This window comes from Streptomyces sp. CNZ287, assembly GCF_007827615.1.
In genome coordinates, this window is the sequence record NZ_VISV01000029.1 from 1 (window position 1) to 57,671 (window position 57,671).

Consider the following 57,671-nt stretch of genomic DNA (forward strand, 5'->3'; position numbering starts at 1 on the left):
AACTACACCGTCGAATGGAACTACCTCTTCGCCGCCTCCGTCGTCGCCATCATCCCCGTCGTCGTCCTCTTCGCCTTCATCGAACGACACGTCGTCTCCGGACTCACAGCCGGATCAGTGAAATAAGACAGACGGCGGGCGAGACCGAATTCTCCTTTCCTGCCGCTCGACACCTTGGCACTCGTCCGGGTGAGTTCCTCACCAACCTCCGTGTCAGATGGGGTGAATTGCAACCATGCGTCGTTCGCTGCCAGTACTCATAGCGGTCCTCGTTGCCCTCTTCGGCTCCCTCCTCGCCCCGGCGGCGGCTGCTCCCGCTCCCGGCCCGCTCGCCGACGGCGGCCCGCCGCCGGTGGTGCCCCGGCCGTCACTGTGGGAGGACCTCGGCGGCACCGTCGACCTGACCTCCCGCTCGCGCATCCTGCTCGATCCGGGCTCCCGCGCCCGTACGACGACCGAAGCCGGCCGCCAGGAGTTGCCAGGCCCTGCCCGGCAGACGGGGCAGAGCCTGGCCGAGCAGGTGCAGGCCGACATCCGGTCGGTCACCGGACTGCGGCTCACCATCAGCAGCGGGCACGTGAAGCCCCGGCCCGGCGACATCCACCTCCGACTCACCGACGACGCCGAACTCGGTGCCGAGGGCTACCGCCTGGACAGCTCGAGCGCGATCAGCATCGAGGCGGCCTCCACCCATGGTCTGTTCTACGGCACCCGCACCCTGCTGCAGACGCTGCGCGCCGACTCGTCCCACCGCGCCGTGCCGCGTGCCCGCAGCACCGACGTGCCCACGCAGCAGGTGCGCATGGTCCAGCTCGATGCCGGTCGCAAGTACTGGGAGATGGACTACCTGGAGAACCTCATCCGGCGCATGGGTGACATGAAGCTCAACACCCTCTTTCTGCAACTGTCGGATTCCGAGGGATTCCGCCTCTACAGCCCGAAGTTCCCCGGACTCGCCGAGCGCAAGTACAGCTACAGCCGCGCCGACATCGAGCGGCTGAAGGCACTGGCCGCCCGCCAGCACGTCCAGATCATGCCGGGCATCGACGTGCCGGGCCACGCGACCGTGATCAGCGAGGCGTTCGGCATCGGCTTCGGCTCGGGCGCGAACCCGTGCACAGGCGCGCACACACACTCCCACCTCACCCCGGACTGGATCATCGACATCACCGACCGGGACGCGGTCGAGGTGACCAAGAGGCTCGTAGCCGAGTTCACCGACTGGTTCGACGCCCCGCTGTTCAGCATCGGCGCCGACGAACTGCCCGGGCAGCTCGCCGAGTGCCCGCGGGTGAAGCGCCACCTCGCCGAGGACCCGGACGTCAGCACCCTCGGGGACCTGCTCAACGGCTACATCAACACCCTCGACGACGTGGTGACCGCCCACGGCAAGCGGACCGCCATCTACAACGGCACCGAGCACCTGGCAGCGCCGCAGCAGCAGGTCCACTCCCCCGTGGTCTTCCTCACCTGGGAAGGGACCGGCACCGACCCGGTCATTCCGGGCCACGACGAGATCGCCATCGGCCCCTTCTACGTGACGCCGAACAATTACCACAACCTCTACCCCGACGAGCGGTGGATGTACGAGCGGTGGGTGCCGAACACCGCGGACGACATGCTCGGCTCCGGCCTGATGAACTGGGCCGACTACAACTTCTGGGCCGAGGACCGGTACTTCGAGCAGGTCATGGCCGCACCCCGGGCGCTCCTCGCGGACCGGGCCTGGAACGGCTCCGCCGTCCCCGACACGCTCGCCGGATTCCGGGCCCGGACGGCCGCGCTCGGCGACCCGCCCGGCATCACCACCGAGCCGCAGCCGCCCCGGACGGACGACGGCCACCCCAGCCACCACTGGACTTTCGACGCCGCCTCGTACCCGGCCGGCTGGACCTATGCCAGCAGCCCGCCCCACACGATCATGGCCGAAGACGTCGCCGGCGACCTGCCCGGCACCACGTACATCATCAACAACCCGACGCTCGTCGAGGACGGAGTACGCGGCCAGGCGTTCCGCTTCGACCACAACCGGGACGGGGTGGGCTTCGGCGGCACCGACATCGCAGCGCCCTGGACCGCCTCCGCATGGGTCAAACTCACCGCGACCACGAGCGACCAGGTGCTGCTCAGCTCCCGCACCGGCGCCTTGAAGCTGCAGCAATACGGCAGCGGCAAGGTGGGCTTCACCCGCTTCGGCGACGCCGACCACAGCTTCGGCTACACCGTGCCGCTGAACCGCTGGGTCCACCTGACCTGGGTGGCGGAGCCGGACCGCACCACGCTCTACGCCGACGGCGAACCCGTCGGTGCCGTGAACGCCTCGATCCCCCTCCCCCTGCGCTCCATCGGCACGCCCAGCGCCAGCCTCCGCGGTGACCTCGACGAACTCGTCACCTGGGACGAGGCGCTGACGCCCGCACAGGTGCAGCAGCGCTACGCCGCATACGGGCGCTGACCAGCCGACGGGCACCTCGAACGAACCGTTCTCCTGGCTGCGGCCACGGCACCTCAGAACACTGAAGGGAGCCTCGCCAGGGCGTAGGAGCCGCGGCCGGCCTGGCGGAGCACCCTGACGCTCCGCCAGGCCGGGCGTTTCCCGTGACCGCGCGCGCCAGCAGGCCCGGCGTGGGCGGCCGGCGCGGAGTACCGCCATCGGGCTGCGCACGTGCGCGGGCACGCGCGTGCGCGCAGGAGGTCGTTGACTGCAGGCGCCGGGTCGGTCCCGCAGATGCCCTAACGCCGTGCGCTTTGCTTGAAGTTGCTTGAAAGAAGCAGCTTTCGCGCACATCTTGACATGTCGTTCCGCCTCCGGGAGATTCTTGGGCACAGCGACGTCCAAGCCGGGGAGCAACGCATGCAAGAAGCATCGGGAGTCTCAAGACGCGCAGTACTGGGAGGAGCGGCGGCCACTGGAGCCATGGCCGCGCTGGGAACTGCGGGCACCGCGAGGGCCGCAGAAACGGCCGGAACAGCCGGGACGCCCGGCCGGCCCGCGGGGCAGACCTCGATGGTGAAGCAGCCCTTCGACGTGTACCCGACCGTGCGGGTCGGGGTGATCGGAATCGGCAACCGCGGCAGCGGGATGGCCAACGGGTGGGCTGCGGTTCCCGGTTGCGTGGTGCGCGCGGTCTGCGATGTGCGGGCCCCACGCGCGAAGGCCAAGGCCGACCAGCTCGCGGCGGACGGCAAGCCGCGGCCCCTGGAGTTCGGCGGTTCGCCGGATGCGTACAAGGAGATGCTCAAGCGCGACGATATCGACCTCGTCTACATAGCCACCCCCTGGGAGTTCCACTACGAGCAGGGCAAAGCCGCGTTGCTCGCCGGCAAGCACGTGCTGGTCGAGTTGCCCATCGCCACCGAGCTGGACCAACTGTGGGACCTGGTCAACACCTCGGAGCGGACCCGTCGTCATCTGCTGCTCGCGGAGAACGTCTCCTACGGCCGCAACGAACTGGCGATGCTGCGCATGGCCCACGACGGCGCCTTCGGCGACATCACCAACGGCCACGGTGGCTACCTTCACGACCTGCGTGAACTGCTCTTCTCCCCCACGTACTACACCGACTCGTGGCGGCGGCTGTGGCACACGCGCTCGATCGCCTCCTTCTACCCGATGCACGGCCTGGCCCCCATCGCGGCCGCGATGGACATCAACCGCGGGGACCGGATGGTCACCCTGCGCGCCACCGCCACCGAGCCCAAGGGACTGGCCGACTACCGAGCCCGGTTCGTGCCCGAGGGGCACCCGGCGTGGAAGGAGACGTACGTCAACGGTGATCTCGTCACCTGCTTGATCGACACCGCCGACGGCCGCATCATCCGGGCCGAGCACGACGTCAGCTCGCCTCGGCCCTACAGCAGGATCAACACGATCGCCGGCAGCCGCGGCATCTTCGAGGACTACGCCGGTCCGGCTCCGACCGGTGGCCGGATCTACATCGAGCCCGACCACGGCGGGCATTCCTGGCGGGACTTCAAGACCTACCGTGACGAGTACGACCACTGGCTGTGGAAGAAGATCGGCGACGACGCCGCCAACAACGGCGGGCACGGCGGCATGGACTATGTGCTGCAGTGGCGCACGGTCCAGTGCATGCGTGCCGGCCTGGTACCGGACATGGACGTGTACGACGCAGCGGTGTGGTGCTCACCGGTGCCGCTCAGCGTGATGTCGCTGGAGGACAAGGGGCGTCCGGTCCAGGTGCCTGACTTCACCCGCGGATCCTGGGTGAACATCCGTCTCGGTCTCGACACGCGCGAGTCGGACATGCCGCCGGTGGCTTGAGCAGGGCTCACCCACGTCGTCCCGGACCACCTCCACCCAACCTCAGGCCGCCCATCGGCCCAGTCTCCCCGGAGGAGAGGAAACGCTCATGCCGATCGAGCCATCCCGCGCCGCCCTGTCCCGAAGATCCTTCGCCGTGGCCGGCGCGGGGGCCGTGCTGCTGCCCGCGACCGTCCTCGCGGCCACGGCCCGCGCCGCCGCCGCGCAGACCGAGATCACCGTCTCTCCCATCGACCTCGACGGACCGGCCGTCACCACCGTCACCGTCACCGTCCGCAACACCGCTCCCCAGCGACTGCGTGACCTGCGCGTGAGCTTCTCCGGGCCGGCCGGCTGGGTGGTGGAGCCGGAGGTACGGACCGTCAAGAGCGGCATCGCCCCCAACGCCCACGCCACCGTGACCTTCGAACTGCTGGTCCCGGCACCGAGCTCCGGCTTCCAACTGCTCAACTTCACCGCGACCGCGCTGTACGAAGGCGGCGACGGCCTCGCCCGCGCGACCGTCACTCGTACGGAGCGGCGGGGCGAGCCGTTGCCCACGCTCGCGGCGGCCTACAACAACGTCGGCATCACCGATGAATCGAACACCGCGCCGGGCGACTTCGACGGCGGCGGCAACAGCTTCTCCGCCCAGAAGCTCGCCGACGTGGGCCTGAGCCCGGGCGCGTCCGTCACCGCTCTGGGCGCCGAGCTGACCTGGCCGGACGTGCCGCCGGGGGCCAAGGACAACGTGTCCAGCGGCGGCCAGGCGATCTCCCTCAGCGGCTCCGGGAGCAAGCTGGTCTTCCTCGGCTCGGGGGTCGGCAACAACGCGGTGGGCACCGCCCGGGTCTTCTACACCGACGGCACGAGCAGCAGCGGCAGCTTCGGCTTCCCCAACTGGTCGTTCCAGAACGTCACCGACCACGGCGCGACCCAGATTGCCGCGTCGAACGGACGAAACCGTCCGGACGGGTACGGCAACGCGGGCGTCACCTACAGCATCTTCGCCCATTCCGTGCCGCTCCAGGCGGGCAAGACAGTGGATTTGGTGGTGTTGCCGGGGCAGGGCGGCATCCACATCTTCGCCATGGCCATCGCGCCCTGAAGGACCACGAGCAGCATCCGCACCATCGCTGAAGCCGGACTTGTCCTGTCCGCCAATCGGTGGACAGGACGGTCCGGGCCTCTTCCTCCGCCACTCTCCGGTTCAGCGCCACCGCAGGGCGTCTTCCAGCGCTTGAAATACAAGAAGTACGCACTCTCTGTGCGTGATCGCGCACTTACCTGTCCATCGATAGGGAGTTCCCATGCAGTTGCGGAAGTGGAAGAGACGTTCGTTCCCATCCCCCCGCGGTAAGCCCTATGTGCTGGTCGCGGCGATCCTGACAGCCCTGGTCGGGCTCACGTGGGCCCCGTCGGCCGGTGCCGAGCAGGACTCGCCCACCCGGCTCGGCGGCAATGCGCTCATCCCCCGTCCTGTCGTCCTTCAACAGGATGCAGATAACGAGCCGTTCGTCCTTCGTCCCTCTCTCCAGATCGTCGCCCGCGGCAAGGCCGCCCGCGTCGGGGAGCAGCTCGCGGCGCAGTTGCGCCGCGCGACCGGGTTCCGGGTGCCGGTGCTCGACCAGGGCGCCGGCATCCGAATCACGGTGGACTCGACGGCCGCATACACCGTCGAGGGTGCCGCCCCCACCCCGGAGTCGTACGTCCTGGACGTGGACCGCCGAGGCGTCACCATCACCGCCCGCACCGCGCACGGCGCGTTCAACGGCGTGCAGAGTCTGCGTCAGCTCCTGCCGGCGTGGGCCGGTTCGCCGCGGCCGGTCGTCACCGACTGGCGCGTACCCGCCACGCATATCGAGGACGCACCGCGCTTCTCCTACCGCGGTGTCATGCTCGACGTGGCCCGCTCGTTCCAGGAGGTCGAGGAGGTCAAGGACTACATCGACACCCTATCTGGGCTGAAGATGAACGTGCTGCACCTGCACCTCGCCGACGACCAGGGCTGGCGGATCGAGATCACCAACGAGGGCAAGGAACCGGGTGATCCGATCGACTACAGCGCGTTGCACCGCGAGTCGGGCGCGACCGCAATGAACAGCCAGGGCTACCGCAGCGAACTCGGCCGCACCGGCTACTACACGCAGGAGCAGTACCGTGACATCGTCGACTACGCCAGGGAGCGGTTCGTCACGGTCGTCCCCGAAGTGGACGTCCCCGGCCACACCAACGCGGCCCTGCACGCGATCCCGGAGTTGAACACCGACCGCTCGCTCCCGGCGCCCGACCCCGGCACCGGGGTGGTGGACTGGAACGGGACCGGCAGCGTGGGGTACTCCGCGCTGGACGAGCAGCACGATCTCTCGTACACCTTCGTCAAGCATGTCTTCCGGCAGCTCGCCGAGATGACCGGGGGCCCGTACGTGCACCTCGGCGGCGACGAGTCCCATGCCATGGGCCACGAGCGCTACGTCGACTTCATCTCCCGCGCCGTCCCCGACATCAAGGCCGCGACCGGCGTCGGGACCGTGGGCTGGTCGGAGTATGCCGAGGCCGGGCTCTCCCAGGGGCAGGGATTCTGGGACGGATCGGTCGTGCAGTACTGGGTCGGCAGCGGCGACTGGGTGCGCGACTTCATCTCCAAGGGCGGCAAGACCGTGGTCTCCGCCGCGGGCGGTGCATACCTGGACCAGAAATACACGAGCGAAACCCCGATCGGCCTGTCGTGGGCCTGCAGCGGCACCTGTGACTTCCAGCGCTACTACAACTGGGACCCGACGACGACGGTCAGCGGCGGCATCCCCGAGTCGGGTGTGCTGGGCGTCGAGGGGCCGCTGTGGTCGGAGACGGTGCGCGGCGGTGACCAGGCGGCCTTCCTCACTCTGCCGCGAGCCGCCGCGATCCTGGAAACCGGCTGGACACCGGCGGACCAGAAGGACGTCGCCGACTTCGGTGAACGTCTCGCCCGGCTCGGCCCGCACCTCACCGTGGCCGGCGCCAATTACTACGAGAGCCCGGGTACCCGGTGGGCCGCCACCGCCGCCGGCACCGACACGACCGCGCCGAAGGGCGTCACGACCCGCGTCGAGCTGGGCCGGATCGCCGCTCCCGGGACCAAGGTCTCCGAGGACGGCACGAAGATCGTTCCGGACACCGTGTCGACCGACGGCGATCCCGCTTCCGCCAGCGCCCTCACCGAGCCGCTGACCGCGACGGCGACATGTGGAAACCGGGTGCTGCCGGTGACGTTCAGCCAGAGCCGGCCACGCGATTCCCTCCACGCCGCCGGCGTCTACACCGCGGGTGTGCGGGCGGCGTTCGCCGAGGACACGGCGTGCACGCTGAAGACATCCGCGGGGGACGAGGTGTCCGTCCGCGTCCGGCAGGCTGACGCCCCGGACAAGGAGGAGCGCACTGCCTCAGCTCCTGCGATCTCGGTCCCGTCCAAGGTGAAGGCCGGTACCTGGGTCCCGCTGGAGCTGACCGGTTTCGCACCCGGCTACGTCGACATCCGTATCGACGGCAAGACCCTCTACACCGTGCGGGCCGACTCCGCCGGGCGGTTCGACCGTCATGGCGTCATACCGGCTGCGACCGTCCACGGTGAGCAGACGATCAGCGCCGTCCAGGGCGAACGGTCGGCACACGAAACCGTCTCGGTGTCCTCCTCGGTGCGACCGCTGCCGGATCTCATCGACCAGTCCACGCTGAGCGTGCACGACGTCGACAGTGAGGAGACCGTCGGTGAGAACGGCGCGGCGGTCAACGCCGTCGACGGAGACCCCGACACCATCTGGCACACCGAGTGGTACAACGCGACCTCGGCCTTCCCTCACCACATCACTCTGGACCTGGGCAAGCAGTACGACGTCACCGGCCTGCAGTACACGCAGCGGCAGAACGGCTTCAACGGCCGGATCAAGGACTACCGCATCGAGGTGAGCGCCGACGGCACCACCTGGTCCCAGGCGGCGACCGGCTCCTTCACCGCAGCACTCACGCCGCAGAACGTGGAGTTCGGCGCCGTGGGCGGCCGGTATGTACGCCTGACAGGGACCAGCTCCCAGGCAGGCAACGCCTTCGCCGGCGCGGCGGAAATCAACATCGGAGGCCGCCCCATGTGATTCCGGCCGCTCCGGAGGTGACACGTGCTCCGGTGCCGGGTGCTTCGAGCCCTGGCACCGGAGCACGGCAAGGCGGGGCGACGCTCGGCCGGGGTGCGGTCGTGTGCCGAACCGGGTGCTCAGGCCGAAGCAGGTTCGCCCGCGCTGCGTGCTCAGTCGCCTAGGCCATCCGCGTGAACCAGTCCGCCGCCGCGGCGCCGACCTCCTCCAGCGCTCCCGGCTCCGGGAACAGGTGCGTCGCGCCCGGGATCACGCGCAGTTCGTACGGTGCGGTGAGCTGCTGCGCGGCCTCCTCGTTGAGCTTGATCACGGCGTCGTCCCGGCCGCCCACGAGCAGCAGCACCGGTGCACGTACCTCGGCGAGCGCGCCGCCCGCGAGATCGGGGCGGCCGCCGCGGGAGACCACGGCCCGTACGAGCTCGGGACGCTCAGCCGCCGTGATCAAGGCCGCGGCGGCGCCGGTGCTGGCGCCGAAGAGCCCGATGGGCAGATCGGTGGCGCGGGCCGCGAGCCAGTCGGCAGCGCCGCTGAGCCGGCGGGCCAGCAGGGGGATGTCGAAGCGGTGCTCGCGGGTGACCGCATCGGTCTGGTCCTCGGCCGGCGTGAGCAGATCCAGGAGCAGGGTGCCGAAACCGCGGTCGTTCAACCGGGCTGCGACGGCCTGGTTGCGCGGGCTGTGCCGCGAACTGCCGCTGCCGTGGGCGAACAGCACCAGGCCCGCGGCCTCATCGGGCATCGCGAGGTCGCCGCTGAGCTGCGTGCCGGCGATCCGGAGGGTCACGCTCTCGACGGGCATGGTCGCCTCCCGGCTTCTCTGGGACGGTGTTGCTGAGAGTCGGTCCAAGACAAGGATGGGGCACAACCAAGAGCACGCCCGAGGACGCCGTACGGCGCGTCGCTGGACGTGGGAAGGAGTTCAGCCGCGCGGCTCTGCCGGTAAACCCTCGGCCGTTGCGCACGCTCCCGAGCGATGCGAGCCGTTCGCGGTGCCCTGGCGTCCGGCTGGCGAGGAGTGGTTACGGGGTCAGTCGGCGCGGGCCACGACACCGCGGCCGTTCCCCGGTCCGGGGCGTAGGCCCTACGGCGGAGACCTCTCCGGCTGCGGACGGATGACCGCACCGTGCAGTGCCCGGCAGCGTGATCCCCTACCCGGTACTCCTCGCGCGAAGGGTGCGTGCCATGTCAGTGCTGTTGCTGGATGACGACGACGTACGCTCTCGTCTCGACGCTCCGACCGCCGTCCGCGCCGTACGGAACGCTCTCACGGCCGCGCACGAAGGTGCTCTCCACGCGCCGCCGCGGGTCCACGCCGACCTCGGGGGCGGCCGCCTGGTGTTCACGGCAGGACACCTGCGCGCGGAGAGACTGTTCGGCTTCCGCGCCTACGACACCCTCGTCGGGGCGGAACAACTGGTGGCCCTCTGGGACGGTGACGGCGGCCGGCTCCGGGCCGTGGTGCACGGCGACGAGCTGGGTGCCCGGCGCACCGGTGCGATCGGGGCCGTAGCGGTGGACACGGCGGCGCGTCCCGGGCCGATACGGCTCGGGGTGGTGGGAGCCGGCAGGCACGCCTGGACCCAACTGTGGGCCATCTGCGCTGTACGGCAGGTGGTCGAGGCCACGGTCGCGTCCCGCACACCGGAACGCGCGCAAGCGTTCGCCCGGCGGGCCGCGGAGGAGTTGGGGGTCCGGGTGCGGGCGGTACCTCGTGTGGAGGAGGCGGTGCGTGACCACGACGTCGTCGTCCTCGCCACGAACAGCACCGCGCCCGTGCTGGATGCGGAGTGGGTCGCGCCCGGGACGCATGTGACGACGCTCGGTCCCAAGACCGTCTCGCGCCATGAAGTGCCTGCGGCCTTGGCGGAGCGGGCGGACGTGATCCTCACCGACTCCGTCGCCCAGGCGGCCGCCTACGGTGAACCCCACGTTCTGCCCGTCGACCGGATGATCGGCCTGGGCGCTGTCCTGGTCGGTGCTGCGGCAGGCCGGTCCAGCCCTGACGAGATCACCGTCTTCTGCTCCGTCGGTCTCGCCGGTACGGAGGTCGCCGTCGCTGCCGCGTTGGGGGAGGTGCTGCAGCCCGCGCGGCGCAGCCCCGGCTGACTGGTGCGCCCGGGGCGATGTTCGTCACGGCCGGCGGTGCTCGTTGCGCCACATCTCCAGCCGGGCCTCGCGTGCGCTGAGGATGTGGTCGCGGGCCAGGCCGGCGGCTTCGGGGCCGCGGCCGGCACGTAGTGCGGTGAGGATCTTGCCGTGCTCGTCGAGGGCGACCTGCCACCGCCCGGGCTGGGCGAGGGTGGAGGTGGCGACCTGCAGCAGGCGGGTGTTGAGGCTAAGCAGGAGCCCGACCAGCACCGGGTTGTGGGACGCGTCCCACAGCGCTTCGTGGAACTTCAGGTGCAGGTCGGGGCGGTGGCCCTGGCCGCCGTCGTGCCGGCGGTGACCGGTCAGCAGCCGTTCGAGCTCCTTCAGGTCCGTCTCGGTTGCGGCCTGGGCGGCCTGTTCGACGGCGGCGGCCTCCAGGAGGGCCCAGGCGTCGTAGACCTGGAGGATCTGCTCGCGCGGCCGTTCCTGGATCAGCATGCCGCGCGTGGTGCGCTCCAGGAGGCCCTCGTGGATCAGGCGGGCGGCGGCCGCGCGTACGGTCGTCCTGCTGGCCCCGTAGCGCTCGACCATTTCGCGTTCGCTCAGGCGCACGCCGGGCGCGAGGGTGCCGGTGCCGATCTGTTCGAGGAGCGCCTCGTACACCTGATCTGCCTTGGACGGCGGTGTGGGCTTGTTGTGCTGCATGTGCGGCGTGTCCTGTTCAGGCGGGAGCGACGGGGAAGGCCTTACGTGGAGTGTGTCCCAGGGCGAGTGCGATCTGCAGCCGCAATCGGGCCTTGAGGGCGGGCAGATGTCCCACCGGTATCACTCCCACTGATCTCAGGTGGCCTTCGCCGCCCTTGTCGCCGTAGGTGTCCTGGAGGAGGGGACCTGCGGGGCAACGGGAGGCGAGCACGACGGGTGTGCCGGCGGCGACGAGGGTGGCGAGGGTGTCGGCGACGCCGGGTGGGGTGTGGCCGCCGCCGGTTCCGGCGATGAGCAGTCCTGCCGCGCCGTCCGCGGCACGCTCGACGGTCTCGCCGTCGATCCCGGCGTAGACGGTGACCAGCGGCACGCGCGTGTCGGCGAGACGGCCGGGCTCGGGCATGCCGAGGTGGTCGGAGTCGCGGTGGGCGGTGCGGTGCAGGAGCAGGCGGCCTTCGTGGATCTGACCGGCCGGGCCGCCGTCGGGCGAGGTGAACGCGGCGGGCCTGCTGGTGTGGGCCTTGGTGACCCAGCGGGCCAGGTGCACCTCGTCGCCGAAGACGACGACGGGACCAGAGTCGGCCAGCTTCGGATCGCGGGCCGCCGCGATGGCGGCGGCGAGGTTTCCCGGTCCGTCGTCGCCGGGCTGTGCCGGGAGCCGCATGGCTCCCGTGACGACGACAGGCACCGGGACGTCGACCATGACCGCCAGGGCGTAGGCGGTCTCCTCCAGGGTGTCGGTGCCGTGGAGGACGACGATGCCGTCGCATGCGGCGGCGGCCTGTCCGACCTGCTGGGCGAGGGTGAGCATGTGCGGCGGCGTCATCGCCCGGCCCGGGATGCGGTGCACCTCGATGGGCCGCAGCCGCGTCCCGGAACTGCCGTGGCCGGCGACCAGGTCCGTCGCGGAGAGGCCGCCGCCATGGCGGCGCCGGGCATCGGCGACGGCGGAGATGGTGCCGCCGGTGGCCAGGACCGCGATGGTCGTGGGCTCTCTCATGACCGGGCTTCGGCGTCTACGCGGCGTGCGTGCTCGCGCGGTGTGGGCGCGGCCGCGGGCGGGGTGGGGCTGGAGCGTACGAGGGTGCCGCGTGGCGCGTCGGGCAGCAGCTCGCCGTCCTTCATGAGCTGCCGGCCGCGGAGCACGGAGGCCGTCGCCATGCCGCGGCCGCGGCGGCCGTGGAAGACGCTGAGCGGGTGGCGGGTGTGCAGCCGCCGCTGATCGATGGTGAAGGTCGCTTCGGGGTCGACGAGGGTGAAGTCGGCGTCGTAGCCGGGACGGATGCGGCCCTTGCGGGGCAGTGCGTACAGCTCGGCGGTGGCGGTGGACAGTACGTGGGCCAGGCGCTGGGGGGTGATCTGGCCGCGGGTCATGGCATCGAGCATCAGCGGCACCAGGGTCTCGACGCCGTGCATGCCGGCCGGCTGCGTGTCCAGGGGGAGTTGTTTCTCGGCCGGTGCGTGGGGGGCGTGGTCGGAGGAGAGGGAGGTGAGGGTGCCTTCGCGCAGCGCCTGCCACAAGGCGTCCCGGTCGTGCCGGGAGCGGATGGGCGGGTAGACCTTCGTGCCGGTGTGGTGTGCGGCGTCGTCCTGGGTGAGGAAGAGGTAGTGGGGGCAGGTCTCCGCCGTGACGGGGATGCCGTCGGCACGGGCGCGGCGTATCAGCTCAACGCCGCGGGCGGTGGCGACGTGCAGGACGTGGAAGCGGCCGCCGATGCGCCGGGCCGCTTCGACGGCCTGGGCGATGGCGGTGGATTCCGCTTCGACGGGGCGGGCGTCGAGCAGGTCCTGGTAGGTGGTGAGGGCGGCGGTGTGGCGGCCGGCGTAGGCGAGGACGCCGGGGTCCTCGCAGTGGGCGGCCACCAGGCCCCCCGCCGCCGCGGCGCGGGCGAGGACCTCCCACACCTCGGTGATTCCGGGCGGGGGGATGACCTGTTCCGGCGGGAGGTCGGACGTGTTGTAGACGAGGCGTTTGGTGGTCCGGTCCAGGCCGTAGCCCCAGAAGATCTTCACCCCGACGGCGCCGGCGGCGAACAGGCCGGGCAGGTCGTCCAGGTTGTCCCGGCCGAGGGAGAGCGCCCACAGGCCGAAGTCGCAGGCGGCGACCTCGGCGTGCCGCCCGGCGCGCTCGGCGAAGACGGCGCTGTCGGTGACCGGAGGGAGGGCGTTGGGCATCTCCAGCATCGTGGTGATACCGCTGCACGCCGCCGCGCGGGTGGAATCGGCAAAGGTCTCCTTGTCGGTCTGTCCGGGGTCGCGGGAGTGCACGTGGGGGTCGATGAGCCCGGGGAAGACCAGCAGGCCGGTGGCGTCGAGGACCTCGTCGACGGGGCCGTGGTCCGTGCCGTGGGCGGTGAGGGCGGCGATGCTGCCGTTCTCGCAGAGGACGTCGGCGGGGTGGGTGGCGCTGTCGGTGATCAGCGTGCCGCCGGAGATGAGAAGTCGCACGGGAGCTCCATCGAGTTGATGAGGGCCTGGGGCCCGGGTGGTGGCCGGCGGGGTGTCGCCTGTTGCTAGGAAGGGCCGGGGCGCGTGGCCGGCGGCGTGGGGTGGTCGAGGGTTCCGACGACGGTGCGGCCGTCGAAGACCACCGCGGCGATGTCCCCCGCGGTGGCGCGGTTGACCAGCGCCGCGGCCGGGTCGTGGGCCGCGGCGGCCGCGAGGTTGGGCGAGGCCGTGTCGAAGGCGACGAAGGTCGCGGCCTTGCCGACGCTGAGCGAGCCGAGATCCGTTGCTCCCAGCACCTGGGCGGCGTTCACGGTCATGGCGGCCAGGAGCCGGCCGGGGTCGGGGTGGCGCACTGTTCCGGTACGCCACCGTTCGGCTTTGACGAGGAAGTTCGCCTCCTCGTGGGGTGAGGGGGTCGTCGTCATGACGTTGTCGGTGCCGAGCGCGACCTTCACCCCGGCGGCAACCGCGCCGAGGTAGGGAGGGACCCCGAAGCCGAGGGCGGCGTGGGACCGCGGGCACATCACGACCGCCATGCCTGCCCGGGCGGCGGCGTGCAGTTCTTCGGGGGTGGCGGCGGTGGCGTGCACCAGGTAGTCGGGGCGCAGGATCTCGATCGCGCGGGCGATGTCGCTGCGGCCGGTGCGGGCCAGGGAGGTCTGCCGGTCCTCCTCCCGCTCGCTGACGTGCGCGGCGAGCCGCTTGCCGGAGGCGCGGACGAGGTCGGCGGTCTGGGCCAGGGCGGTGTCGGTGAGCTGGTTGGGCGAGACGACGCTGAACCCGTCCGCGCTGTCGAGGATGTCGCGGATCTCAGCCTGGGCTTCCTCACTGAGCCCGCCGGTGTTCGCCCGCAACTGCTCTGTGGTGAAGGGCAGGTCGGCGTGACGGCCCAGGGCCAGGGCGCGGATGGGCAGGCCGGAGGTGGCCTCGCGCAGCAGGTCGACGCCGTGCCGGCCCTGCTCGCGGAAGTCTTCGAAGGCGACCACTCCGCAGCGGATCATGGTCTGCATCGCCTGGCGCATGCCGGTGACGAGCTGCTCGTCGCCGGCCTGGGCCATGAGCTGCCAGCGCTGCCCGTCAGGTGCGTAGAGCAGGTCCACGCCCTCGGTGCGGAAGCCGGCTTCGGCGAAGGCGGCGTCGCCGATGTGGGTGTGGCCGTTGACGAAGCCGGGGGTGATCAGCAGGTCGGGCCGGTGCAGGCGCGGCACCGCGGGGCCGGGATCGTGCAGGCGTCCGGCAGCGGTGATCCGCCCGTCGGTGATGACGAGGGTGGCCTGGCGTGTCGGTGTCAGCTCCTCTCCGAGGAGGGCGGTGACACCGGTCAGCGCCCACGTGCCGATGTCCGTCGGCCCGTTGACCGGGCCCGCGGGCCCGTTGTCCGCCGTCATACGCGCTCCTCGTCTGGTCGGGTCGAGCCGGATCGTGCGTCGGATCCCTCCGTGGCCGGTGGTGGGGAGGGGGTGTCGGCGGCGGCGAGGACCGCGTCGACGATGTGCGCGTAGGCGCCGCAGCGGCACAGGTTGCCCGCCAGGTGGCGGCGTACCTGGTCCCGGCTGGGACGGGGGGTGCGCTCCAGCAGTGCGGTGGCGGCCATGAGCATCCCCGGGGTGCAGTAGCCGCACTGGACCGCACCGTGGTCGACGAAGGTCCGCTGCAGCCGGCTCAGTTCTCCGTGGCGGGCGAGGTCCTCGACGGTGCGGACCTCGCCCCCGATGCGGGTGGCCGTGGTGCGGCAGGCGCGGAGCGGCTGCCCGTCCAGCAGTACGGTGCACGTTCCGCACACGCCCTCGGCGTCGCAGCCGGCCTTCGCCCCGGTGAGTGCGAGCCGCTCCCGCAGGAGGCGCAGCAGCGACATCCCCGGAGGGATCTCCGCCGGCTCCCGCCCGTTGACCGTCAGCGGCCCGGGCCCGCTCGCGGGCGGCTGCCCGGCCGGCCCCGGGCGCTCGGGGACCAGGTGGGCGGGAAGGGGCAGGGCGGTGTGGCGGGTGCCGGTGGCGGCGTGCAGCGCGTTGCCGAGTGCGGCGGGTACGGGGACCAGACCGATCTCGCCGATCCCGCGGGCGCCGCCCGCCGGGCCGTCGGCCGTGGGGGTCTCCACCACCACGGCCTCGATGCCGGGGGCGTCGGTCATGGTGGGGATCCGGTACGCGCCCAGCCCCTCCACGTCGGGGCGTCCGGTGGAGAAGTCCACGCGCTCGGTGGTGGCCATCCCCCAGCCCTGGAGCGCCGCGCCGATGACCTGCTGCTCGCAGGCCAGGGGGTTGACCGCGCTGCCCGCGTCGACCGCGACGGTCAGTCCGGCTGAAGTGATCCGCCCGGTGACGGCCTCGATCCCGATGGTGACCGCGGCCGCAGCATAGGACCAGAACGGTGTCGGCCGGGTCGAGCGACCGGTGTGCGGATCGATCGGCGTGGTGGTGCCGTGCCCCGTCCGGCCGTGCCCGAGCAGTTCACCAGGCCCTTCGAAGTGCCGGGTGAGCAGCGCGGCGTAGGACAGGTGCCGGCCACGGGCGCCGATGGTCCCCTGGGCCATGACCACCTCCCCCTCGGTGGCGTGGAATTCGGCGGCGGCGATGGCCCGGAGCTGGTCTGCCACGGACTGGGCGGCCGCCTGCACGGCGCCGCCCACCGCAAAGGTCGTGCGCGAGGCGGTCGAGCCGCGGTCGAAGGACGGGGAGGAGGTGCCGGGGTCGGCCAGATGGATCCGCCCGGGCGGCAGCGACAGCGCCGCCGCGGCGATCTGCGCCATGATGGTACGGGCGCCCTGGCCGTTGTCGATGGCCGCGCACGCCACCTCCGCGCTGCCGTCGTGCAGCAGCCGCACCGTGGCGAAGGACACCGCGGGGGCCAGCGCCGACTTCCACGCCAGCGCATACCCGGTAGCGCGCCGCACACCCGCCGCACCCCCGCCCGGCCGCCGGCCGTCGCCGGGCTCGGTGCCGGGCCGGGTGCGAGCGGCGACCGCGTCCAGGCATGCCCCGGCGCCCACGTCCCGCATCACCTCCCCCGTCGCCGACACGTCCCCGTCGCGCAGCAGGTTGTGCCGGCGCAGCTCCAGCGGGCCGATGCCCAGCTCGGCGGCGAGCGTGTCGATCTGCTGCTCGCCGGCCCAGCAGGTCTGCGGGGTGCCCAGGCCCCGCATCGCCCCGGCGGGCAGCCGATTGGTGTACGCCAGGCGGGCGTCGACGCGTACGTGCGGGATCCGGTAGGGCCCGGGTGAGCCGTAGCCGCAGTTGCGCAGGATCAGCGGTGCCGCGTCGGCGTAGGCTCCCTGCTCGCCGACGATGGTGACCTCCCGCACGGTCAGCGTGCCGTCGCGGCGGGCGCCTGTGCGCATACGGATCCGCATCGGCATCCGCCCGGTCGCCGAGGTGAACTCCTGGACGCGGGTGAAGACGAGCCGCACCGGGCGGCCGGGCACGCGACGGGCCAGCAGCACCGCGGCCGGGTTGAGGGCGCGCAGGTACATCTTCGCGCCGAACGCGCCGCCCACGTACGGCACCCGCACGGTCACCTTGTTCAGCGGCAGATCGCACAGCTCGGCGAGCATGGCGCGCAGGGTGTGGGGGCCGGGCGTGGCCTGCCAGACCGTCAGCGCCCCTGCCGAGTCGAACCGGGCCACGACCGCGTGCGGTTCCAGGTGTGCGTGCTGCACGAACGACGTGGTGTACGTGTCCTCGACGACGACGTCGGCGGCGGCCAGCCCGGCCTCGGCGTCGCCGGTGCGAAGCCGGAAGCGGAAGGGGCTGTTGCCGTGCGGGTCGAAGCGGATGCCCAGGGCCCCGGTCAGCTCGTAGTGCTGCCAGTCGGGGTGGATGAGCCGGGCGTCGTCAGCGAGCGCCTGGTCGGGGGTGAGTAGAGCGGGCAGCGGCTCGTACTCGACCTCGATCTGCTCGACGGCTTCGGCGGCCGCCTCCTCGGTTTCGGCGGCGACCGCGGCCACCACCTCCCCGTAGTGCCGCACCTGGTCGAGGGCGAGCGCGGGCTGGTCACGGACGAACGGGCCGTGCCGGCGCGGCCAGTCGGCGCCGGTGACCACCGCCCTGACCCCGGGCACCCGCCGGGCCCTGCGCGTATCCAGCCTGCGGATACGAGCGGCCGGGAGCGGGGACGTCAGCACACGTGCGGTCAGCGCCCCCGGCGGCGCCACGTCCACGCCGTACTCGGCGGCGCCGGTGACCTTGGGCACGGCATCCAGGCGGGGCAGCGAGACCCCCACCGCGCCCGGACCCCGCGCCTGCCGCTGGTCCTTACCCATGTGACCTCCCTCGGTCGGTCCGCCCACGGATCAGCCCGGCAGCACCACGGACGGCCGCCTTCACGCACCGGCCGGCGAGCCGCTCGTCGCCGTCCCCGGCCCGTGCCCGTGCCCGGCGCAGCGTGCGCGGCCGGGTGTCCGGGTCGACGGCTTCGGCGGGCGCATGCACGTGGTCGTGTTCACCGGGTGCCGGGGCCCGGGCGCAGCTCGGTCAGGAGTTTCAGCCCACCGGGCTCGTCAGGGTCGGGGCGCAGCAGGTAGGAGGTGTGGGTGGGCGGTTCGCCCCGGGCGGTGAAGTCCAGCGCGGGCAGCAGTCCTCCGGTGTCGACTCCGGCGAGGTCGCGGTAGGTCTTCTCGACGTTCTCGCGGGTCAGGTCGCCTTCGGCGCAGGCGGCCTTGAGGACCTTGTGCATCACCTCCGCGGCGCCGGCGCCGTGGACGACGGGCGGGTTGGGCATCTGGTCCGGCCACCTGTCCTTGAAAGCCTCCAGGATGCGGGCGGGACCCTCCTGGCTGCTGGACAGCGGCGCCAGTGCGGAGGTCTGGTAGAAGTGCTCGGTCAGCGGGCCTTTCGCGCTGCCGTCCAGAAGGGAGGGCACGTAGGTGAAGGTCGAGCCGATGAAGTCGGCGTCGTAGCCGAGTGCCTTGGCGACCGAGACCGCCGAGGCGGTCTGGGTGGGCGCGGTGGTGAGCATGACGTAGTCGACGCCGCTGCTGCGCAACGCGGAGACCTGCGCCGTCAAGTCCTTGTCGCTCGCCTTGACGACCTGGCCCGCCACCTCCCCCAGGCCGAGTTCGGCGGCCGCGTCCTCGGTGCCGGCCAGCGCGTCCTCGCCGTACTCGCCCTGGAGGTAGATGTGGCCGATCTTCTTGCCACCCTCGAGCGCGCCGGTCTCCTTCAGCCAGTGGACGGCGTTGGCCGTCTCCTGACGGTAGGTGGTGCCGGTCAGCGCGATGAGGGGACTCTCCAGGAGATTGGCGGCGAAGCTGGAGGGGATGGTGAGGACTTCGTCCTTGCCGATGCGGGGGGTGAGCGCGCTCACCATGGGTGAGCCCAGGAGCATCTGGAAGGCCAGGACGTCCGGCTCCATCCCGGTGTACTGGCTCACGGCGGTTTCCGTGTTGTAGCCGTGGTCCTCGACGGCCAGCTCCACCTTCCTCCCGCACACCCCGCCCTTGTCGTTGATCTCGTCCCACTGCAGTTGCAGGCCGCGCAGCGTGTCGGTGCCGCCGGCGACGAACGCGCCGGAGAGGTCGGTCAGCACACCGAGGCTGATGGTGTCGCCGTCCACTCCGGGTGCCGCGGCGGACTGCGACGCCTTCGGCGAGCAGCCCAGCACGACCAGCGACACGGCGGTGGTGACGGCCACGGCTGCGGGGAATGAACGGTTCATCGGATTCCTGCCTTCGTGGCGGTGGGGCGGCGGCGCGGGCGCAGCGCGGCGCGGCAGGCTCCGGCCAGGCCGCCTCGGGCGAAGAGGAGCACGGCCACCACGGCGGCGCCGTAGAGGATCTGCGCGGCCACTCCGGCGCTCAGGCCGCCGGAGCCTTCGGCGGCCAGCAGCGGCAGGTGATCGCTGTAGTGGCGCAGCAGAATCGGCAGGGAGGTCACGAACGCGGCGCCGAGGACCGCGCCGAGAGGCGAGCCGAGCCCGCCGATGACGATCATGGCCATGTAGGAGAAGGCCATTTCCACCTCGTAGGAACTGGGCACCAGGCGCTGCAGGGTGAGTGCGAGCAGGACCCCGGCGGCGCCGGCGTAGGCGGCGGCGATGGCGAAGGCCGCGGCCTTGTAGCGGGGCACGTGGACACCCATGGCGGCGGCCGCGGTCTCCCCGCCGCGGATGGCCGCCAGTGCGCGGCCGGGCCGGGTGTTGCGCAGCGAGGCGTACAGCGCGTACGCGGCGACCGCCACCGCCAGCGCGACGTACCACAGCCGCTCCACGCGGCCGAACGGCACACCCAGGAGATCGCCGCCGCCGTCGTCGAAGGCCAGCCCGAAGAAATTCAGGGGCGGTGCGTCGCGGCCGTCGTAACCGCCGGTCAGGTCGGTGAGGTTGAGCAGCAGGTGCTGGCCCAGGACGACCAGGCCGAGGGAGGCGACGGCCAGGTAGATGCCCCGCACGCGCGCGGAGATCGGTGCGTAGAGGGCGCCGGCGACGCCGGCCAGGACGATGGCGCCGAGCGCGGCGAGGGCGGTGGGCCAGCCGGCGCCGGCCAGTTCGCCGCTGCCGTCGGAGGCGAGCGCGGTGTACCCGTAGCCGCCGGTCGCGATGAAGAACGGGTGGGCCAGGGAGATCTGCCCGGTGTGGCCCACCAGCAGATCCAGGCCGAGCGCGCCGACCACGGAAGCGGCGACCAAGAGGCCGAGGTTCAGCCAGAAGTGGTCGAGGTAGAACGGGAGGGCCGCGGCGACCACCAGGGCACCGGCCGCCGCCGCCCCCCGCACGGCAGCAGACCGGCGCCGCGGCCCCCGCGGCCCCGTCCCCGGACCCCCGGTCCCCTGACCTCCGGTCTTCGACTCTCCGGTCTCCGGCGGGCCGGTGCCGGTGTCCGGACGGGGCGTCGCGGTCTTCGTGCTCCTGTCGTCGCCCGCGGGGCGGTCGTCAGACACGGGTCACCTCCCGGGTGCCGAACAGCCCCGCCGGGCGGGCCAGGAGAAGAGCCATCATCAATACGTACGGCACGACGGAGGAGAAGCCCTGGCCGAGGAAGTCGATCCGGCTCTGGTAGCCCTGGGCGAGCACTTCGCAGGTCCCGACCAGGAAGCCCCCGAGGACGGCACCTTCCAGGGAATCAAGACCGCCGATGATCGCGGCGGGCAGGGCGCGCAGCGCGACCGTGGCGGTGGAGGAGTCAAGACCCGGCGAGGGGAAGGCGGTCAGGAACAGCACCGCGATGCCGGCCAGCAGCCCGGCCAGTGCCCAGGCGGCCAGCGTGATCCGCCGCAGCGGGATGGCCATCAGCCGGGCCGTCTCACGGTCCTCGGTCGCGGCCCTGGCCGCGATGCCCCACGAGGACACCCGCAGCCAGGTGAACAAGGCCGCCACCACGACCAGCGTGACGGTGATCGCGACCGCGCGGCTCTCCGCCACGCTGAGGCCGCCGATGTCCAGCACACCCGAGCCCCAGGGGTCGTCCAGGTCCAGCACCCGTGAGCCCAGCCGCCGGTTGATCTCGGCCTGCAGCATGATGCCCGCGCCCAGGGTGATGACGGACGCGGTGACCACGGCCTGCGCCGCCACCGCGCGGGAGGTGAGGAGCTCCAGGACGACGCCGATGGCGGCCGCCGCGCAGACACCGGCCAGTACCGCCACCACGAACGGAGCGTGCAGGTCGGTGACCTGCCAGGTCACCAGCCCGGCAGCCATGACCATCCCGGGATGCGCGAAGTTCAGCACCCCGGTGGCCTTGAAGACGACGACCAGCCCCAGCGCCAGCAGCGCGTAGATCGCACCGAGGGCCAGGCCGCCTGCCAGGTGCGTGAGGAACGTGTCCACGCTCACTCCTCCTCGTCCACGCCGGAGGGTCCAGTCGCTCCCGGCCGGTGGTGCCGCCTGCGTGCACGGGGCAGGCCGGGCCGCCCGGATTCGGCGCCGGTGCCGAGGTAGGCGGCGATGACCGCCGGGTCGGCGCTCACCTCTTCCGGTGTGCCGTGGGCGATCCGGACACCGAAATCCAGCACGGTGACCGTCTGGGCAAGATCCATCACGACCTGCATGTCGTGGTCGACCAGGACCAGCGTGGCGCCCAGCTCCGTGTGGCAGTACCGGATCGTGGCCGCGACTTCGAGCTTCTCCTCCCTGTTCATCCCGGCCAGCGGCTCGTCCAGTAGCAGCACCGGCCGCTCCGTGCACACCGCCCGCGCCACCTCCACACGCTTGCGGTCGCCGTAGGACAGCTCCCCGACGTTCTGGTCCAGCAGCGCCGCGATGCCCAACTGCCCGGCCAGCTCCCGCACCCGGCGGCGGTGCGCACGCTCCTCGGCCCGCGCCGCGCGCGTACGCATCACCGCGGCGGCGAAGGCGAACGGACCGCCGCGCATCAGGTGGTGCCGGCCCAGCAGGAGGTTGTCCTCGACCGACTGGTCGCCGTACAGGGCCAGGTTCTGGAAGGCGCGCGCCACCCCCAGCCCGGCTGCCGCGTACGGTCGGCGGGACGGCAGGACCCGGCCCCCGATACGGACCGTCCCCTCGTCGGGAGCGAGGAGGCCGCTGAGCACGTTCAGCAGCGTGGTCTTCCCCGCCCCGTTCGGGCCGATGATCGCGTGCAGGGTGCCCCGGCCCACATCGAGATCCACCTTGCGCAGCGCGGTCACTCCCCCGAAGCGCAAGGTGAGCGCCTGGGCCTGCACCAGCAACTCGCCCTTCTCCGCGGAGCGCTCCGCGACAGCGGGAGTGGGAGCGGGACGCGGAGCCGGGGGCCGGGGGGCGGCGGGGGCCCGGCCTGCCGTACGCACCTTTCCCTCGCCGTCCGGGCGGTTCCCGGCGGCGGCGCCGAGGTAGCGGGCGGCCAGATCGTCGCGCGCCAGCTTCTCCGCCGGACCGGAAGCGACCACGCGGCCGGTCTCCAGCACCAGCCCGGAGGTGGCGATCTCGACCAGCGCGAGGTTCTGCTCCACCAGCAGGACCGCGATGCCCTGCCCGGCGATCTTCTCCAGGTCCCGGCCGATGCGCTCAATCACCAGCGGCGCCAGGCCAAGGGTCGGCTCGTCCAGCATCAGCAGCCGCGGACAGGACATCAGCCCCCGTCCGATGGCGAGCATCTGCTGCTCACCACCGGAGAGCGTGGAGCCCTGCTGGCCCATCCGGGGCTCCAGCTCGGGGAAGAGGTCGAGCACGAGCTTCCGCTGCCGTATCCGCAGCGCCTCAGGGGAGTTGAAGGCGCCGATCCGCAGGTTCTCGGCGACCGTGAGCGGGAAGATGCGCCGGCCCTCGGGTACGTGCACGACGCCGGAGCGCATCACGTCCTCCGTCGTGCGCGGCAGCGGCGCGCCGTCGAGTTCGACCCGGCCGCGGGCGTGCCCGCCGCGGGGCAGGGTGCGGGAGATCGTCCGCAGCAGCGTGGTCTTCCCCGCACCGTTGGAGCCCAGGACCGCCACCACCTCACCGGGGCTGACCTGCAGCGACAGTCCGGCAAGGGCGTGGTCCGCGCCACCGTAGCCCACGTGGAGACCGTCAATGGCCAGCATCGGCGACCTCCGCCGACCGGAGGACTCGGCACATCGGCGCCCGTGCCCGCGAGCCTTCGCCCTGGGGCGGCCGAGGGGTCCCGGCCGGGAGCTGAGGACGGCCCACTCGTAAAGGAACGCCGTCAGTAGTGCTGACGAGAGGTTCTGTCGTCATGCGGGTCCTCCCGGAAGAGGCGGGAAGGAGAACAACGAGGCAGGGGCAGCGGAGGCGATCCTCTCCGCGCATCCGGCCGGCGCGGACGGGCCGCGCGCGGCGTACACAGGCCCTCGGGGTGACCGGACCCCGTGGGGCAGACACCGTAGCGATCTGGTATACCAATCTGGTACTCCACTTTGGTATACCAGCTTGCATCCGCCGTCAAGAGCTCCAGTCGGACCGCGGGCAAGTCGAGGCGACCGGGCGGCAGCACCGGCCGGCGTTTCCGCGGTCTTTCCTCAGTTGGCCCCGTTGGCGCGCACGGCGACCCGGTTGCATCCCCGCCGCGGGGGGCCAATGCCTCATGACAGTTCGGTCGGCGGGCCGCTGCTGTGGCCGGAAGACGAGCCGTGGCCCCACTGCGACGGCCTCATGAGGCGGACGTTTGCCGGTCGCGCTGCTCTACGGGCGGGACGTGCCCGTTTTGCAGGCACCTGACGGAACAGACCTGCTGCAGGTTCTGTGGTGCCCCTTCGAACACCCGGCATTGCCCAGGACCGCGCTGTTCTGGCGGTCGGCGGCCACCGTCACCGACGTCCTCCGTACGCCGCCCGAACCGCCCGCGATGCAGTTCGACACCTACCTGCCCGGGCCGTGCCTGCTCGGCCCGGAGCGGGTCACCGAGTACGCTGATGCAGTAGCCGGCCACCGCCTGCGGCGGCCGGCCCTTTCGCACCGCTCCCCGGCCACCTGGTGACGGTGGGTGGCACTCAGGACTCGGGCCCGGTTCCTTGGGCGGCTGCGCCGAGCAGCGGCGGGTCGTCAGCACGGCGTCGGTCCAGGTAACAACCGGCTCCCCGAGGTGCGAAGGTCAACGCGTCCCGGATGCACCGGTCTTGAGGCGGATGCCGTCGCTCACGTTCTCGAAGACCGGCTCGTGGCGATCCCAGTCCGCGCTGGGCGTGGAGAGGTAGATCGCGTACTCCTTCTCGCCGGGGCGTCCGAACCCCAGGTCCCGGGCGCGCCATTCACGGGCGCGGCCCTGCCAGGTGAACTCCCAGATCGCGGCCGGCATACCCCGGTAGGTCGTGCTCTGCATCCGCAGTTGGCGGTAGCCGGGGAGCTTTCCCTCCTGGATGGACTTGGTCTCGTTGTCCTTGAAGTGCTGCAGGGGGTCGGTGCTCGCGTAGTCGAGGGCGACGACGCGCAGGCCGGCCATGCCCGTCGGGTCTATGTAGGCGACGCCCTCGCCTTCCTCCTCCAGGTCCTGACGCGTCCAGCCTTCGGGGACGGGGAAGGAGATCTCGAACTCCTCTTCCCGCACCAGTTGGTAGCCCTCCGGTACGGGAGCGGGGGCGGGATCGGGCTTGGGCTTCGGGGTGGTGGAGGCGGAAGGCTTCTTCTCGGCGGCGGTGCCGGCGTCCTTGTCCTCGTCGGGCAGCGCGAAGTACGCGCCGGCGAGCAGCGCCGGCACCGTGACGGCCATGGCCGTCACCCACACGCCGGTACGCCGTCCTCGTCCGCGCCCGTGCCGCACCGTGGCGGCGTCCGTTCCGTACGCCGGTGGCGCCGGCGGCGCCGTGGCCGGGAGTTCGGGCACGGTGGGGCGTGCATTCGTGGCGGGGCCGGCGCCCGCCAGGTGCCGCAGTCGCCGCTCCACCTCCGGTGCCGAGGGCCGGGCCTCCGGGTCCTTGGCGAGGAGTTCCGCGATCAGAGGGCCCAACGCCTGGCCGCCGACGGGCTGTTCGAGGGGATCGACGGCTATCGCGTAGGCGGTTTCGAGCGGCGTGGCCCGGCGGAAGGGCGGCCGCCCCTGCACGGCCTGGTAGAGGGTCGCGCCCAGGGCCCACAAGTCGGAGGAAGGAGCCGGGTCCGCGCCCTTGAGACGTTCCGGAGCACAGAAGTCGACGGAACCGACCATCTCACCGGTGCGCGTGAGGGTGGAGGTGTCCGCGACGACCGCGATCCCGAAGTCCGTCAGGACGACGCGCCCGTCGGCTCCGAGGAGCACGTTGCCGGGCTTCACGTCGCGGTGCAGGACCCCGGCGGCGTGCGCGGCACGCAGCGCCGCGATCACGCCGATGCCGATTCTGACCGCCTCGGCGGTCTCCAGCGGGCCGTCCTTCTTCAGTACCTCGTCGAGGGCGGGGGCGGGCACGTACTCCATGACGATGCAGGGCAGTCCCTCGTCGTCCACCACGTCGTGCACCACCACGACGTTGGGATGCGTGATCCGGGCGGCGCTGCGCGCCTCGCGCCTCGTACGCTCGAAGAGGGTGGCGCGCTCGCCGTCCTTCAGGTGCGGCGGCAGATGCAGCTTCTTGAGCGCGACCTGCCGGCCGAGAACCTCGTCCTCGGCGTGCCAGACGGTGCCCATGCCACCGCGACCGATCCGCTCCAACAGGCGGTACCGTCCCGCGACCAGCCGCCCGGGCCCGTCGGCCGCCGTGCCGTCCCCCACGTGATGCTCCTCATCCTGCGCCCGTGTACACACTCGCGTCCGGTGTTGTGACCTTGACACGATATCCGTCCGGCTGCCGGGGACTTCGCCGTACACACAGAGGGACCGGGCGTGCAGCCCCGAGTTCTGACCCGACACCGTAGCCGGGCCCGCCGATCCCAAGTCCGGCGGGGCTCGGTCGGGTTGGGTTGTGTGCCGCGGGACACTTCCCGCGGCGGCCTTCGGTGACGAGCGGTCAGCGGGGCAGTGCCGGGCCCGGCCGGGGGCCGGGCCCGGTGCTGAGCCGGTGTCAGATCAGGCCCCAGAACTGCGCCGTGTAGTAGCCGGCGCAGATGCGGTCCGGGTAGTACGTGCCGGTGGTCCCGCACTGCCCGGCGGCCGTGCCCGGGTCGACGGGCAGACCGTGGCCCATGCCGGAGATCGTGTACGTCTCCACCACGGAGCGGCCGGATGCGTCCTTGTACGAGGCCCTCGTCGTGCCGCCGGGCAGCGTCGTCGTCTCCGCCGGCGTCTGGCCCGTACCCCATACGTCCGTCCACTGGTCGCGCGACTCGACCGCGTTCGCCGGCACCACCGTGGTGTCGCCGGTGCCGTGCCAGATCGCCACCCGCGGCCACGGCCCGCTCCAGCCGCCCGAGGCGGCACGCGCCAAGTCGCCCCATTGCTGCGGGGTCTTGCCGGCCGAGACGTACATGCACGTGTAGGCGTCGACGAGGCTGCGCGCGCAGCCGGCCGGGATGCCCGCGGCGATGGAGCCGCCGGCGAAGACATCGGGGTACGCGGCCAGCAGCCCCGCGGTCATGGCGCCGCCGGCGGACAGGCCGGTGACGTAGACGCGGTCGGAGTCCGTGCCGTAGAGCCCGGTGGCGTGATCGGCCATCTGCTTCACGGAGAGGGCCTCGCCCTGACCGCGCGCGGTGTCGCCCGACTGGAACCAGTTGAAGCAGGAGCTGGCGTTGTTGACGCTCGTGGTCTGCGGATAGACCACCGCGAAGCCGTGCGCGTCGGCCAACTCGGCCCAGCCGGAATGGCCGTGGTAGTCGCTCGCGCTCTGCGTGCACCCGTGCAGCGCGAGCACCAGCGGCGCGCCGGCGGGCAGGCCGTCGGGCACGTAGGCGTACATGGCGAGGTTGCCGGGGTTGGAGCCGAAGCCGGTGACCCGCGTGAGGTCCGCCGCCGAGGCGTTTGCCGGCGCCGCGAGCGCTCCGGCGACCAGGGCGAACAGTGCGAAGAGCACCGCGCGGGGGCGAGCACGGGCACGGTCACGAACCGCCATGGCGTTCTCCCGTCGTGTGGGGGGGGTGAGGGATGGGCGCCCGGCCAGGCCGTCCCCGTGCCGGGTGCCCCGGTCTCGCACGCTAGGCACGCACCGCCGCCACGCCATCGGAGAGGCCATACACACCTGCCGGCTCCGGCCTGTGGCCGGACTCCACCACCAGCCGCGCCCGGCGGGTCAGCGCACCGTGGGCGGTCGCAGCCTCAGATAGGCGGCCACCGCGGAGACGAGCAGGATCACGCAACCGGCGAAGACCAAACCGGCGTTGCGCACCCCCAGTTCCACCGTCAAGGCGCCGACTCCGACGACCGGCAGCGAGATCCCCACATAGGCGAAGACGAAGAAAGCCGAGAGGGTCGCGCTTCGCTGCAGTTCCGGCGCCGCCGAGCCGATCACTGTCAGGCCCGCGCGGAAGGACAGGCCCTGTCCCACGCCGCCGGTGACCGCGCCGACGACGAGGATCGGCAACGACTCCACCAGCAGCGAGGCCCCGAGGAGCAGGAGGCCCAGGACCAGCACCACGCAGCCCAGCGGCAGCGCCTTGACCGGGCCCACGCGGCCCATGAGCAACTGGCCTCCGGTCGAGGCGCAGAAGACGGAGAAGACGACGGCGCCGACGACCGCGAGGTTGTGCACGCCCAGGACCGTCGCCATGAAGTCCGCGGCGACCGCGGTGAACACCCCCAGCATGGAGAAGCCGGCGAAGGCCGCCAGCGCACCGGGCACGAAGACCCCGCGGACGACCGGAGGGATCGTCATGCCCTGGGGCCGCAGGGAAGGCCGGGGACGGCGGCGGTGCACCGTCTCGGGAAGCATCCAGATGACCGCGGCGGCGACCGCCAGGAGAGCCAGGTGCACGAGGAACGGCAGTTTCAGCGGCCAGGTCGCGTATTCGGCGAGGATCCCGGAGAGGAGGGGCCCGAGGCCGAGACCTCCCATATTGGCGGCGGTCGCCGCGAAGGCGGCACGGGCGCGGCGTCCCGGCGGCGCCAGGTCCAGGACGGCCGCGGTGGCCGTACCGCTGAACAGGCCCGCGGAGAAGCCGGAAAGCACCCGGCCGGCGAAGAGTTCAGGCAGCCCCTGCTCGAACACGAAGAACAGGGCGCTCGCCCCGGCCAGTGCCGCGGCACACAGCAGGATCGGCCGCCGGCCCAGGAGGTCGGAGAAGTCGCCGGCCACCAGCAGGGCGACGATGACGCCCACCGCGTAGACGGCGAAGACCACCGTGACCATCAGCTCGGAGAATCCGATCTCCTGCCGGTAGAGCCCGTACAGCGGGGTGGGCAGCGTGGTGCCGAGCATGCCCACCGCGAAGGCACCCGCCGCTGCCAGATATCCCGGCCGGCGGGCCGGTGGTCCGCTGTGGAGCTTGCGATCGGCCACGCTTCACCCGACGCCCGTGCCCGGTACGCAGCCCCCGGCCCTCTGGCCTGTCATCACGTTCCCGACGGGTAAGGGCCGTCGACCGGGGTGGTCGCGGCCGTGCAGAGGGGATTCACACCGCCTGCCTAGCCCACGGAGCCGGAAGGTCCGGGGAGGCTCGCGTTCGGCTCACCCCGACGGACGCACACGGCCCGGGCGCGCGACGATTCGGGAGGCTTCGGGTCGGCACCCCCGCCGGCTTCAGCGACGCGCGCGTCTCGCCACGATGACATGGGCACCCGCCAGGCTGAGGGCCGTGTTCAGCTCGGGCGGGCACGGCTTGTCCGTGATCAGGGTGTCGAACCCGTGCAGTTCGCACACCCGGTGCACCGCCGTGCGGCCGAGCTTGCCGGAGTCCGCGAGGACGTAGCGGTGCGCGGCGTTGGCGAGCATGACGCGCTTGGTGGCGACCTCGTCCAGGTGGAAGTCGGTCAGTCCGTACTGGGCGATGCCCCCGGAGCCGATGAAGGCGGTGTCGGCGCGCAGGTCGGCGAAGAACTCCACGGCCCGGACGTTGGAGCAGGCCAGGTCGCCCGCGCGCACCCGACCGCCGCTGACCAGCACCTCGACGCCGGGGCGGCTGCTGACCTCCGCGGCCACGAGCAGGGAGGGGGTGGCGATGACACCGACATGGTCGGCGGGCAGGGCCCGCGCCACCTCCAGGGCGGTGGTTCCGACGTCGATGACGACGGTCTGGTGGGGCTTGACCAGGGCTGCCGCGGCCTTGCCGATCGCCGCCTTCTCCTCGGCGAGGATGCCGCTGCGCTCCGCGAAGGGCGCCTCCTCCCCGACCGGCTCCTGGCGGCTGGTGGCGCCGCCGTGGACCCGGGTGAGCTCACCGCGCCGTTCGAGGAGGGCCAGGTCCCTGCGGATCGTCTCCTGGGAGACGCCGAGCAAGGTGGTCAGGTCATCGGTGGTGACGAACTTGAGCCGGGAGATCTCAGCGACGATCTTGCGGTGTCGCTCGGCAGCGAGCACGACTCACCCCTTGGATACGTGACCGTTTTTGTGGAGCTGTGACTGCATCCTACGGCCGTATCACGGGGCCGCCGGACCGAGCGTCCGAGCGCAAGCGTGGACGGTGCGCGCGACACCCCCTTGACTATGCTCGGGCATGGATCCACAATCACAGGAATTCTCAGTCAGAAATCCACATGAACGGTCAGGCGGTCGAGCTATGGCAGACGTAGAGGCACGTCCCCCGGGAGCGGAGCCGGCCCGCCAGGACGGCGGCCCGCCCCCGCAGCGGATGGCGCGCGAGCTGGGCTGGTACGCCTCGTTCTCCGTGGCCTTCGGCTTCGTCTCGATCGCCACCGGGATCTTCACCACCTACGGGGCCGTCCTGAGCACCTCGGGACCCCGCGGCATCTGGGCCTGGCCGATCTCCGTGGTCGGCCAGCTCTCCATCGCCCTCGTCTTCGGCGCCCTCGCGGCCAGGATCCCGATCAGCGGCTACTCCTACCAGTGGGTGTCGCGGATCGTCGGGCCGGTATGGGGCTGGATCATGGGCTGGGTCTCGTTCGCCTTCCTGGGGGTGGTCCTCGTCGCCGTGGACTACACCATCGCCTCGACGATCCTCCCCGAGCTGTTCCAGTACGTCGGCACCACCCAGAACGCCTGGGTGATCACCGCCGTCGTGGTGCTGCTCCAGGCCGTCCTGGTGGCCGCCTCGACGCGCTTCACCCACCGGGTCAACAGCACGGCGGTGACCGTGCAGCTCATCGGCATGATCGCCCTGACCGTGCTGCTGTTCGTCGTCGGCGCCCTGACCGGCAAGCTGGATTTCGGCCATCTCTTCGAGGCCGGTCCCGTTCCCGAGAGCGGGTACTACGCGCTGGGCGGCGCCACCGAGGCGGGGCCTTTCGCCCTGGCGTTCCTGCTGGGCGCCTTCACCATCGTCGGGTTCGAGTCCGCGGCCAACCTGGCGGAGGAGACCAAGAACCCGGCCCACGTCATCCCCAGGGCCATGGTGCAGGCCGTGATCTCCCTGGGCGTGCTCGGCCTGCTCTTCCTGATCGCCATCACCGCCGCGGCCGGGCGCGTCCACGGGGTCGGCGCCTCGGACACCCCGGTGGCCACCGTGATCACCGCCGTGCTCGGCTCGGTGGTGGGCAAGATCCTCCTGGTCCTGGTGGTGATCTCGATCTTCTCGTGCGGGCTCGTGATCACCCTCAGCGGCACCCGGCTGGTGTACGCGATGTCCCGGGACGAGCGCTTCCCTGGCTGGCAACTGCTGCGCCGCATCCACCCGCGCACCGCGACGCCGCTGAACGCCTCGGTGTTCATGATGCTGGTCGCCCAGATCATCCTCGCGGTCTTCTCCCAGTCCACCGACGCGCTGTTCGAGCTCTTCTCGGCCGGCACCCTGCTGCCCGCCCTCATCTACGCGGGAACCGTCGCGATGTACGCGGCAAAGCGCCGCTCCCTGCCGCCGTCCCGGGGCTTCACTCTGGGCCGCTGGGAGATCCCGGTCCTCGTCGTCGCGGCCGTGTGGCTGGTCTACGAGCTGCTGATCTTCCGCGACGCCTCGTTCCGGGCCCCGTGGATCTACGTGCTGGTCCTCTTCGCGATCGGCGCCGTGTACTTCGCCGGCCTGCTGCTCCGCAGCGGCCGGGCCGGGCTGACCATGCCCGACCTGGCCGACGTCGACCGGTCGCTGGACACGGCCGACACCGCGATCCCGCGGCCCAAGGCCGCCGAAGGGAACGCACGTTGAGCGCCATCCTCGCCATCGACCAGGGCACCTCCGGCACCAAGGCCATCGTCGTCGACGCCGAGGAGGGGATCGTCTCCCTCGCCGAGGAGACGATCCGCCCCACCTACCTCCCCGGCGGAGGCGTCGAGCAGGACCCGCACGAACTGCTCGGCTCCGTCCTCGGCACCGGCAGCCGAGCCGTCCGCGAGGCAGGCCGGCCGATCGACTGCGTAGCCCTGGCCAACCAGGGCGAAACCATCCTGGCCTGGGATCCGGCCACCGGCGCGCCGCTCTCCCCCGCCCTCGTCTGGCAGGACCGGCGGGCCGAATCCGTCTGCGCGGAACTGGCCGACCGGGCCGGCGACATCGCGCGGCGCACCGGGCTCGTGCTCGACCCGTACTTCTCCGCACCCAAGATGGCCTGGCTGCGCCGCCACCTCACCCGCGAGGGGGTGGTGACGACCACCGACACCTGGCTGGTGCACCACCTCACCGGGGAGTTCGTCACCGACGCCGCCACCGCCAGCCGCTCCCTCGTCCTCGATCTCACCCGCGCCACCTGGGACGACGAACTCCTCGGTCTGTTCGGCCTGGGCGGCGAGCGGCTGCCCCGCATCGTCGCCTCCGACGAGATCGCCGGCACCACCCGGGCCTTCGGCCCGGCCGTGCCCGTGGCCGGGCTCGTCGTCGACCAGCAGGCGGCGCTGGTCGCCGAGGGCTGTCTGGAGCCCGGCTCCGCGAAGTGCACCTACGGCACCGGTGCGTTCCTGCTGGCCAACACCGGCCGGAACCCGGTGCGTTCCGGCGCCGGACTGACCACGTCGGTGGCCTGGCAGCGGCACGGCCACACCACGTACTGCGTGGACGGGCAGGTCTACACCGTCGCCTCCGCGGTGCGCTGGCTGGAGGATCTCGGGCTCGTACGGTCCGCGACCGAACTGGACTCGCTCGCCGCCACCGATACGGAAAGGGTGCTGTGCGTCCCCGCGTTCGCCGGTCTGGCCGCCCCGTGGTGGGCCCCCGACGCCGCCGCCTCCTTCACGGGCATGACGCTGGCCACCCGCCGCGAGCACCTCGTCGGTGCGGTGCTGCAGGGCATCGCGGCGCAGGTCGCCGAGCTGTGCACGCTGGTGGCCGGCGACATCGGCACGCCGCTGCGCCGGCTGCGCGCGGACGGCGGCCTCACCAGATCCGCCGCCCTCATGCAGGCCCAGGCCGACATCGCGCAGATCCCTGTGGACGTCTACCCTCACGACCACGCCACCCCCCTGGGCGCGGCCGCCCTGGCGCGGTGCGCCCTCGATCCGGCGCTCAGCCTGGCGGAGGCCGTAGGCGACTGGCAGCCCACCACCGTCTACGAGCCCCGATGGCCCCGGGAACGGGCCGAAGAATTCCGTACGGCGTGGGCAGCCGCCGCCGAAGCCGCCAAGGGAGATCCCGCATGACCGCCACCCTCCCTCGCCCGCACGACGGCGTCTTCGACGTCGCGGTGATCGGCGGAGGCATCATCGGCGCGGCCATCGCCCGCGAGCTGTCCGGATACGACCTCGCCGTCGCCCTGCTCGAGGCCCGCGACGACGTGGGCGACGGCACCAGCAAGGCCAACACCGCGATCCTCCACACCGGCTTCGACGCCAAGCCCGGCACGCTCGAGTCCGAACTGGTCGCCCGCGGCTACCGGTTGCTCGGCGCGTACGCCGAGGCCACCGGCATCCCCGTGGAACGCACCGGAGCCATCCTGGTGGCCTGGACCCGCGAGGAGCTGGACGCCCTGCCCGGGCTGAAGGAGAAGGCCGAGGCCAACGGCTACGAGCACTGCCGGATCGTCGGCCCCGACGAGGTCTACCGGGACCTGCCCGACCTCGGCGAGGGTGCGCTGGGCGGTCTGACCGTCCCGGACGAGGCCGTCATCTGCACCTGGACCACCAACCTCGCGCTGGCCACCGACGCACAGCGGCGCGGCGCCGCCCTCCTGCTCCGGCACGCCGTCACCGGCATCGACCCCGGAGACGAGGCGACCCTCCTGCACACGGCGGCCGGTGACGTACGGGCCCGCTGGGTCGTCAACGCGGCCGGCCTCGGCGCCGACCACGTCGACCGCCTCCTCGGGCACGACCGCTTCACGGTCACCCCCCGCCGCGGCGAGCTCTTCGTCTTCGACAAGCTGGCCCGCCCGCTCGCGGACAAGATCATCCTTCCGGTGCCCTCGTCCCGCGGCAAGGGAGTGCTCATCGCCCCGACCGTCTACGGCAACGTGATGCTCGGCCCCACCGCCGAGGACCTCACCGACCGCACCGCCACGGCCACGTCGGAAGAGGGCTTCGACTTCCTCCTCACCAAGGGCGCGCGCCTGATGCCGCGCCTGCTCACCGAAGAGGTCACCGCGAGCTACGCGGGCCTGCGCGCCGCGATCGACCACCCCGACTACCTCATCGAGACCGACCCGCCACAGCGCTACGTCCTCGTCGGCGGCATCCGCTCCACAGGGCTGACCGCGGGCATGGCCATCGCCGAGCACGTCCGCGGCCTGCTGGCCGACGCCGGCCTCGCCATGCGGGCGCGCGAGACACTGCCCGAGCCGCCGCGGATGCCCAACATCGGCGAAGCCTCCCCGCGCCCGTACCAGGACGCGGACCTCATCGCCCGCGACCCCGCCTACGGCACCCTCACCTGCTTCTGCGAGCGGGTCACCGAGGGCGAGATCCGCGACGCCTGCCACACCGCCGTGCCCGCGCGGACCCTGGACGGACTGCGCCGCAGGACCCGCGCCATGAACGGCCGCTGCCAGGGCTTCTACTGCGGCGCGGCCGTCGCCGCCCTGTACGAACAGCACCATTCCCATGACGGCTGCCACGACCACAGCGGGGACGACCGATGACTCACCAGCCGCCCCTCACCACCACCGACGTGCTCGTGATCGGCGCAGGCCCCGCCGGGCTGACCGCCGCCGCCGATCTGGCCGCGGGCCGGGCCGGCGAGGTCCTGGTCGTCGACCGCGAGCCGGCCGCCGGCGGGATCCCCCGGCACAGCGACCACACCGGCTACGGGCTGCGTGACCTTCACCGCGTGCTGTCCGGGCCCGCGTACGCCCGCCGTCTCGTCGACCGGGCCGCCGCGGCCGGGGCCGGGATCCGGACGCGTACCACCGTGACCGGCTGGGCCGACGCAGCTACCGTCGAAATCACCAGCCCCGAGGGCCGCTACCGCATCCGCGCACGGGCCATCGTGCTGGCCACCGGGGCACGGGAGCGTCCCCGCACCGCACGCCGCATCCCAGGAGACCGCCCCGAAGGGGTTCTCACCACCGGTCAGTTGCAGAATCTCGTCCATCTCCACCACCGCCCCGTCGGCAGACGCGCCGTGATCGTCGGCGGCGAACCCGTGAGCTGGTCCGCGGCCCTCACCCTCCGCGAAGCCGGCTGCACCCCCGCCCTGATGGTCAGCGAGCACCCGAAGGCGGAGTCCTACGCCGCGTTCAACGCCGCCGGGCGGACGGTGCTGCGCGTGCCCGTGGCCACCCGTACGCGCGTCACCCGCGTCATCGGAAAGAACCGCTGCGAGGCCGTGGAGATCGAGCACCTCGACACGGGCCGCCGCCGCACGGTCGCCTGCGACACCGTGGTCTTCACCGGCGACTGGATCCCGGACCACGAACTGGCCCGCGCAGCCGGCCTCATCCTCGATCCCGGCACGCTCGGACCGCTCACGGACACCGCACTGCGCACCAGCAGCCCCGGGGTCTTCGCGGCCGGCAACCTCCTGCATCCGGTGGACACCGCGGACATCGCCGCCCTCGACGGCCGCCATGTCGCCGCGCAGGTCCGCCGCCATCTGGACGGCGAACGCCGGTCCGCCGAGGGCGTACGCCTGATCGCGGGCGCCCCGTTCCGCTGGATCGCCCCGCAAGTCCTGCGGCCCGGCGACCCGGCACCGCCCTCCGGCCGGCTGCTGCTGTGGACGGACACCTTCGTCCGCTTTCCCCGAATCACCGTCCGGCAGGACTCCGGGACCGTCACCACCCGCCGGCTCCCCTGGCCGGCCGCCCCCGGCCGCGCCTTCCGGATCCCGTCGGCCCTGCTGGACGGCGTCTCGCCCGCGGGCGGCCCGGTGCACATCGGGGTGCGGTAACCGCCCGGCGGCGGCAGTCGGCCCGGTTCGCGGCCGGGCGTGGCAGGGTACACGTCGCCCCGGGGCCGATGGACACCCCTTCTTCTTCTACCCGGCCGAGGACGCCGACTCGATCCCCTACCACAAGTCCTCGGCGATGAACGGCGAGCTCACGAGGATCGAGGACATCGTCCTGGTCTCGTGCTCTAGAAGAACGAGCTGTCGCCGCCCAGTTGGACCGCCTCGTAGTACGCCTCGGCCGCGTTGAGGCAGGTGAGGCGGGGGAGACGGGAGCCGTCCCGGTCGTCGCAGATGCGGCGCGTCTCGGTGCGGAAGCGGCCGTCGATCCAGTTCTCGGTTTCGCGGGTGGGGCTCAGCTTCCGCTCGTGCTTGCCGCCGTAGTTGCGGTAACCGAAGTCGTGGAGCGCACACGCGGGACGGAACACCTCGCGGTACGGGGCGTAGCCGGTGGGGACGGAGCAGCCGTCGGTCGTCCAGTTGAGGGGGGCGTGCGGGGTTTCGGCGAATTCCCCGTAGGTGAGGTTCATGAGGGCGTCGGCCTGCTCGCACGGCGTCGGCGCTGCTGCGGGAGCGGAATCGGTGCCGGCGGCGGCCCGGGCTGTGGTGGCGCCGAGGGAGGCCGCTGTCAGGAGGGCCAGGGTGGCGGCTGCTGTCGACAGATTCGCGCGCAGGATACGGCTGATCTTGTTCCTGCCGGAGGCTGCGCATCGCTCACACGATTACGCAGGCCCGGGCACGAATCCGCCCATGAGGGCCTACCGGACCGCCCGTTCGGCCGAAGCGGGGCCTGCCCGGGGCGGAGGGCTTGTTCGCCCCCGCGCCGGGCAGGCGCCGGTTTCGGTCAGGGAGCGTCGAGGGACTCCTCGATGCCCTTCATCTCCTCGTCCGTGACTTCCTGGACCAGACGCTGGCCGGTCTTGTCATCGATACCCTCGCAGGCCTCAGGCTTCTCTTCGCCGGCGCCCTCCTTGCCCGCCGCGGCGTCCTTGAGCTGCTGGGTGATGGCCTCCTTGCAGGCTGCCTCATCCCCCTCGCTGTCGCTACCACAACCGGCCACGGCGAAGGTCAGAGCCGCCGCGGCCGCAGCGAGAGCGGATACACGGGCAGTGCGCTTGTGCATGATTCCCCTAGCAAATACGTGTTCGGACCGGTGAATCCTGTCCGACCGCGGCGGCCCGTGTCTTCCGGTGTGACTGTTTGGTGACCTGACCGGGACACGATCACAAGGATTCGGATCGTCAGGTTCGAAGAGCCGGCTGTTCTACGCGTGTCACTCGAACGGCCCGGCCCGGCAAGTCCGGCATACGTGCCTGTCAGAGGCTGGTATCACGGCATTTACCCCCGTGGGAGGACCTGTATGGCCACGCCCGATCCCATCGACCGCGGCGACTTCGAGGCCGCCGACCGCGGCTTCCTCGCCGGCCCCGCCGAGCGGCAGGTCACGGCCGCGGACGGGCGGGTGGTAGGGGACTTCGACGATACGGCCTTCCTCAGTTCCCTTCCCGATGGCAACCATCCCGACACCGTCGACCCCAGCCTGTGGCGGCAGGCGAAGCTGTGTGCGCGTGCCGGGCTGTACGAGGTGACCGAGGGCGTGCTGCAGGTGCGTGGGTACGACCTGTCGAACATGACCCTGATCGAGGGCGACCAAGGGGTCGTCGTCGTGGATCCGCTGATCTCGCGGGAGACCGCCGCCGCCGCGCTGGCCCTCTACCGCGCGCAGCGTGGCGACCGGCCCGTCACCGGCGTGGTCATCACGCACTCGCACCTCGACCACTTCGGCGGCATCCTCGGGGTCCTCGACCAGGACGCGGACGTGCCGGTCGTCGCCCCGGCCGGGTATCTGGAGCACGCCGTGGCGGAGAACGTCTACGCCGGCACCGCGATGCTGCGCCGCGGCTTCTACTACGGCGGCATGAACCTGGAGCGCGGCCCCACCGGGCTGGTCGGCACGGGGCTGGGCTTCACCGCCTCCACCGGTACGCCCGCGCTGCTGCCCGCCACGACGGACATCACCCACACCGGGCAGACCGAGACCGTCGACGGGGTGCGGTTCGTCTTCCAGATGACGCCGGGCACCGGGGCGCCGTCGGAGATGAACTTCCTGCTGCCCGACCACCGCGCGCTGTGCATGGCCGAGAACGCCACCCACAACCTGCACAACATCCTGACCCTGCGCGGCGCCGTGGTCCGCGACGCCCGGGTGTGGGCCCGTTATCTGGACGAGGCGCTACGGCTCTTCGCCGCCGGCGCCGACGTGCTGTTCGCCTCCCACCACTGGCCGACCTGGGGGCAGCAGGCGATGCGCGACTTCCTGACCGAGCAGCGGGACCTGTACGCGTATCTCCACGACCAGACCCTGCGGCTGGCCAACCAGGGCTGCACCGGCACCGAGATCGCCGAGATCATCGAGATGCCGCCGTCGCTCGCCGCCGCCTGGCACACGCACGGCTATCACGGCACCGTCAGCCACAACGTCAAGGCCATCTACCAGCGCTATCTCGGCTGGTACGACGGCCATCCCGCCTCGTTGTGGGAGCACCCGCCGGCCGAGACCGCGAAGCGCTACGCCGAGTGCATGGGCGGCGTCGACGCCCTGGTGGCCAAGGCGAGCGCGTACGCCGAGGACGGCGATCTGCGCTTCGCCGCGCAGCTCCTCAAGCACGCGGTGTTCGCCGACCCCGACCACACCGGCGCCAGGAATACGCTCGCCGGCGTCTTCGAACGGCTCGGCCACGGCGCCGAGTGCGCGACCTGGCGCAACTGCTATCTCGTCGGCGCCCGGGAGCTCCGCGAAGGCGTCGGCCGGACCGATATCGCCGCGAGCAGCCTGATGGCCGCGCTCAGCGTGGAGCAGCTCCTCGACTCCGTCGCCATCGTCGTCGACGGCCCCCGGGCGTGGGACCTCCACCTCACCCTGGACTGGCACGTCACCGACCTCGGCGAGCACCACCGCGCCACGCTCTCGCACGGCGCCTTCACCCACCACCGCCTCGACGGCCATGCCGCGGAGCCGGCGGACGTGTCGCTGACGCTGACCAAGGCCCAGTTGCCCGCGCTGCTGGCGGGTGGGGATCCGGAGGACATCGAGCACACGGGCGACCTGGGCGTGCTGCGCACCCTGCTGTCCGTCCTCGATGAGCCCGACCCGGACTTCGCCGTCGTCACCCCCTGAGGTAGTACGGGATCAGCCCGCGGGCGGCGGGCCCCAGCCGCCGTGCGGCTGCTGCGGCTGCTGCGGGGGCGGCGGGGCGCCGTAGGGCTGCTGTGCCGGGTACGCCGGGGGCTGCTGCGCGGCGTGCCGGGTCGAACCGCCGGGGCCGCGGTCCAGTACACCGCAGGCCACCGCGCCGATCATGAGGCCGATGCCCAGGTACGAGCTGGACTCGCGGATCTGCTGGAACTCGATGCTCTCCACGTCAGAGCGCTCCGCGATCATCGGCATCGCGAATCCCTGCACGAGGAAGTACAGGCCACAGACGAACAGCAGCCATCCGAAGATTTTCATACGCGGCACCCTACGTCGGGCACGTGCGAAACCAGGCCGGATTCCGCTTCCCGAAGTCCACGCGGCCACACGGGCGTTCAGGCTATGTCGCCCGCCCAGACCCAGCGCCCCGGAGAGCCGGGCGCGGGGGCGTACGTGGCGCGGCCGCCGGCGCCGAAGCGGCCCAGCTCGGTGGGCAGGGCCGCGCCCGCGGCGGTCTCCGCCGCGGTCCACCCTGTGATGTCGAGCAGCAGCCCGTCCAGAGGGCCGCCGACCAGCTCCGCGTAGTCCCTGCCCGGCCGCGGCCCCGGGTGCGGATCGTCGTGTTCCGTGCCGTACACCCGGCCGCGCAGCAGCTCCTCGTCCCTGTCCATGACCCCAGCCTCTCAGCCGCCACTGACAGTCCGCCCCGGCCGGGCCACCCGGGGCCGCGCGGTGCCGGGGAGCGGCCCGTATGCTGCTCGCATGGCATGCCGCATCACCGAACTGGTCATCGACACCGCCGCCCCCGAGCGGCTCGCCGCGTTCTGGAGCGACGTCCTCGGTTACGTCGAGCTCGGCAGGGAGGACGACGGCACCATCGAGATCGGGCCGCCCGACGCCGGCTTCGGCGGCCTCCAGCCCACGCTCGTGCTGAGCGCGAGCAGCGAGCCGCGCAAGGGGAAGCTGCCCCTGCACATCGACGTCAACGCCACCGACCGCGACCAGGATGCGGAGCTGGAGCGGCTGCTGGCGCTCGGGGCCAGGCACGTCGACATCGGTCAGACGGGCGAGGAGAGCTGGTACCCGCTCGCCGACCCCGAGGGCAACGAGTTCTGCCTGCTGCGCTCCCGGGTGCGGCCCGTGGGCTGACGCCCTCCGTGCCGCTTCTGCCGTCACGCGTCGAAGCGGCTGCGCGCGTCCTCGATGTGGCCCAGGTACTGCTGGGTCCAGCCGCACATGGCGTCGACCGTGGCCCGCAGGGCACGGCCCGGCTCGGTGAGGGTGTACTCGACCCGCGGCGGGACCGTGGGGTAGACCTTCCGGTCGACCAGGCCGTCACGTTCCAGCGTGCGCAGGTTCTGGGTGAGCATCTTGTGGCTGACGCCGTCGACCTCCTTGCGCAGCTCGCCGAAGCGCAGGGTGCGCTCGCCGAGCGCCTCGATGATCAGCAGCGCCCACTTGTTGGCCACGTCGGAGAAGATCTCCCGGGCCAGGGAGTCCGCGCGCCTGAGGTCCGCGTCCCCGGGCAGGCCCCCGCTTTCGTGCTTGGTCACCATCTGGTTCCTCAGTTACCGAAAAGTGCGTTCTTCTAGGTCAACGCTCACTCTCTTACAGTTTCCGAGTAACCACAAGAGAGCACAGGGAAGGACCCTCACCATGGCCACCACCGACGCCTTCCACCACGGCGTGGCAGCCGAGAACGACTTCGGCTACGCCCAGGCGATCAGGTCCGGCGAGCTGATCCACGTCTCCGGGCAGGTCGCCTTCGACGAGGCGGGCGAGTTCGCGCACGCGGACGACTGCGCCGCGCAGCTCACGCTGACGTACGCCAACCTCGACAAAGTCCTGGAGCACTACGGCGCCACCCGCAACCAGATCGTCTCGCAGACCGTGTACGGCGTGCGCCTCCAGCAGAACGCCGAGGCGATCTCGGCCGGCAACCTGGCCTACTTCGGCGCCCACCGCCCCGCCAGCACCGTCGTCGGCGTGACCGAGCTGGCCTTCCCCGGCCAGCTCGTCGAGATCGCCGTCGTCGTGGACACCCGGCTGCCCGCCTGAGCGACCCGTCTCACATCCGTTCCGCGCCTGCCCTGATGGCCTCGCGGATACGGACGTAGGTGCCGCAGCGGCAGATGTTGCGCAGGCCGTCGAGGTCGTCGTCGGTGATCTCGCGGCCCTCGGCTGCCACGCGGCGCACCAGGGCGACGGCGGCCATGATCTGGCCGGGCTGGCAGTAGCCGCACTGGACGACGTCGTGGTCGAGCCACGCCTGCTGCATGGGGTGCAGCTCGTCGTCGACGGTGTCCGCGAGGCCCTCGATGGTGGTGACCTCGTCGGCCGGGCGGAGTTCGCCGACGGGGATCGCGCAGGGGTTGACCGCCTTGCCGTTGAGGTGGCTGGTGCACGCCTTGCAGACGTTGATGCCGCAGCCGTACTTCGGCCCGGTGATGCCGAGGATGTCGCGCAGCACCCACAGCAGACGCTCGTCGTCGGCAGCGTCGACGGTGACCTGCTCGCCGTTGACGCGGAAGGTGTGCTCGGGCACGGGGGTCTCCTTGCCTCAGCGAGCCTGGTCCAGGCCGTCGGTCGGGGACGCGGGGATGGGCGGGACGGTCGGCTTGGGCTCGAAGGAGAGCGTGCCGTGGTTGATCGGGAAGACGGTCGGCATCGTCCCGGTCGCCCGCCCGTACGCGCACGCCACCGCGGCCATCGACGCGGCGACGCCCAACTCCCCCGCACCGCCGGGCTCGTCGGAGGTGTCGGGCATGACGATGATCTCCAGCTCGGGCGGGGTGTTCCACTGCCGGGTGTAGAAGTAGTTGTCCCAGCTCGCCTCCAGGAAGTGCCCGTCCCGCAGGTGGAGACTGGAGGTCAGCGTCTGGGCGATGCCGTCCATGAGGCAGCCCATCATCTGGGCCTGGAGCCCGCGCGGGTTGACCGTGAGGCCGACGTCGACGGCGAAGACGGCCCTGGTGACGCGGGGGCCCGCGACGCCGTCGCGGATGGGGCGGTTCACGGTCCCGGGGCGGCAGTCGATCTCCACGAGGGCGGCGCTGACCGACTTGTACTCGGAGTGGAAGGCGATGCCCTGCGCGGTGCCCTCGGGCATCTGCCGCCCCCAGTCGCCGGCTTCCGCGGCCTTCGCCAGGACCGCGCGGGAGCGTGCGTCGCGCAGGAAGTCGCGGCGGAAGCCGTACGGGTCCTTGCCCATCTTCGCGGCGAGCCGGTCCACGACCAGTTCCCGGGCGCAGACGACGTCCGGCGAGTAGACGTTGCGCATGCTGCCGGTGTTGAAGCCCTTGTCGGTCTCGTTGAGGAGCCGGGTGGCCGGCCCGAACTCGTACGGCATGGACTGGGTGAGGTGGAAGAAGGTCTGGGAGAAGCCGATGTCGCCGACCGGCAGCCGCGCGGCCATGGCGGTGAACAGCTCGCCGAGCCCGTGGCCGAAGTCGGTGGCGACGCTGGTGTGCCGCTGCCTGAAGCCGAGGACGGCGCCGCCGGCGTAGTCGGCGCGCACCCGGGAGGTGGCCATCGGGTGCGTACGGCCCTGGCGGGCGTCGTCGGCGCGGTGCCACATGAGCTTGACGGGCTTGCCGATTCTGCGGGAGACCTCGACGGCTTCCAGCGCGGCGTCGAAGAACAGCTTGCGGCCGAAGGAGCCGCCGCCCTGGACGACGTGGACGGTGACGCGGCCGAGGGGCAGGCCGAGCCTGGCGGCGATGGCCTCCTTGGCGACGACCGGCGACTTGAGCGCCGACCAGACCTCGGCGCGGTCGGGACGTACGTCGGCGATGGCGCAGTTGGGTTCGAGCGCGCTGTTGCTGCGGAAGTGGAAGGTGAACTTGCCCTCCACGTGGGGCGTGAGCGGGGGCAGCCCCATCGGCGGCTCGGCGGCGGCGAGTTCACGGAGCACGGTCTCGTCGGACTTGCCCTCGGCGGTGCCGGGCAGCCAGTCGACGCGCAGGGCTCGTACGGCATCGATGCACTGGCCGAAGGTCGCGGCGCGTACGGCCACGCCGGTATCGATCGGCACGACGTCCGTGACGCCCGGCATGGCGGCGACCTCGGCGAGGTTGGCCACAGCGCCCGGTTTGCCGTTGATGGTCGGCGGGCGGCAGACCATCGTGGGCTTCGCGCCGGGGACGTCGAGGTCCATCGCGAACTTCTTGCGGCCGGTGACCGCGTCCAGCGCGTCGATACGGTTGTGGGGCCTGCCGATGACCGTGAAGTCCTCGCGGGCGGTGAGCCGGACCTCGACGGGCTCGGAGCGGGTGGCGGCGGCCTTGGGGGCGAGGGCGCCGATGCCGACGGCGGCGCCGGAGCGGTCGTGGACGGTGCCGTCGCGCAGGGTCAGGTGCCCGACGGGCGCGCCGAGTTCGGCCGCGGCGGCGGTGAGCAGCCGGTGGCGGGCGACGGCGGCGGCGACACGGATGGGGGTGTACGTGGCGATGGTGGTGTTGGAGGCGCCGGTGAGCTGGTTGAAGAGCAGCTCGGGGCGGGCCTCGGCCAGCGTGACCCGTACCCGCTCGGGCGGCACCGCGAGTTCCTCGGCGACGAGCATGGCGGTGGAGGTGGTGATGCCCTGTCCGACCTCGGCGCGGGGCAGGGCGAAGGAGACGGTGCCGTCGGCTTCGATCTCGACGGTGATGAGGCCGGAGGTGGGCAGCGCGGCGGCGGTCATGACGTCGTTGAGGTCGAGGAGTTCGGTGAGGTCCGGCACGGCGGGGGCGGCACCGGCCGCGGGGGCGGGCGCGAGTGGGGCGGCGGCCACGAGGGTGGGGGCGGCCAGCACGTAGCCGAGGAGCCTTCGCCGGCCCGGTCCTTCGTACGGCCGTGCGCCGTTCGGTCCGGTCATCGTCCGGCTCCTTCCGCCCGGTTGCCCTGGGGTGCCGCCGCCGCGGGCTACGGGCCCGTGGAAGAGGAGTACCAGAACGTACCGGCCGGGGCGATGCCCGGCACAGAAGAGATCCGGCCCCGCGCGGTCGGTCGCCGCCCGGTCGCCCGCTGAGGGCGCGCACAGCATCGTCGCGGACAGGCCCTGCTTTCCCGGGCGCGGTGGAGTCGGCGCCGGGGCGGAGGGCGGGCTCCGGGCACGTACATCCGGCCGGTGACCGGCTACGGCGCCCGGGCTGCCGGCGTCAGGCCGCGGCGGCGCCCGGGCTCTGCGCGCTCCTCGCGGCTGACCGTTCCGCAGGGCCGGCTGCCGCTGTCCGTACGGAGGACTCATCCGCATGACGCCGCGGTCCGTCCCCGGCCGCCTGTTCTGCGCCGGGCAGCAGTGCGCGCAGGTCGCCGAACCAGGCGTCCATGTCCTCCGCGCGCGGCAGCCCGGTGCCGATCAGCAGACCGCGGAAGCCGGCCGCGAGCAGCCCGGCGGCCTTCTCGGGGGTGGCGATGCCGCTCGCGCTGACGGCCAGCCCCGCGCCGGCGGCCCGGACGCGCGGCAGCAGGTCGTGGCTGCGGCCCAGGTCGGGCTCGTCGCTCTCACGTCCGCGGACATCCTTGTTGTTCACGGCCACGACGCACGCCTCGGGCCGGGTGAGCGCGGACAGTTCGGCGCCGGAGGTGATCTCGACGAACGGCGTGACGCCGTGGGCCAGGCAGGCGTCGATCAGCACCCCCATGAGCCGGTGCGGCAGGATCGTGGCGGTGAGCAGCACGGCCGCCGCACCCGCCTCGGCGGCTTGCCTGATCTGCTTCTCCTTGGTGAAGAAGTCCTTGACGAGGACCGGCAGCGAGGTCGCCGCGACCACCTCGTCCAGGAGCCGGGCCGTGCCGCCGAACCACGAGCCGGTGAGGACGGAGAGCGCGGGCGCACCCAACTCCTCGTAGCGACGCACCAGATCGCCGGCGGTACGGCCCTGCATCAGGTTCTCACCGCCCGCCCTGCACTGCTTGATCTCCATGATCACGGGTAGGTCGGCCACAGCGAGCGCGTCACCGAAGCGCTGGTCCGTCGCCTTCACGGGGGTGCTCTCAGCCGGAAAGGTCATGCCGTTCCTCCTGCTTGACTGGTCGCCGCACCCGGTCCCGGGCGCGGCGATCGGCGCCGACGAGCGCCGGCGAGGGGTGTCCTGCGGCGGCTTCGATGCCGCCGTGGTGCTCCGCGGTGATGCCGCACACCTTGATCCACGCGCGACTTCAGCCCTTCCGCGCGCCGGCGTCGGCGTGCAGCGAGCCGGTGACCAGCCGGGTGCTCGTGGGGTCCGCGAAGATGCCGGGGTGCCCTGCGCGCATCCCGTCGAGAACCCGCTCGTACGGCAGGTCGTCGAACTCGCCGTGCTCGCGGACGACTTCCATGTGGCGGGTCCCGTCGTCGCCGTACAGATGGTGGACGCTGTCGGCTCGGCCGTCGAAGTCGAGGGGGCGCATGCCGTACAGGCGGCAGAGCAGCCGGTTGAAGACGGGGGTCGCGCGCACCCATCTGCCGTCGAGGTGGACGGTGGTGAAGGTGTGGTAGCGGAAGGTATCGCCGCCGCTGAGCTTGCGCAGCGCGGGTGACGGCAGGTGGTTGCGCACGTCGGTGAGCACGAGCCGCGCGGGGATGCCGGCGGCGCGCAGGGCGGCGGCGTAGAGCACGGACTTGTGGATGCACACGCCCTTGCCGGTACGGGCCACCTGCCCGGCGGTGACGCCGGTGCGGGACAGGTCCGCGCCGTAGACCTCGTAGTCGATGCCGTCGCGCACCGCGTAGTAGAGGCGTACGGCCGCGTCCCTGCTGCCGAGCCCGTCCCGGGGCAGCACGCGGCGGACGAAGGCGCGGATGTCGGGGTCGCCGGAGTTCAGGAACTCGGTGGGGGCGAGGGCGCTTTCCAGGCCCGTGGTCGTCGTCATCGGTGTCCTCCCGCGTCAGGCGGCGCGCCCCAGGCCGAGCGTCGCGGCTATGTGGTGGTACTGGGTCTCCGCGGTGCCGGAGTGGAAGGTCACGGCGGGGGCGCTGCGCAGTTCCTCTTCGAGGCCGTATTCGGCCATGGCGGAGTCGAGGGCGGCGCGGCCCGCGACGAGCCGTACGGCGGCGCCGTCGCGCACCGCGTCCTCGGCGGCGTGGAACGTCTCGGCCAGGCTCTGGTCCGCGCCCGCGGCGAGAGCGGCGACGGCGGCGTTGAGGCAGACGGTCTCCCGCGCGGCAGCCGGGCCCTCACCGCGCAGCAACGCGCGCAGGTGCGTCTCGGCCGGCTCGCCGGGGCCGGCGGGGCGTAGGTCGGCGAGGGTGCCGGTGTGCGGGTGGCCGCCGCTGGCGAAGCCGGGCGCGCTCGTCGTCTCGGACCGGTTCGGGCCGGGGCGTACGGCGTTGGCGGCGAAGCTCAGCAGATCGCCGGTGCCGAGGCCGTTGCGGGTGAGCCAGAGCGCGCGGTGCGGACGGCTGTCGGCGATCCGGGCGGCGACGGCGTACAGGCCGGGATCGGTGGGCCGCTCCAGGGTGCCGAGGGAGCCGGAGCGGCGGGTGGAGTCGTGCGAGCTGGTCTTGACGACGCGGATGCCCATGGCCGCGGCGAGCAGCGCCGCGGCGGTGGTGACGTCGAAGGTAGCCGGGCCGTCCACCGGGCGGCGGGCGGCGAGGGCGGGCAGCACGTCGACGGGCACGGTCAGCGGGCCTTCACCGTCGGGCGGCAGATGCCGCGAAGCCGTCGATCGACGTGATGGTGCGGACGTCGTCCGGGAGGAGGTCCGTGGCGTCGATGCGGGGCATGCGTCGTTCCTTCCTCGTACGGGACCCGCGGTCAGAGGCTGTTCGCCACGCTGCGCCGGTCGATCTTCCCGGTGGCGGTGCGCGGCAGCGGCGCGTCGACGAACTCGATGCCGCTGGGTATGCCGGCGCGCGGCAGCTCCGCGGCGACGTGCTCGCGCAGCCGCAGGCTGTTGAGCATCGACCCGGCGGCGCGGTGCACGACGGCGTGCAGCCGTCTGCCGGTGCGCTCGTCGGGCAGGGCGAAGACCACGGCGTCCGCCACCTCGGGATGGGAGCGCAGCGCGCCTTCGACGGCGGCGGTGTTGATGCAGATGCCGTGGATCTTGACGAGGAAGTCGCTGCGGCCGTCGAGGGTGAGTGCGCCGTCGGGGTGGCGGGTCACGAGGTCCCCGGTGCGGTAGTACGGGCCGGGGGTCACGCCGTCGGGATGGCCGACGAACGACTTGGCGTGCTGCGCCGGGTCGAGGTAACCGCTGGTCTGGAAGGGGGAGGTGACGATCAGCTCGCCATGCCCCGGGCCTTCGAGGACGGTGCCGTCGTCGGTGACGATGTCCGCGGCGACCCCTTCGACGGGGCGGCCGATCGGCACGGCGCCGTAGCGGCCGAGGTCGCCGTCGGGTTCCATCTCGTGGACGAAGGTGTCGTTGGTCTCCGTACAGCCGTAGACGTTGTGCATACGCGCCCGGGGGAAGAGGACGGGCAGCGCGGCGAGTCCTGCGGAGGACAGCGAATCGCCTGTCACGAGGACGTCGGCGACCGAGGAGAACTCGTCGCCGCCGGGGTGCCTTTCGGTTGCGGCGAGGAGCTGGAAGAGCATCGGCACGCCCTGGACCACGTGCACCGGGCACTGCCGCAGCAACGTGCGCAGGTGGCCGGGCCGGGCGGCGCGGTCCTGCGCCACCAGGGCGACCTGGCCGCCGTGGGAGAGGGTGGTCCAGACGTCGAAGAGACTGAGGTCGAAGTTGAGCGGCGCGTAGCTCAGTACGCACGTGCCGACGCGGATGCGGAACGTCGCCGCGGCCCACTCCACGAAGGCGCCGATCGCCGCCGCGGGCAGCGGCACCGCCTTGGGGAAGCCGGTGGACCCCGAGGTCGTGAGGATCAGGGCGGTGCCCTCGGGCACCCGGCTCTCGGCGGGCTTCCCGGCGACGGCCGGTCCCGCGGTGCCGGTGGTGAGGGCACGCGGCTCGGGGAGCACGAGGGCGCCGGTTTCGGCGAGAAGTCCGTCCAGCGGTTTGCCGGTCACGTCGGCGGCGGGCACCAGCACGGGCCTGGCGGTGTGCATGCAGGCGAGGACGACGGCGATGCTCTCGGGTGACTTCGCGGCGACGACGGCGACGGGGTTTCCCTCCGGGATGCGGAGCGCGGCGATGCTCTTCTCCGCGGTGCGGGCCATCGCAAGCAGGTCCCGGTACGACACCGCACGGCCCTGCCAGAACAGTGCGGGGTTCTCCGGGTGCCGACGCGCGACCGTCGCTATTCGTTCCGCCAGTGGGAGAGCCATGCGAGGGTCCTCCACATTCCTGTTCGACGAACTTTCCGCCGCACTCAGGATGGGAACAGATGGCGGCTTGCCGCATCTCGAACAACGCTCTGCGGACTGCCCGTAGAACGCCCTCGGCCATCGTGTCGGGACCGCTGATCAGCCACGTTTCCGCGAGTCCCGCCGCGGCGGCCGGGAGTCGGGGGACCCCCGGGGAGCACCCCCGTGGTGCGCTGAACGGGTGAGAAGGGGTGCCTGTCCCGGTTGCAGGGGTCAGCCGCGATCCGGGTACGGCCAGGGGTTCGTCTCGCACCGCGCGCCGTCGGCGGTGAGGGACAGCGTCTGCTGCATCATCACGGGCGCGCGCGCCCCGTCCCTTGCGCAGGAGGCGTGCAGGTGCCCAAGCCGGTGGCCCACCTCGTGGTTGATGAGCATCTGGCGGTAGCCGAACATGTCGTCGCCGTAGGTCGTCGAGCCCTGGGCCCAGCGGAAGGCGTTGATGAGGACGCGCTCGGTCATGCCGGAGTCGCACGAGACGTTGTCGACGGTGGTGTCGAAGCCCGACATGGCGCACCACTCCCCCGTGGTGCCGGGGCTGGCGAGGGTGACGGCGAAGTCGGCGGTCCCGGTCGAGACCCGCTCGAAGGCCAGCCGGCCGTCGTCGCCCCAGCTCCGCGCGTCGTTGAGGGTTTCCTCTACGGCCCTGGCGAACATCCGGCCGTCCAGGGGTACGTCGTCCTCGACGTCGACGCGGTAGCGCACCACCCGGCCCGTGCCCGGGGCCGGATCGTGGCCGGGAACGGTCTCGAAGGTGCCGGGGCCGTCGAGCCCGGCCGGGACCGGAAACGTCTCGCTCATCCGGCGCCGGTACAGCAGGTCACCGAGGGCGGGCATGTCCGCCGAGCCGCCGACGGCGAAGCCGGAGCTGTGCGGCAGCCCGGAGGCCGGCGCGCGGTACGGCACGCGGAAGGCCGACGCACGCTGCTGTACCCGGAGGGGCGGCGGCTTGGCGTCGTCGGCGACGGCCTGCGGCGCGTGGGAGCGCAGGGCGTCGGGGACGAGGCTCGGGGGGAGCGCGAAGAGCCAGACCACCACCCCGGCGGCGCCGAGAAGCGCGAGCGCCACCGCGCCCGCCGCGATCCGCGTCGACCTGCGCGTACGACCGGCCACCCCTGACCACTCCCCCGCTACGCGAACGGCACCGACAGGCAGGCCAGTCGCGCGCCCGTCTTGCCGGCCTCGCCCGAGTGCGTCGTCGCGTGCTCGTGGACGACGACGGAGCGGGCTTCGCCCGGCCGGAACCGCCAGTCCTGGCGCGCCGTGGCTTCGGCGTTGCCCCGGAGGTCGGTGGTGAAGTCCAGCCACACCTCGTTGTCCGGGTTGGCGTACGCGGGGTCGACGGACGGCTGCACGGGGTCCGGCTCGTTCTGGTAGTGCGGCCCGGCTTCGTCGGGGGTGCTGCCGCAGGGCCGGGTGTGGACGTGTGCGCCGTACGTACGGTCGGGAATCAGGCCGGTCAGGGTGAGCCGGAGATGCGTCGTGCCGTGCCTGCCCACCCCGGCCACGCCGATGCCGGCGCCCGCGGGCACGAGCGCCGGATCGTACGTGAGCCCGTCGTCCGGCTCGGCGTTCTCCGGCGGCAGGAAGTATGCCTCGCGGGCGACGACATCGGGGGCCTCGCCCTGCGCGGCCGACGCCGGCGCGGGGCCGGCTGCCCCGGACACCAGCAGTGCCACCGCCGCCGGCACCGCGGACAGCGCCGCCGCCCTGCCCCGGTGCCACCGCACCGCCTTCGCCGCTCTCGACACCGCCATCATCGCCACCACTCCTCGCCGCCGCTCCACGCGCCTGCACGTACGCCTCCACCCTGGCGGCGCCGGGGGCGGCAGTCGTGTCGTACGCGCGTGGCGTCCGGGTGATGCGGCGGGCGACGGACCCCGGGCCGCGCCTACTTGCCGTGGTGCGGACCGCCGGAGCCGATGCGGCTCCAGGTCTGGCAGCCCGTGCTCCGGACGAACTCGCCGTCGTGGACCGTGATGCGGGTCGGGTCCCAGGTGGAGCCGCTGATGACCGGGATCAGCTCGCCGCGGTTGTCGACCAGCCGCGCCCACCGGCAGCCGCCGGGCTCGCCGTCGGAGCCCCGGGTCGCGTACGTGCCGGGGGCGATGGCGGCGCCGACGAAGAACGTGGCGTTGCCGAACGAGGTGGCGAGCCGGTGGCCGTCCCCGGCGGAGCGGCGCGACGGGTGGTGCCCGCCTCCGGAGGGCGCGGGCGGCTGCTCGCCGGGCTTCGCCGAATCCCGCGCCCCGCCCGGGGGTTCCGCGGCCTCCTCCTGGCCGGACCGCGCCCCGGCCACCTCCCCGGCCTGCTCCCCCGGCTCTTTCCCGGACCGGCCCGCGGGCTGGTCCTCGGGCTCGGCGGACTCGGCCGCGGTGTCCCGTACGGCCGACTTGGCGTCGCTGACCGGTTCGGTTCCGCCGGTGGTCAGCATGGCGGCCACCACTCCCGTCACCACCATGAGGGCGCACGCGGCACCGATCGCCAAACGGTTGCCCAGAAACCGCTGCACCAGCGGCAGATCAAGGTATTTCGTCAGTCTCTTCATGGCCCCATCGCTCGCATGCACATAGTGGATGATTAGCTACATAACCTACTTTTCACATGCAGGAACCGGGGCCTTGTCCGGCCGCGCCACGGCGCGCGTCACCGCATTGGCGCAGAGAACTCCGTGCGGCACCCGCCGGTGTCGGCGCTCTCTGCCCACGGAGGGGGTCAAGCCCGGCGAGTACCGCACGGAGGCTTCACCCCGGCTCGGCGGGCGCGGCGTCGTCCGCGGCGGGTATGCGGGGCATGGCCGAGTCCTCCGGTAGCGGTGCCGGGCGCGGAATCCGGGCGCGGCGGATGGGGAATCGCTGTTCATTCGAGGAAAGCGGTGAATTCGGCGGGATGCATATCCATGCCCCGCCGGTACGGGCCGCGGCCCTCGCGGATCTCCATGTCTGCGCAGCTCAGGGGCGATACGGACACCGCCGTACCGACCTGGGCGGACGTGCCCCGTCCGGGTGAACGGCGTACGGCGCGGCGGCCGGTGAAGGCGCTCGCCCGGTCGGGTGTCCGGGCACGGATGGGCATCAGGGTTATGGTGCGCGAGCGATTGCCCGTGCCGTGATCACGACCGATTCTCGGCGCCTGTTCGCAGGGGACGAGATGTCGGCGCGGATCCGTACGCTCGTGTGCGTCGCGCTTCTCGGGGTCGCCCTCGGCTGCCCGCCCCCGCCCGGCGCCCGGGATGCCGCGGGCTGGCGGGGGAAGCCGGCGGCAGCCACGGTGCCGCACTGGGTCGATCCCGACTCCGCCGCCGCCCGGCAGGTGCTGGAGTGGCGGCGGCAGGGGCGCGGCGCGGACGCGGAGTTGCTCGAGCAGATCGCGGAGCGCCCCGTGGCGACGTGGCCGAGGTGGGACGATCCCCGCCCCGACGTGGAGCGGGCGGTCGCGAGCGCGGCGACGTCGGGGCACCGGGCGGCTGACGGCGATGGCCGACCGCCGCGGCGGGTCCCGCGGATCCCGGCGGCGCAGTCGGGGGCGCGGGCGTACCGCGGGGGGCGCTTTAGCGCACGCGCCTTCACTTTCAGTGCCCATACGGATGCTATGGGTAATCAACGGACGATCTAGTGGTGCCCCCATCGCCCGGATCGGTTCGCCGTCCCCCGTCTCCCGCCCCGGGCACCGTCCCCGTCACCGGCGGGAACCTCTCGGAGGTATCCCTGGTGGAATTCACCGATACGCCCCTGACACCGAACTGCGCCCGGGTGTTCGAGTCCGGCGTGCACGTCGTCGTCGGAGTCAGCCTAGGCAACAGCTATTTCAACGGCGACGTGCTGCGCGGGCTGCTGCGGTGGCTGCACGCGCGCTTCGAGACGATCGACGTCGTCGTCCCCGACTCCTCCTACCACGACAACCTGCTGGTCGCTGGGCACCCGGCGGCGTACGCGAAGCGCAAGACCACCCGGGAGACCGCCACCGCGCGCAGCCGGATCCTGCGGTCGTGGCAGCAGGCGGGAATCGGGGCGTCGGGCGCGGAGCACGTGCACCCGCTGTCGGCGCTCGCCGGCGACGCGGTCTACCGGAGCCTGCGCGCGCAGGTGGTGCGGGGGCTCGCGGAGGACGCGGAACTGCGCCGCTGCTGCCTGGAGATGAGCGCGTCCGCGCTGCGCTCGCAGTTACGGGGCGCGGAGCCCTCGCCGGGCCAGGTCGAGGCGGGCCTGGGTTACCTGGAGGCCGAGCTGCCGTTCTTCCTCGGCTCCGCCGACGTGTTCGGCGTCGCCTCGTCGGTGTGCTTCTACCACCGGCCCATTCCGGCGGCGGAGCTGCTCTTCTCCCGCGGCGGGAGCCTGCACCCGCCGCCGTCGCAGGGGTACGCGCTGATCCGCCCGGCGCACGAGGCCCGCCCGGTGCCGGCGGAAGGGGAGATGCAGGGTGTTCGCCCATGAACTGAGCGCCGCCGGGCTGCGCGGCACGGAGGCCGGGGCCGCGTACGCCGCCTGCGGCCGGTACGTGAGGCGCCGCAACTCCGCGGCGTTTCCCATCGCGCGCTTCCTGCTGCCGCCCGGCAAACGCCCGTACTACGACGCGATACTCGCGTTCTGCGGGTACGCGGGCGACGTCCTCGACACCACCGAGCAGGGCATGCACGAGCGTGCCGAGCGGTTCGACGCGCTGCGGCACGAGGCGCTGCGCCGGATCGACCCGGGCACCGCCGCCACCGCGGGCACCGGCGCCGGGCCCGTGACCGCGGAGGCCGTGCTGATCTGCCGGGCGCTCGCCCACACGGTGCGTACCTGGGACATGGATCCGGAGGGGATCCGGCGCTTCCTGCGCACGCTGCGGACAGACCTGGACACCAGCTCGTACGCGACGTTCGAGGATCTGGAGCTGCACATGCGCTCCGTCAGCGGGGACATGAGCATCTGGGTCAACGCCCTGCTGGAACCGGTCGACGAGGAGGCGACGGTGAAGGCCATCGCCCTGGGCTACGGCGTCTACATGCTCGACTTCCTCGACGACATCGCCGAGGACGCCCTCCTGGGCCGCGTCTACCTCCCCCTCGCCGACCTCGAACGCCACGGACTCGGCCGCGAGGACCTCACCACCGCGGCCGCCCGGCAGCGGATGACCCCGTCGCTGCGGGAGGCCGTCCGCTTCGAAGCCGACCGGATCCGGCGCTTCTTCCGGCTCGCGGACGGCTGGCACCGCCACGTCCATCCGTCGGGGCAGGAACTGCCACGGCAGTACCTGGAGCTGGGCCGTACGGTGCTCGCCGAGGTGGTCCGCGACGACTACGACATCTTCCAACGCCGCCGCAGCACCCGCCTGCTGTGCACGGCGCGCGCCGGCGGCACCACCGCGCGCTCATACCTGCGCACCCTGCGGCACCGACGCGCGCACCCTCCTCGCATCCCGGGCGTCCCCGCACGGCGCGCGGGCGGCTAGGCCCATGCGAACGCCCGGCCGGTGGGACCGGCCGGGCGTGGCGGCGGGGGTGAGCCGCGGGGGGGTCACGGCCGGCAGAAGGGAATCCGGTCCAGGTTCAGCACGTAGCGGGCGGACATGTAGCCGTAACCGCCGCCGCGCACGGGCACGCGGTACCACCTGTTGTTGCCCAGCACGTTCTGTCCGATGACCTTGCACTGAATACGGACGATCGTCCCGGAGTCGGCCCACCCGAGGATGTCGCTGCGCGTCGTCGGCTTGGCCCGCTTGTAGACGACGCTGTTGCCGAGCACCTTGCCGCGGTATGGGTAGGGGTTGGCCTGCCCGGCGGGCGCGGCGGGCGCGGCCTGCGCCTTCTGGCCCTCGGAGTCGGCTGCGGCGAGCGACGGCGTCGTGGCGAGCGCGCCCAGGGTCAGGGCGGCGGTGGCCACCAGGGCGGCGGCAGCCTTGCGGATCGACATCGGGGATCTCCTTTCGCGGTGCTACGCACCAGAGCGGAACGTGAGAACCGTAGGAGAAGCCGGTCGCGGCACCACCCTATTACGGGCAGACACACCCAACTGCCCCCCGTCCAGCCCAATCCGGGCGGGACTGTGGGCCACGGGCGGGTACGTCCGTGACGGATTCCGTGGTGGGCACGGAGGCGTTCCGCGGCTCTCCGGAGCGAGGCTGTGCGCATGGCGATCGGCCGGGTGAAGGACCGGGCCGGAGCCGGGAACACGGGAGTGATCATGGGCACGAGCGAGACCGGCGGCGCGTACGAGGGGTTCTCGGCCGAGGAGCGGGCCGCGATGAAGGAGTACGCCCAGGAGCGGAAGAAGGCGGCGCGCCGCGGCTCGAAGGCGGACAAGGCGGCGGAGGCGGTGCGGGACGTGCTCGCGAAGATCGCGGAGATGGACGACTCGGACCGGGTCATGGCCGAGCGGATCCACGCGGTCGTCACGGCGACGGCGCCGGAGCTGGCGCCGAAGACCTGGTACGGCATGCCGGCGTACGCGCGGGACGGCAAGGTCGTCTGCTTCTTCCAGAGCGCGGGGAAGTTCAACGCGCGCTACGCGACGCTGGGGTTCAGCGATCTGGCCAACCTGGACGAGGGCACGATGTGGGCGGCGGGCTTCGCGCTGACCGAGGTGACGGACGAGGTGGAGGCGCGGATCGCGGCGCTGGTGAAGCAGGCGGTCAGCTAGCCGGGCGCGGGCGCCGCCGCGGCGGCGGTCCGGCGTCCTCGGGTGCGGCGTCCTTCCGCTCCGCATCCTGCGGTCCGGCGTCCCGCGTGCCCGTGTCGTCCGGTACGAGGCCGAGGCCGGCCAGCGCCGCCTCGCCCGTCGCGGTGTGGTCGCCGCCGGCGAGCAGCAGCGTCCGGGCCGCCTGGTACGGGCTCCCCGCCGCGGTGAACGCCCCCGCGAGGGCGGGCAGCCGCGACAGGTCGCCGTCGAGCAGCGCCTCGGCGCGGTCCACCTGGGCGGCGGCGACCGGGTTGCCGGCGACGACGGCGCGGGCCGCGACGATCCGCTCGCGGGCGGCCGGGTGGCCGGCGAGCACCGCCGCCTCCGCGCGCAGCGCGACGTACCAGTGCAGCCAGATCCAGCACACCCACTTCCACACCTCCTCCGGCTCGGGCGCGACCCGCTCCAGCGCGGCCCGTGCGTCGCCGCGGTGGAGCAGGACGGTGGCGTCGAAGACGGCGCCGTAGCCGTGCCGGTGCTCCGGCGTGGTGTCCGCGCGGGCGGCGAGGGCGAGCCAGGTGGCGCGGGCGGTGTCGTCGCCGCGCAGCCCGTGGACCATGGCGACCGACGCGGCTCCGGCGGCGAGGGAGAGCGACTGCTGCCCGCCGCTGTGCTCGAAGGAGTCGCGGAAGCGGACGGCGTGGGCGAGGGCCTCGTCGGCGCGGCCGGCGAAGGCGTCGGCGACGAGCAGCCATGAGGTGGCGTGGTGGCCGGCTTCTGCGAGCAGCGGGTGCTCGGCGAGCTCCCTGCCCCACTCGCGGGCGCACTCCAGTTCACCGGCGCCGACCGCGGTGCCGGCGGCCATGGCGAGGGCGTCCATCCGCTCGTGGGTGACGGCGGGCGTGGGCGGCAGGGGCGCCAGCGCCTCCGTCCTGCGGCGGGTGGCGGATGCGGTGGCGAAGGCGTCGCCGGCCCAGCTCAGGGCGCCGGACAGGGCATCGAGGGCGGCGGACTCCGTCACCGGGTCGGCCGCGCGGCGGGCCAGGGCGACGGCCCGTTCGACGCGCTCGATCGTCTCTGCCACGGCGTTCTCCGCGTCGCCTTGCACGGCGCCGTACGCGTCGCTGACCACCGCCGCCTCAGCCAGCGCGACGGCCGCGCTCGCGCGGGGGTCGGCGCCGGCCAGCTCGCGGGCGCGGGCAAGCATCGCGGTGACCTCCGCGACGGCGGGGAGCCGGACGAAGGAGGTCGAGAAGCGGTACGCGGCGGTGGCGGCCTCGGCGAGATCGCGGCCGGCGGCCGCGGAGTCGCCCGCGCGCTCGGCGGCCTCCGCGGCGGCGCGGTGCAGGCGGTACACGTCGTCGCCGAGCCGCCGGCAGCCGGCGACCGCAGCGGCCTGCCGCAGCGCGACCGCAGCGCCCGCCCCGTCGGCGAGGGCTGCGGCCTGCTCGTACCGCTGCTGGGCCTCGCCGAGCAGGGTGCGGGTGAACGCCAGCCCGGCCAGCGACAGGGCGAGCCGGTGGGCCCCGGCACGAAGCTCTGGCCGGGCTGCGGCCCAGCCGAGCGCGACCCGCAGGTCCTCGGCGAGGTCGTCGAACCGGGCGCGCCAGTCCGGGCCGCCGGCGCCGGTCAGCTCCCCGGCGGCGGCGGTGCACCAGCCGAGGTGGCGGGTGCGTACGGCGGTCTCCTCGCTCGCGGCGGCGAGGTGCCCGGCCCCGTACTGGCGGATGGTCTCCAGGGCCCGGTAGCGGGTGCCGGCCGCGGTCGGGGCGACGGCGAGGAGGCTCTGCTCGGCGAGCCGGCCGAGGCCGTCGGCGACGGCGGCGGCGTCCTGCGGGCCGTCTCCGGCGACCTCTGCCGCCGCCGCGGCGGTGAACGGCGCGACGAACACCGACACCCGGCGCAGCAGCACCTGGTCCTCCGGCTCCAGCAGGTCGTGGCTCCAGTCGAGGACCGCGCGCACCGAGCGATGGCGGTCGTCCGCGCGGGCGCCGCCGGTGAGGAGCCGGAGCTGGTCGCCGAGGCCCGCGGTCAGGCCGTCGAGCCCGAGCGTGGACCAGCGGGCGGCGGCCAGCTCGATGGCCAGCGCCATGCCGTCGAGCCGTTCGCAGACGGCCGCGACGCCCTCGCTTGCGCCCGGTCCCGGCGGCCAGCCGACCGCGGAGGCGCGGTCCATGAACAGGGCCACGGCGTCGGATTCGTCGCCGCCGTCGCGGGACAGCGGGGGCACCGGGAAGACGCGTTCGAAGGGGACCAGGAGCCGGGCCCTGCTGGTGGCGAGCACGCGCAGCTTGGGGCAGGCGCTGAGCAGCCGCTCCAGGAGCGGGGCGACTCCTTCGCGTACGTGCTCGCAGTTGTCCAGGACGAGCAGCGCGTCGTGGTCCGCGAGCGCGGCGAGTACGGCGTCGTCCGCGTCGCGTCCCGGCTGCTCGCCCACGCCCACGGCGGCGGCGACCGCGGCGCCCACCCGTGCCGGTTCGGTGACCGGGACCAGGTCGGCGAACCACACGCCGTCGGCGAACTCGCCGGCCAGGTCGCCGGCGACGGCGAGCGCGAGGCGGGTCTTGCCGACGCCCCCGGGGCCCACGGCGGTGACCTGCCGCCGTTCCCGTACGGCGGCGGCCAGCTCGGCGCGCTCCCGCGCGCGGCCGACGAACGAGGTCAGCGGCGCGGGCAGGGCGGGCGCGGTCTGCCCGGGGCGGGCGGTGGGGGCGGCCGCGTGGCGGGCGAGGGCGCGCCGGTCGGGCAGGTGCAGCTTGCGCAGGAGGGAGGAGACGTGTGATTCGACGGTGCGTACGGAGATGAAGAGGCGGGCGGCGATCTCGGCGTTGCTCAGGTGCTCGCCGAGGAGCGCGAGCACGTCGGCTTCGCGGGCGGAGATCGGCGGGGTGGACACGATCTCATTATCCGCGGTGTTCTCCGTGGTCAGCACGGAGGCGGTGCGGGGGTGGGCAGGGCGAGGCTGTGGTGGCGATCGGGCCCGGTGCGGTTCCGGCCGGCGGATCGCGTACGAGCCTCACGACGACCAGGAGCGAGAGATGACCGCAGCCACGCACCCCGCCGAGCCCCGCACCCGCGCGCTGCGCCGCCGGGACACCGAGCACCGGCTGGCCCACGACGTCGACGTCTGGGTGGCGAGCGCGGCGCCGGACGGCGTGCCGTATCTCGTACCGCTGTCTTTCTCCTGGGACGGCGAGGCGCTGTGGGTGGCGACGCCCGCGGAGAGCCCGACCGGCAGGAACCTGGCCGCGACCGGGACCGCGCGGCTGGCGCTGGGGCCGACGCGGGACGTCACGGTGATCGACGGCGATGTCGAGTCCTTCGAGCTGGAGGCGCTGCCGCGGGAGCACGGGGACCGCTTCGCGGCGCGCTCGGGCTTCGACCCGCGCGGGCTGTCCGCCCGGTACCGCTGGTTCCGGATCACCCCGCGGCGGATCCGGGCGTGGCGCGAGGTGA

General features: G+C 72.6%; 46 protein-coding genes and 2 pseudogenes (1 of these 48 running past the window's edge). 18 read left to right on the forward strand and 30 right to left on the reverse strand.

Features of this window, described 5'->3' with window-relative positions:
- From FB457_RS36605 to FB457_RS33200, 5 genes and pseudogenes are all read left to right on the forward strand, one after another.
- Window positions 1-126: pseudogene (locus FB457_RS36605) on the forward strand (carbohydrate ABC transporter permease); the annotation flags it as partial.
- A 109-nt stretch (window positions 127-235) separates the two neighbouring features.
- Window positions 236-2,455 carry a family 20 glycosylhydrolase gene (locus FB457_RS33185; protein WP_253911103.1) on the forward strand — a complete coding sequence of 740 codons (2,220 nt, stop codon included), beginning with the start codon at window positions 236-238 and terminating at the stop codon, window positions 2,453-2,455.
- A 399-nt stretch (window positions 2,456-2,854) separates the two neighbouring features.
- Window positions 2,855-4,285: a Gfo/Idh/MocA family protein gene (locus FB457_RS33190; RefSeq protein ID WP_047014241.1), complete on the forward strand. Its 1,431-nt coding sequence runs from the start codon at window positions 2,855-2,857 to the stop codon at window positions 4,283-4,285.
- A gap of 154 nt (window positions 4,286-4,439) precedes the next feature.
- Window positions 4,440-5,372, forward strand: coding sequence for an NEW3 domain-containing protein (locus FB457_RS33195; protein WP_145784326.1), 933 nt, complete (start codon window positions 4,440-4,442; stop codon window positions 5,370-5,372).
- 202 nt (window positions 5,373-5,574) lie between these two features.
- The gene (locus FB457_RS33200; RefSeq protein WP_145784278.1) at window positions 5,575-8,391 is read left to right on the forward strand and encodes a family 20 glycosylhydrolase; all 2,817 of its coding nucleotides are present in this window, start codon (window positions 5,575-5,577) and stop codon (window positions 8,389-8,391) included.
- A gap of 160 nt (window positions 8,392-8,551) precedes the next feature.
- Here the strand turns inward: FB457_RS33200 and FB457_RS33205 are convergent, their stop codons facing one another.
- On the reverse strand, window positions 8,552-9,187 hold the full coding sequence (locus tag FB457_RS33205; RefSeq protein ID WP_047014242.1) for a dienelactone hydrolase family protein: 636 nt from the start codon (window positions 9,185-9,187) through the stop codon (window positions 8,552-8,554).
- Window positions 9,188-9,570: 383 nt separating this feature from the next.
- Between FB457_RS33205 and FB457_RS33210 the strand changes: the two genes are divergently transcribed.
- Window positions 9,571-10,494 (forward strand): ornithine cyclodeaminase family protein, encoded by a 924-nt coding sequence (locus FB457_RS33210; protein WP_047014243.1) that lies wholly within the window; start codon window positions 9,571-9,573, stop codon window positions 10,492-10,494.
- Between the two features lie 24 nt (window positions 10,495-10,518).
- On the opposite strand, the gene FB457_RS33215 is transcribed toward FB457_RS33210, so the two are convergent.
- From FB457_RS33215 to FB457_RS36610, 9 genes are all read right to left on the reverse strand, one after another.
- Window positions 10,519-11,181, reverse strand: coding sequence for a GntR family transcriptional regulator (locus FB457_RS33215; RefSeq protein WP_047014244.1), 663 nt, complete (start codon window positions 11,179-11,181; stop codon window positions 10,519-10,521).
- A 16-nt stretch (window positions 11,182-11,197) separates the two neighbouring features.
- Window positions 11,198-12,181: an asparaginase domain-containing protein gene (locus FB457_RS33220; protein ID WP_145784280.1), complete on the reverse strand. Its 984-nt coding sequence runs from the start codon at window positions 12,179-12,181 to the stop codon at window positions 11,198-11,200.
- A complete protein-coding gene (locus tag FB457_RS33225) occupies window positions 12,178-13,629 on the reverse strand; it encodes a dihydroorotase (protein ID WP_052770184.1) in 1,452 nt (483 codons plus the stop codon). The genes FB457_RS33220 and FB457_RS33225 overlap by 4 nt, the downstream gene beginning before the upstream one ends.
- A 65-nt stretch (window positions 13,630-13,694) precedes the next feature.
- Entirely contained in the window at window positions 13,695-15,017 is a 1,323-nt protein-coding gene (locus FB457_RS33230; protein ID WP_145784282.1) for an amidohydrolase family protein, read from the reverse strand.
- The gene (locus tag FB457_RS33235; protein ID WP_145784284.1) at window positions 15,014-17,887 is read right to left on the reverse strand and encodes a molybdopterin cofactor-binding domain-containing protein; all 2,874 of its coding nucleotides are present in this window, start codon (window positions 17,885-17,887) and stop codon (window positions 15,014-15,016) included. The genes FB457_RS33230 and FB457_RS33235 overlap by 4 nt, the downstream gene beginning before the upstream one ends.
- 179 nt (window positions 17,888-18,066) lie before the next feature.
- A complete protein-coding gene (locus tag FB457_RS33240; RefSeq protein WP_145784286.1) occupies window positions 18,067-19,281 on the reverse strand; it encodes an ABC transporter substrate-binding protein in 1,215 nt (404 codons plus the stop codon).
- On the reverse strand, window positions 19,278-20,501 hold the full coding sequence (locus tag FB457_RS33245) for a branched-chain amino acid ABC transporter permease (RefSeq protein WP_347615548.1): 1,224 nt from the start codon (window positions 20,499-20,501) through the stop codon (window positions 19,278-19,280). Before FB457_RS33245 ends, FB457_RS33240 begins: the two co-directional genes overlap by 4 nt.
- Window positions 20,494-21,387 carry a branched-chain amino acid ABC transporter permease gene (locus FB457_RS33250; protein WP_047014250.1) on the reverse strand — a complete coding sequence of 298 codons (894 nt, stop codon included), beginning with the start codon at window positions 21,385-21,387 and terminating at the stop codon, window positions 20,494-20,496. Before FB457_RS33250 ends, FB457_RS33245 begins: the two co-directional genes overlap by 8 nt.
- Before the next feature lie 2 nt (window positions 21,388-21,389).
- Window positions 21,390-23,078 carry an ATP-binding cassette domain-containing protein gene (locus FB457_RS36610; protein ID WP_145784290.1) on the reverse strand — a complete coding sequence of 563 codons (1,689 nt, stop codon included), beginning with the start codon at window positions 23,076-23,078 and terminating at the stop codon, window positions 21,390-21,392.
- Window positions 23,079-23,517: 439 nt separating this feature from the next.
- On the opposite strand from FB457_RS36610, the pseudogene FB457_RS33260 reads away from it, so the two are divergent.
- Window positions 23,518-23,902: pseudogene (locus tag FB457_RS33260) on the forward strand (hypothetical protein); the annotation flags it as partial.
- Window positions 23,903-24,085: 183 nt separating this feature from the next.
- Here the strand turns inward: FB457_RS33260 and FB457_RS33265 are convergent.
- The 4 genes from FB457_RS33265 to FB457_RS33280 form a co-directional block, all read right to left on the reverse strand.
- Complete coding sequence (locus tag FB457_RS33265) at window positions 24,086-25,675, reverse strand: serine/threonine-protein kinase (protein ID WP_486589228.1); 1,590 nt, start codon at window positions 25,673-25,675, stop codon at window positions 24,086-24,088.
- Between the two features lie 289 nt (window positions 25,676-25,964).
- Window positions 25,965-26,951, reverse strand: coding sequence for an extracellular catalytic domain type 1 short-chain-length polyhydroxyalkanoate depolymerase (locus tag FB457_RS33270; protein WP_145784292.1), 987 nt, complete (start codon window positions 26,949-26,951; stop codon window positions 25,965-25,967).
- A 177-nt stretch (window positions 26,952-27,128) separates the two neighbouring features.
- Window positions 27,129-28,334 carry an MFS transporter gene (locus tag FB457_RS33275; protein WP_301540157.1) on the reverse strand — a complete coding sequence of 402 codons (1,206 nt, stop codon included), beginning with the start codon at window positions 28,332-28,334 and terminating at the stop codon, window positions 27,129-27,131.
- Window positions 28,335-28,574: 240 nt separating this feature from the next.
- The gene (locus FB457_RS33280; RefSeq protein ID WP_047014253.1) at window positions 28,575-29,351 is read right to left on the reverse strand and encodes a DeoR/GlpR family DNA-binding transcription regulator; all 777 of its coding nucleotides are present in this window, start codon (window positions 29,349-29,351) and stop codon (window positions 28,575-28,577) included.
- A 199-nt stretch (window positions 29,352-29,550) separates the two neighbouring features.
- On the opposite strand from FB457_RS33280, the gene FB457_RS33285 reads away from it, so the two are divergent.
- Genes FB457_RS33285 through FB457_RS33300 form a run of 4 tightly spaced genes read left to right on the forward strand, consistent with a single transcriptional unit; the run spans window position 29,551 to window position 35,196 of the window.
- Window positions 29,551-31,089, forward strand: coding sequence for an APC family permease (locus FB457_RS33285; protein WP_047014254.1), 1,539 nt, complete (start codon window positions 29,551-29,553; stop codon window positions 31,087-31,089).
- The gene (locus FB457_RS33290) at window positions 31,086-32,513 is read left to right on the forward strand and encodes an FGGY family carbohydrate kinase (RefSeq protein WP_145784294.1); all 1,428 of its coding nucleotides are present in this window, start codon (window positions 31,086-31,088) and stop codon (window positions 32,511-32,513) included. The genes FB457_RS33285 and FB457_RS33290 overlap by 4 nt, the downstream gene beginning before the upstream one ends.
- Window positions 32,510-33,946 (forward strand): NAD(P)/FAD-dependent oxidoreductase, encoded by a 1,437-nt coding sequence (locus FB457_RS33295; RefSeq protein ID WP_145784296.1) that lies wholly within the window; start codon window positions 32,510-32,512, stop codon window positions 33,944-33,946. The genes FB457_RS33290 and FB457_RS33295 overlap by 4 nt, the downstream gene beginning before the upstream one ends.
- Window positions 33,943-35,196 (forward strand): FAD-dependent oxidoreductase, encoded by a 1,254-nt coding sequence (locus FB457_RS33300; RefSeq protein WP_145784298.1) that lies wholly within the window; start codon window positions 33,943-33,945, stop codon window positions 35,194-35,196. Before FB457_RS33295 ends, FB457_RS33300 begins: the two co-directional genes overlap by 4 nt.
- A gap of 185 nt (window positions 35,197-35,381) precedes the next feature.
- On the opposite strand, the gene FB457_RS33310 is transcribed toward FB457_RS33300, so the two are convergent.
- Entirely contained in the window at window positions 35,382-35,723 is a 342-nt protein-coding gene (locus FB457_RS33310) for a phospholipase A2 (protein ID WP_347615545.1), read from the reverse strand.
- Between the two features lie 314 nt (window positions 35,724-36,037).
- Window positions 36,038-36,316 (reverse strand): hypothetical protein, encoded by a 279-nt coding sequence (locus FB457_RS33315; RefSeq protein WP_047014259.1) that lies wholly within the window; start codon window positions 36,314-36,316, stop codon window positions 36,038-36,040.
- 237 nt (window positions 36,317-36,553) lie between these two features.
- On the opposite strand from FB457_RS33315, the gene FB457_RS33320 reads away from it, so the two are divergent.
- Window positions 36,554-38,371: an alkyl/aryl-sulfatase gene (locus FB457_RS33320; RefSeq protein WP_047014260.1), complete on the forward strand. Its 1,818-nt coding sequence runs from the start codon at window positions 36,554-36,556 to the stop codon at window positions 38,369-38,371.
- Window positions 38,372-38,383: 12 nt separating this feature from the next.
- Here the strand turns inward: FB457_RS33320 and FB457_RS33325 are convergent, their stop codons facing one another.
- Entirely contained in the window at window positions 38,384-38,704 is a 321-nt protein-coding gene (locus tag FB457_RS33325; RefSeq protein ID WP_145784302.1) for a hypothetical protein, read from the reverse strand.
- Between the two features lie 77 nt (window positions 38,705-38,781).
- A complete protein-coding gene (locus tag FB457_RS33330; protein ID WP_047014262.1) occupies window positions 38,782-39,057 on the reverse strand; it encodes a hypothetical protein in 276 nt (91 codons plus the stop codon).
- 91 nt (window positions 39,058-39,148) lie between these two features.
- Between FB457_RS33330 and FB457_RS33335 the strand changes: the two genes are divergently transcribed.
- Window positions 39,149-39,535 carry a VOC family protein gene (locus tag FB457_RS33335; protein WP_047014263.1) on the forward strand — a complete coding sequence of 129 codons (387 nt, stop codon included), beginning with the start codon at window positions 39,149-39,151 and terminating at the stop codon, window positions 39,533-39,535.
- 23 nt (window positions 39,536-39,558) lie between these two features.
- On the opposite strand, the gene FB457_RS33340 is transcribed toward FB457_RS33335, so the two are convergent.
- On the reverse strand, window positions 39,559-39,942 hold the full coding sequence (locus FB457_RS33340; protein WP_145784304.1) for a winged helix-turn-helix transcriptional regulator: 384 nt from the start codon (window positions 39,940-39,942) through the stop codon (window positions 39,559-39,561).
- A 100-nt stretch (window positions 39,943-40,042) separates the two neighbouring features.
- On the opposite strand from FB457_RS33340, the gene FB457_RS33345 reads away from it, so the two are divergent.
- Window positions 40,043-40,444: a Rid family hydrolase gene (locus tag FB457_RS33345; protein WP_145784306.1), complete on the forward strand. Its 402-nt coding sequence runs from the start codon at window positions 40,043-40,045 to the stop codon at window positions 40,442-40,444.
- 10 nt (window positions 40,445-40,454) lie between these two features.
- Here the strand turns inward: FB457_RS33345 and FB457_RS33350 are convergent, their stop codons facing one another.
- The 9 genes from FB457_RS33350 to FB457_RS33390 form a co-directional block, all read right to left on the reverse strand.
- On the reverse strand, window positions 40,455-40,931 hold the full coding sequence (locus FB457_RS33350) for a (2Fe-2S)-binding protein (protein WP_125933442.1): 477 nt from the start codon (window positions 40,929-40,931) through the stop codon (window positions 40,455-40,457).
- Between the two features lie 15 nt (window positions 40,932-40,946).
- Window positions 40,947-43,241 (reverse strand): molybdopterin cofactor-binding domain-containing protein, encoded by a 2,295-nt coding sequence (locus FB457_RS33355; RefSeq protein ID WP_145784307.1) that lies wholly within the window; start codon window positions 43,239-43,241, stop codon window positions 40,947-40,949.
- 283 nt (window positions 43,242-43,524) lie between these two features.
- Window positions 43,525-44,379, reverse strand: coding sequence for a beta/alpha barrel domain-containing protein (locus tag FB457_RS33360; RefSeq protein WP_145784309.1), 855 nt, complete (start codon window positions 44,377-44,379; stop codon window positions 43,525-43,527).
- Window positions 44,380-44,527: 148 nt separating this feature from the next.
- Window positions 44,528-45,220 carry a transglutaminase-like domain-containing protein gene (locus FB457_RS33365; protein WP_047014269.1) on the reverse strand — a complete coding sequence of 231 codons (693 nt, stop codon included), beginning with the start codon at window positions 45,218-45,220 and terminating at the stop codon, window positions 44,528-44,530.
- A gap of 15 nt (window positions 45,221-45,235) precedes the next feature.
- Window positions 45,236-45,970, reverse strand: coding sequence for a hypothetical protein (locus FB457_RS33370; protein WP_052770188.1), 735 nt, complete (start codon window positions 45,968-45,970; stop codon window positions 45,236-45,238).
- A gap of 137 nt (window positions 45,971-46,107) precedes the next feature.
- On the reverse strand, window positions 46,108-47,580 hold the full coding sequence (locus FB457_RS33375; protein ID WP_107086074.1) for an AMP-binding protein: 1,473 nt from the start codon (window positions 47,578-47,580) through the stop codon (window positions 46,108-46,110).
- Between the two features lie 252 nt (window positions 47,581-47,832).
- Window positions 47,833-48,729, reverse strand: a complete 897-nt coding sequence (locus tag FB457_RS33380; protein WP_047014271.1) for a DUF3152 domain-containing protein — start codon at window positions 48,727-48,729, stop codon at window positions 47,833-47,835.
- 17 nt (window positions 48,730-48,746) lie between these two features.
- Entirely contained in the window at window positions 48,747-49,376 is a 630-nt protein-coding gene (locus FB457_RS33385) for a superoxide dismutase family protein (protein ID WP_145784330.1), read from the reverse strand.
- Between the two features lie 131 nt (window positions 49,377-49,507).
- On the reverse strand, window positions 49,508-50,164 hold the full coding sequence (locus FB457_RS33390) for an Rv1352/Rv1906c domain-containing protein (RefSeq protein ID WP_145784311.1): 657 nt from the start codon (window positions 50,162-50,164) through the stop codon (window positions 49,508-49,510).
- 1,162 nt (window positions 50,165-51,326) lie between these two features.
- Here FB457_RS33390 and FB457_RS33395 point away from each other — a divergent pair.
- Window positions 51,327-52,049: a tRNA-dependent cyclodipeptide synthase gene (locus FB457_RS33395; RefSeq protein WP_047014274.1), complete on the forward strand. Its 723-nt coding sequence runs from the start codon at window positions 51,327-51,329 to the stop codon at window positions 52,047-52,049.
- Entirely contained in the window at window positions 52,036-53,049 is a 1,014-nt protein-coding gene (locus FB457_RS33400; RefSeq protein WP_047014275.1) for a phytoene/squalene synthase family protein, read from the forward strand. The genes FB457_RS33395 and FB457_RS33400 overlap by 14 nt, the downstream gene beginning before the upstream one ends.
- Before the next feature lie 65 nt (window positions 53,050-53,114).
- Here FB457_RS33400 and FB457_RS33405 read toward each other — a convergent pair whose 3' ends face one another.
- The gene (locus FB457_RS33405) at window positions 53,115-53,510 is read right to left on the reverse strand and encodes an SH3 domain-containing protein (protein ID WP_047014276.1); all 396 of its coding nucleotides are present in this window, start codon (window positions 53,508-53,510) and stop codon (window positions 53,115-53,117) included.
- 270 nt (window positions 53,511-53,780) lie between these two features.
- Here FB457_RS33405 and FB457_RS33410 point away from each other — a divergent pair, with 270 nt between their 5' ends.
- Complete coding sequence (locus FB457_RS33410) at window positions 53,781-54,236, forward strand: iron chaperone (protein ID WP_047019679.1); 456 nt, start codon at window positions 53,781-53,783, stop codon at window positions 54,234-54,236.
- Here FB457_RS33410 and FB457_RS33415 read toward each other — a convergent pair.
- Window positions 54,229-57,111: a LuxR C-terminal-related transcriptional regulator gene (locus tag FB457_RS33415; protein WP_145784313.1), complete on the reverse strand. Its 2,883-nt coding sequence runs from the start codon at window positions 57,109-57,111 to the stop codon at window positions 54,229-54,231. The two genes, FB457_RS33410 and FB457_RS33415, sit on opposite strands and share 8 nt — an antisense overlap.
- Window positions 57,112-57,253: 142 nt before the next feature.
- On the opposite strand from FB457_RS33415, the gene FB457_RS33420 reads away from it, so the two are divergent.
- Window positions 57,254-57,671: the 5' portion of a pyridoxamine 5'-phosphate oxidase family protein gene (locus tag FB457_RS33420; RefSeq protein WP_145784316.1), read on the forward strand. It continues 50 nt past the right edge of the window; the window shows 418 of its 468 coding nt (coding positions 1-418); it begins with the start codon at window positions 57,254-57,256; the stop codon falls past the right edge of the window.

Bases quoted from the DNA above. Each gene is read 5' to 3' on its own strand.
- FB457_RS33185 (WP_253911103.1), top strand. From the start codon at position 236: ATGCGTCGTTCGCTGCCAGTACTCATAGCGGTCCTCGTTGCCCTCTTC.
- FB457_RS33190 (WP_047014241.1), top strand. From the start codon at position 2,855: ATGCAAGAAGCATCGGGAGTCTCAAGACGCGCAGTACTGGGAGGAGCG.
- FB457_RS33200 (WP_145784278.1), top strand. From the start codon at position 5,575: ATGCAGTTGCGGAAGTGGAAGAGACGTTCGTTCCCATCCCCCCGCGGT.
- FB457_RS33205 (WP_047014242.1), bottom strand. From the start codon at position 9,187: ATGCCCGTCGAGAGCGTGACCCTCCGGATCGCCGGCACGCAGCTCAGC.
- FB457_RS33210 (WP_047014243.1), top strand. From the start codon at position 9,571: ATGTCAGTGCTGTTGCTGGATGACGACGACGTACGCTCTCGTCTCGAC.
- FB457_RS33215 (WP_047014244.1), bottom strand. From the start codon at position 11,181: ATGCAGCACAACAAGCCCACACCGCCGTCCAAGGCAGATCAGGTGTAC.
- FB457_RS33220 (WP_145784280.1), bottom strand. From the start codon at position 12,181: ATGAGAGAGCCCACGACCATCGCGGTCCTGGCCACCGGCGGCACCATC.
- FB457_RS33230 (WP_145784282.1), bottom strand. From the start codon at position 15,017: ATGACGGCGGACAACGGGCCCGCGGGCCCGGTCAACGGGCCGACGGAC.
- FB457_RS33235 (WP_145784284.1), bottom strand. From the start codon at position 17,887: ATGGGTAAGGACCAGCGGCAGGCGCGGGGTCCGGGCGCGGTGGGGGTC.
- FB457_RS33240 (WP_145784286.1), bottom strand. From the start codon at position 19,281: ATGAACCGTTCATTCCCCGCAGCCGTGGCCGTCACCACCGCCGTGTCG.
- FB457_RS36610 (WP_145784290.1), bottom strand. From the start codon at position 23,078: ATGCTGGCCATTGACGGTCTCCACGTGGGCTACGGTGGCGCGGACCAC.
- FB457_RS33270 (WP_145784292.1), bottom strand. From the start codon at position 26,951: ATGGCGGTTCGTGACCGTGCCCGTGCTCGCCCCCGCGCGGTGCTCTTC.
- FB457_RS33285 (WP_047014254.1), top strand. From the start codon at position 29,551: ATGGCAGACGTAGAGGCACGTCCCCCGGGAGCGGAGCCGGCCCGCCAG.
- FB457_RS33295 (WP_145784296.1), top strand. From the start codon at position 32,510: ATGACCGCCACCCTCCCTCGCCCGCACGACGGCGTCTTCGACGTCGCG.
- FB457_RS33300 (WP_145784298.1), top strand. From the start codon at position 33,943: ATGACTCACCAGCCGCCCCTCACCACCACCGACGTGCTCGTGATCGGC.
- FB457_RS33310 (WP_347615545.1), bottom strand. From the start codon at position 35,723: ATGAACCTCACCTACGGGGAATTCGCCGAAACCCCGCACGCCCCCCTC.
- FB457_RS33315 (WP_047014259.1), bottom strand. From the start codon at position 36,316: ATGCACAAGCGCACTGCCCGTGTATCCGCTCTCGCTGCGGCCGCGGCG.
- FB457_RS33320 (WP_047014260.1), top strand. From the start codon at position 36,554: ATGGCCACGCCCGATCCCATCGACCGCGGCGACTTCGAGGCCGCCGAC.
- FB457_RS33325 (WP_145784302.1), bottom strand. From the start codon at position 38,704: ATGAAAATCTTCGGATGGCTGCTGTTCGTCTGTGGCCTGTACTTCCTC.
- FB457_RS33330 (WP_047014262.1), bottom strand. From the start codon at position 39,057: ATGGACAGGGACGAGGAGCTGCTGCGCGGCCGGGTGTACGGCACGGAA.
- FB457_RS33335 (WP_047014263.1), top strand. From the start codon at position 39,149: ATGGCATGCCGCATCACCGAACTGGTCATCGACACCGCCGCCCCCGAG.
- FB457_RS33340 (WP_145784304.1), bottom strand. From the start codon at position 39,942: ATGGTGACCAAGCACGAAAGCGGGGGCCTGCCCGGGGACGCGGACCTC.
- FB457_RS33345 (WP_145784306.1), top strand. From the start codon at position 40,043: ATGGCCACCACCGACGCCTTCCACCACGGCGTGGCAGCCGAGAACGAC.
- FB457_RS33355 (WP_145784307.1), bottom strand. From the start codon at position 43,241: ATGACCGGACCGAACGGCGCACGGCCGTACGAAGGACCGGGCCGGCGA.
- FB457_RS33360 (WP_145784309.1), bottom strand. From the start codon at position 44,379: ATGACCTTTCCGGCTGAGAGCACCCCCGTGAAGGCGACGGACCAGCGC.
- FB457_RS33365 (WP_047014269.1), bottom strand. From the start codon at position 45,220: ATGACGACGACCACGGGCCTGGAAAGCGCCCTCGCCCCCACCGAGTTC.
- FB457_RS33375 (WP_107086074.1), bottom strand. From the start codon at position 47,580: ATGGCTCTCCCACTGGCGGAACGAATAGCGACGGTCGCGCGTCGGCAC.
- FB457_RS33385 (WP_145784330.1), bottom strand. From the start codon at position 49,376: ATGATGGCGGTGTCGAGAGCGGCGAAGGCGGTGCGGTGGCACCGGGGC.
- FB457_RS33390 (WP_145784311.1), bottom strand. From the start codon at position 50,164: ATGAAGAGACTGACGAAATACCTTGATCTGCCGCTGGTGCAGCGGTTT.
- FB457_RS33405 (WP_047014276.1), bottom strand. From the start codon at position 53,510: ATGTCGATCCGCAAGGCTGCCGCCGCCCTGGTGGCCACCGCCGCCCTG.
- FB457_RS33410 (WP_047019679.1), top strand. From the start codon at position 53,781: ATGGGCACGAGCGAGACCGGCGGCGCGTACGAGGGGTTCTCGGCCGAG.